Annotated in this window: 57 protein-coding genes and 1 riboswitch (2 of these 58 cut by a window edge); of the genes, 26 read left to right on the top strand and 31 right to left on the bottom strand. The window is 45.2% G+C overall.

Annotated features, from left to right (window positions below):
- From menB to ABUE30_RS14675, 4 genes are all read right to left on the bottom strand, one after another.
- On the bottom strand, positions 1-828 hold the 5' portion of the coding sequence (gene menB, locus ABUE30_RS14690; RefSeq protein ID WP_408624581.1) for a 1,4-dihydroxy-2-naphthoyl-CoA synthase. 24 nt of this gene lie to the left of the window's left edge; only the first 828 of its 852 coding nucleotides appear in the window; the start codon lies at positions 826-828; the stop codon falls past the left edge of the window.
- Positions 829-977: 149 nt separating this feature from the next.
- Entirely contained in the window at positions 978-1,772 is a 795-nt protein-coding gene (menH, locus tag ABUE30_RS14685; RefSeq protein ID WP_408624580.1) for a 2-succinyl-6-hydroxy-2,4-cyclohexadiene-1-carboxylate synthase, read from the bottom strand.
- Positions 1,753-3,447: a 2-succinyl-5-enolpyruvyl-6-hydroxy-3-cyclohexene-1-carboxylic-acid synthase gene (gene menD / locus ABUE30_RS14680; RefSeq protein WP_408624579.1), complete on the bottom strand. Its 1,695-nt coding sequence runs from the start codon at positions 3,445-3,447 to the stop codon at positions 1,753-1,755. Before menD ends, menH begins: the two co-directional genes overlap by 20 nt.
- Positions 3,434-4,726 (bottom strand): isochorismate synthase, encoded by a 1,293-nt coding sequence (locus ABUE30_RS14675; protein ID WP_408624578.1) that lies wholly within the window; start codon positions 4,724-4,726, stop codon positions 3,434-3,436. The genes menD and ABUE30_RS14675 overlap by 14 nt, the downstream gene beginning before the upstream one ends.
- A gap of 286 nt (positions 4,727-5,012) precedes the next feature.
- Here ABUE30_RS14675 and ABUE30_RS14670 point away from each other — a divergent pair, with 286 nt between their 5' ends.
- The 10 genes from ABUE30_RS14670 (at position 5,013) to ABUE30_RS14625 (ending at position 15,312) form a co-directional block, all read left to right on the top strand.
- On the top strand, positions 5,013-5,927 hold the full coding sequence (locus tag ABUE30_RS14670) for a 1,4-dihydroxy-2-naphthoate polyprenyltransferase (RefSeq protein ID WP_408624577.1): 915 nt from the start codon (positions 5,013-5,015) through the stop codon (positions 5,925-5,927).
- Between the two features lie 286 nt (positions 5,928-6,213).
- Positions 6,214-6,337, top strand: a riboswitch (TPP riboswitch).
- A gap of 103 nt (positions 6,338-6,440) precedes the next feature.
- Positions 6,441-8,369: a phosphomethylpyrimidine synthase ThiC gene (gene thiC / locus ABUE30_RS14665; protein WP_408624575.1), complete on the top strand. Its 1,929-nt coding sequence runs from the start codon at positions 6,441-6,443 to the stop codon at positions 8,367-8,369.
- On the top strand, positions 8,362-9,876 hold the full coding sequence (gene thiE, locus ABUE30_RS14660; RefSeq protein ID WP_408624574.1) for a thiamine phosphate synthase: 1,515 nt from the start codon (positions 8,362-8,364) through the stop codon (positions 9,874-9,876). The genes thiC and thiE overlap by 8 nt, the downstream gene beginning before the upstream one ends.
- Positions 9,877-9,881: 5 nt before the next feature.
- Complete coding sequence (locus tag ABUE30_RS14655) at positions 9,882-10,640, top strand: HesA/MoeB/ThiF family protein (protein ID WP_408624573.1); 759 nt, start codon at positions 9,882-9,884, stop codon at positions 10,638-10,640.
- 45 nt (positions 10,641-10,685) lie between these two features.
- On the top strand, positions 10,686-10,886 hold the full coding sequence (thiS, locus tag ABUE30_RS14650; RefSeq protein WP_408624572.1) for a sulfur carrier protein ThiS: 201 nt from the start codon (positions 10,686-10,688) through the stop codon (positions 10,884-10,886).
- Between the two features lies 1 nt (position 10,887).
- Positions 10,888-11,655: a thiazole synthase gene (locus ABUE30_RS14645; RefSeq protein ID WP_408624571.1), complete on the top strand. Its 768-nt coding sequence runs from the start codon at positions 10,888-10,890 to the stop codon at positions 11,653-11,655.
- The gene (gene thiH / locus ABUE30_RS14640; protein ID WP_408624570.1) at positions 11,652-12,794 is read left to right on the top strand and encodes a 2-iminoacetate synthase ThiH; all 1,143 of its coding nucleotides are present in this window, start codon (positions 11,652-11,654) and stop codon (positions 12,792-12,794) included. Before ABUE30_RS14645 ends, thiH begins: the two co-directional genes overlap by 4 nt.
- Positions 12,795-12,905: 111 nt before the next feature.
- The gene (locus ABUE30_RS14635; RefSeq protein ID WP_408624569.1) at positions 12,906-13,418 is read left to right on the top strand and encodes an NUDIX hydrolase; all 513 of its coding nucleotides are present in this window, start codon (positions 12,906-12,908) and stop codon (positions 13,416-13,418) included.
- Between the two features lie 139 nt (positions 13,419-13,557).
- On the top strand, positions 13,558-14,481 hold the full coding sequence (locus tag ABUE30_RS14630; RefSeq protein WP_408624568.1) for an AEC family transporter: 924 nt from the start codon (positions 13,558-13,560) through the stop codon (positions 14,479-14,481).
- A gap of 354 nt (positions 14,482-14,835) precedes the next feature.
- Positions 14,836-15,312: a GNAT family N-acetyltransferase gene (locus ABUE30_RS14625; protein WP_408624567.1), complete on the top strand. Its 477-nt coding sequence runs from the start codon at positions 14,836-14,838 to the stop codon at positions 15,310-15,312.
- Positions 15,313-15,439: 127 nt separating this feature from the next.
- Here the strand turns inward: ABUE30_RS14625 and ABUE30_RS14620 are convergent, their stop codons facing one another.
- The 6 genes from ABUE30_RS14620 to ABUE30_RS14595 form a co-directional block, all read right to left on the bottom strand.
- Entirely contained in the window at positions 15,440-16,276 is an 837-nt protein-coding gene (locus ABUE30_RS14620; protein WP_408624566.1) for a DUF2971 domain-containing protein, read from the bottom strand.
- A gap of 234 nt (positions 16,277-16,510) precedes the next feature.
- Complete coding sequence (locus ABUE30_RS14615) at positions 16,511-16,708, bottom strand: hypothetical protein (protein ID WP_408624565.1); 198 nt, start codon at positions 16,706-16,708, stop codon at positions 16,511-16,513.
- Positions 16,709-16,850: 142 nt separating this feature from the next.
- On the bottom strand, positions 16,851-17,042 hold the full coding sequence (locus ABUE30_RS14610) for a hypothetical protein (RefSeq protein ID WP_408624564.1): 192 nt from the start codon (positions 17,040-17,042) through the stop codon (positions 16,851-16,853).
- A 171-nt stretch (positions 17,043-17,213) separates the two neighbouring features.
- Positions 17,214-17,408, bottom strand: coding sequence for a hypothetical protein (locus tag ABUE30_RS14605; protein ID WP_408624563.1), 195 nt, complete (start codon positions 17,406-17,408; stop codon positions 17,214-17,216).
- A gap of 371 nt (positions 17,409-17,779) precedes the next feature.
- Positions 17,780-18,610: a DNA ligase gene (locus tag ABUE30_RS14600; protein WP_408624562.1), complete on the bottom strand. Its 831-nt coding sequence runs from the start codon at positions 18,608-18,610 to the stop codon at positions 17,780-17,782.
- 52 nt (positions 18,611-18,662) lie between these two features.
- Complete coding sequence (locus ABUE30_RS14595) at positions 18,663-19,574, bottom strand: DMT family transporter (protein ID WP_408624561.1); 912 nt, start codon at positions 19,572-19,574, stop codon at positions 18,663-18,665.
- A gap of 166 nt (positions 19,575-19,740) precedes the next feature.
- On the opposite strand from ABUE30_RS14595, the gene ABUE30_RS14590 reads away from it, so the two are divergent.
- Together ABUE30_RS14590 and gntR are read left to right on the top strand one after the other, a co-directional pair.
- Positions 19,741-20,529 carry an SDR family oxidoreductase gene (locus ABUE30_RS14590; RefSeq protein WP_408624560.1) on the top strand — a complete coding sequence of 263 codons (789 nt, stop codon included), beginning with the start codon at positions 19,741-19,743 and terminating at the stop codon, positions 20,527-20,529.
- A 297-nt stretch (positions 20,530-20,826) separates the two neighbouring features.
- Positions 20,827-21,828 (top strand): gluconate operon transcriptional repressor GntR, encoded by a 1,002-nt coding sequence (gntR, locus tag ABUE30_RS14585; RefSeq protein ID WP_408624559.1) that lies wholly within the window; start codon positions 20,827-20,829, stop codon positions 21,826-21,828.
- 44 nt (positions 21,829-21,872) lie between these two features.
- Here gntR and ABUE30_RS14580 read toward each other — a convergent pair whose 3' ends face one another.
- From ABUE30_RS14580 to ABUE30_RS14570, 3 genes are all read right to left on the bottom strand, one after another.
- Positions 21,873-22,517, bottom strand: coding sequence for a bifunctional 4-hydroxy-2-oxoglutarate aldolase/2-dehydro-3-deoxy-phosphogluconate aldolase (locus ABUE30_RS14580; RefSeq protein ID WP_408624558.1), 645 nt, complete (start codon positions 22,515-22,517; stop codon positions 21,873-21,875).
- Between the two features lie 197 nt (positions 22,518-22,714).
- Positions 22,715-24,514: a phosphogluconate dehydratase gene (edd, locus tag ABUE30_RS14575; protein WP_408624557.1), complete on the bottom strand. Its 1,800-nt coding sequence runs from the start codon at positions 24,512-24,514 to the stop codon at positions 22,715-22,717.
- 13 nt (positions 24,515-24,527) lie between these two features.
- The gene (locus tag ABUE30_RS14570; RefSeq protein WP_408624556.1) at positions 24,528-25,058 is read right to left on the bottom strand and encodes a gluconokinase; all 531 of its coding nucleotides are present in this window, start codon (positions 25,056-25,058) and stop codon (positions 24,528-24,530) included.
- Positions 25,059-25,422: 364 nt separating this feature from the next.
- Here ABUE30_RS14570 and gntU point away from each other — a divergent pair, with 364 nt between their 5' ends.
- Positions 25,423-26,769, top strand: coding sequence for a gluconate transporter (gene gntU / locus ABUE30_RS14565; protein WP_408624555.1), 1,347 nt, complete (start codon positions 25,423-25,425; stop codon positions 26,767-26,769).
- 70 nt (positions 26,770-26,839) lie between these two features.
- Here gntU and ABUE30_RS14560 read toward each other — a convergent pair whose 3' ends face one another.
- From ABUE30_RS14560 to ABUE30_RS14540, 5 genes are all read right to left on the bottom strand, one after another.
- A complete protein-coding gene (locus ABUE30_RS14560; RefSeq protein WP_408624553.1) occupies positions 26,840-27,910 on the bottom strand; it encodes an ABC transporter ATP-binding protein in 1,071 nt (356 codons plus the stop codon).
- The gene (locus tag ABUE30_RS14555; RefSeq protein ID WP_408624552.1) at positions 27,897-28,862 is read right to left on the bottom strand and encodes a carbohydrate kinase family protein; all 966 of its coding nucleotides are present in this window, start codon (positions 28,860-28,862) and stop codon (positions 27,897-27,899) included. Before ABUE30_RS14555 ends, ABUE30_RS14560 begins: the two co-directional genes overlap by 14 nt.
- A gap of 92 nt (positions 28,863-28,954) precedes the next feature.
- Entirely contained in the window at positions 28,955-29,797 is an 843-nt protein-coding gene (locus ABUE30_RS14550) for a carbohydrate ABC transporter permease (protein WP_408624551.1), read from the bottom strand.
- Positions 29,798-29,802: 5 nt separating this feature from the next.
- Positions 29,803-30,690, bottom strand: coding sequence for a carbohydrate ABC transporter permease (locus tag ABUE30_RS14545; protein ID WP_408624550.1), 888 nt, complete (start codon positions 30,688-30,690; stop codon positions 29,803-29,805).
- A gap of 10 nt (positions 30,691-30,700) precedes the next feature.
- Positions 30,701-31,939: an extracellular solute-binding protein gene (locus ABUE30_RS14540; protein WP_408624600.1), complete on the bottom strand. Its 1,239-nt coding sequence runs from the start codon at positions 31,937-31,939 to the stop codon at positions 30,701-30,703.
- Between the two features lie 164 nt (positions 31,940-32,103).
- Here ABUE30_RS14540 and ABUE30_RS14535 point away from each other — a divergent pair, with 164 nt between their 5' ends.
- Positions 32,104-33,270: an ROK family transcriptional regulator gene (locus ABUE30_RS14535; RefSeq protein ID WP_408624599.1), complete on the top strand. Its 1,167-nt coding sequence runs from the start codon at positions 32,104-32,106 to the stop codon at positions 33,268-33,270.
- Between the two features lie 98 nt (positions 33,271-33,368).
- Here ABUE30_RS14535 and ABUE30_RS14530 read toward each other — a convergent pair whose 3' ends face one another.
- The 4 genes from ABUE30_RS14530 to ycaO all read right to left on the bottom strand — a co-directional run bounded on the left by ABUE30_RS14530 (position 33,369) and on the right by ycaO (position 38,593).
- A complete protein-coding gene (locus ABUE30_RS14530; protein ID WP_408624549.1) occupies positions 33,369-33,755 on the bottom strand; it encodes a DUF4168 domain-containing protein in 387 nt (128 codons plus the stop codon).
- Positions 33,756-33,940: 185 nt separating this feature from the next.
- Positions 33,941-35,620 carry a VRR-NUC domain-containing protein gene (locus ABUE30_RS14525; protein WP_408624548.1) on the bottom strand — a complete coding sequence of 560 codons (1,680 nt, stop codon included), beginning with the start codon at positions 35,618-35,620 and terminating at the stop codon, positions 33,941-33,943.
- 37 nt (positions 35,621-35,657) lie between these two features.
- Entirely contained in the window at positions 35,658-36,557 is a 900-nt protein-coding gene (locus ABUE30_RS14520; protein ID WP_408624547.1) for an aspartoacylase, read from the bottom strand.
- 278 nt (positions 36,558-36,835) lie between these two features.
- Positions 36,836-38,593, bottom strand: a complete 1,758-nt coding sequence (gene ycaO, locus ABUE30_RS14515) for a 30S ribosomal protein S12 methylthiotransferase accessory factor YcaO (RefSeq protein ID WP_408624546.1) — start codon at positions 38,591-38,593, stop codon at positions 36,836-36,838.
- A gap of 880 nt (positions 38,594-39,473) precedes the next feature.
- Here ycaO and ABUE30_RS14510 point away from each other — a divergent pair.
- The 6 genes from ABUE30_RS14510 (at position 39,474) to ABUE30_RS14485 (ending at position 43,198) form a co-directional block, all read left to right on the top strand.
- Entirely contained in the window at positions 39,474-39,677 is a 204-nt protein-coding gene (locus tag ABUE30_RS14510) for a hypothetical protein (protein ID WP_408624545.1), read from the top strand.
- An 833-nt stretch (positions 39,678-40,510) separates the two neighbouring features.
- Positions 40,511-40,675: a hypothetical protein gene (locus ABUE30_RS14505; protein ID WP_408624544.1), complete on the top strand. Its 165-nt coding sequence runs from the start codon at positions 40,511-40,513 to the stop codon at positions 40,673-40,675.
- A gap of 400 nt (positions 40,676-41,075) precedes the next feature.
- The gene (locus ABUE30_RS14500) at positions 41,076-41,405 is read left to right on the top strand and encodes a DUF6916 family protein (protein WP_408624543.1); all 330 of its coding nucleotides are present in this window, start codon (positions 41,076-41,078) and stop codon (positions 41,403-41,405) included.
- Positions 41,406-41,535: 130 nt separating this feature from the next.
- Entirely contained in the window at positions 41,536-42,069 is a 534-nt protein-coding gene (locus ABUE30_RS14495) for a phage tail protein (protein WP_408624542.1), read from the top strand.
- 42 nt (positions 42,070-42,111) lie between these two features.
- The gene (locus ABUE30_RS14490; RefSeq protein ID WP_408624541.1) at positions 42,112-42,636 is read left to right on the top strand and encodes a phage tail protein; all 525 of its coding nucleotides are present in this window, start codon (positions 42,112-42,114) and stop codon (positions 42,634-42,636) included.
- Positions 42,637-42,676: 40 nt separating this feature from the next.
- Positions 42,677-43,198: a phage tail protein gene (locus ABUE30_RS14485; RefSeq protein ID WP_408624539.1), complete on the top strand. Its 522-nt coding sequence runs from the start codon at positions 42,677-42,679 to the stop codon at positions 43,196-43,198.
- A gap of 346 nt (positions 43,199-43,544) precedes the next feature.
- Here ABUE30_RS14485 and ABUE30_RS14480 read toward each other — a convergent pair whose 3' ends face one another.
- Complete coding sequence (locus ABUE30_RS14480) at positions 43,545-44,042, bottom strand: GNAT family N-acetyltransferase (protein WP_408624538.1); 498 nt, start codon at positions 44,040-44,042, stop codon at positions 43,545-43,547.
- Positions 44,043-44,289: 247 nt separating this feature from the next.
- On the opposite strand from ABUE30_RS14480, the gene ABUE30_RS14475 reads away from it, so the two are divergent.
- A complete protein-coding gene (locus ABUE30_RS14475; RefSeq protein WP_408624537.1) occupies positions 44,290-44,457 on the top strand; it encodes a hypothetical protein in 168 nt (55 codons plus the stop codon).
- Positions 44,458-45,021: 564 nt separating this feature from the next.
- Here ABUE30_RS14475 and ABUE30_RS14470 read toward each other — a convergent pair.
- The 5 genes from ABUE30_RS14470 to ABUE30_RS14450 all read right to left on the bottom strand — a co-directional run bounded on the left by ABUE30_RS14470 (position 45,022) and on the right by ABUE30_RS14450 (position 50,779).
- Positions 45,022-45,231: a cold-shock protein gene (locus ABUE30_RS14470; protein WP_408624534.1), complete on the bottom strand. Its 210-nt coding sequence runs from the start codon at positions 45,229-45,231 to the stop codon at positions 45,022-45,024.
- A gap of 726 nt (positions 45,232-45,957) precedes the next feature.
- Entirely contained in the window at positions 45,958-48,447 is a 2,490-nt protein-coding gene (locus ABUE30_RS14465) for a hybrid sensor histidine kinase/response regulator (RefSeq protein ID WP_408624536.1), read from the bottom strand.
- Positions 48,431-49,585: an acyl-homoserine-lactone synthase gene (locus ABUE30_RS14460; RefSeq protein ID WP_408624535.1), complete on the bottom strand. Its 1,155-nt coding sequence runs from the start codon at positions 49,583-49,585 to the stop codon at positions 48,431-48,433. Before ABUE30_RS14460 ends, ABUE30_RS14465 begins: the two co-directional genes overlap by 17 nt.
- Positions 49,586-49,971: 386 nt before the next feature.
- A complete protein-coding gene (locus tag ABUE30_RS14455; RefSeq protein WP_408624534.1) occupies positions 49,972-50,181 on the bottom strand; it encodes a cold-shock protein in 210 nt (69 codons plus the stop codon).
- Positions 50,182-50,473: 292 nt separating this feature from the next.
- Entirely contained in the window at positions 50,474-50,779 is a 306-nt protein-coding gene (locus ABUE30_RS14450) for a YkgJ family cysteine cluster protein (RefSeq protein WP_408624532.1), read from the bottom strand.
- A 219-nt stretch (positions 50,780-50,998) separates the two neighbouring features.
- Between ABUE30_RS14450 and ABUE30_RS14445 the strand changes: the two genes are divergently transcribed.
- On the top strand, positions 50,999-51,565 hold the full coding sequence (locus ABUE30_RS14445; protein ID WP_408624531.1) for a hydrolase: 567 nt from the start codon (positions 50,999-51,001) through the stop codon (positions 51,563-51,565).
- 46 nt (positions 51,566-51,611) lie between these two features.
- Here ABUE30_RS14445 and tcdA read toward each other — a convergent pair whose 3' ends face one another.
- Both tcdA and ilvC read right to left on the bottom strand, forming a co-directional pair.
- Positions 51,612-52,406, bottom strand: coding sequence for a tRNA cyclic N6-threonylcarbamoyladenosine(37) synthase TcdA (gene tcdA / locus ABUE30_RS14440; protein ID WP_408624530.1), 795 nt, complete (start codon positions 52,404-52,406; stop codon positions 51,612-51,614).
- Between the two features lie 241 nt (positions 52,407-52,647).
- Positions 52,648-54,132 (bottom strand): ketol-acid reductoisomerase, encoded by a 1,485-nt coding sequence (gene ilvC / locus ABUE30_RS14435; RefSeq protein WP_408624529.1) that lies wholly within the window; start codon positions 54,130-54,132, stop codon positions 52,648-52,650.
- A gap of 143 nt (positions 54,133-54,275) precedes the next feature.
- Here ilvC and ilvY point away from each other — a divergent pair, with 143 nt between their 5' ends.
- A complete protein-coding gene (ilvY, locus tag ABUE30_RS14430) occupies positions 54,276-55,169 on the top strand; it encodes an HTH-type transcriptional activator IlvY (RefSeq protein ID WP_408624528.1) in 894 nt (297 codons plus the stop codon).
- Between the two features lie 7 nt (positions 55,170-55,176).
- Positions 55,177-55,653, top strand: a complete 477-nt coding sequence (ybaK, locus tag ABUE30_RS14425) for a Cys-tRNA(Pro) deacylase (RefSeq protein ID WP_408624527.1) — start codon at positions 55,177-55,179, stop codon at positions 55,651-55,653.
- On the opposite strand, the gene ABUE30_RS14420 is transcribed toward ybaK, so the two are convergent.
- Positions 55,650-56,099 (bottom strand): GNAT family N-acetyltransferase, encoded by a 450-nt coding sequence (locus tag ABUE30_RS14420; RefSeq protein ID WP_408624526.1) that lies wholly within the window; start codon positions 56,097-56,099, stop codon positions 55,650-55,652. The two genes, ybaK and ABUE30_RS14420, sit on opposite strands and share 4 nt — an antisense overlap.
- 120 nt (positions 56,100-56,219) lie before the next feature.
- Here ABUE30_RS14420 and ubiK point away from each other — a divergent pair, with 120 nt between their 5' ends.
- Both ubiK and ABUE30_RS14410 read left to right on the top strand, forming a co-directional pair.
- A complete protein-coding gene (ubiK, locus tag ABUE30_RS14415) occupies positions 56,220-56,507 on the top strand; it encodes a ubiquinone biosynthesis accessory factor UbiK (protein WP_408624525.1) in 288 nt (95 codons plus the stop codon).
- Positions 56,508-56,678: 171 nt separating this feature from the next.
- Positions 56,679-57,438, top strand: the 5' portion of a protein-coding gene (locus ABUE30_RS14410) for a class II 3-deoxy-7-phosphoheptulonate synthase (protein WP_408624524.1). 599 nt of this gene lie beyond the right edge of the window; 760 of the gene's 1,359 nt are visible here — the first part of the coding sequence; its start codon is at positions 56,679-56,681; its stop codon lies off the right edge, out of view.

The raw sequence follows: 57,438 nt of genomic DNA, 5'->3' as shown, positions 1-57,438 counted from the left end.
AAAATCAGGGGTGCGATGCTCGTTAAACGCGTTTCGTCCCTCTTGCCCTTCTTCGGTCATATAGAATAACATCGTGGCATTACCCGCAAGCTCTTGAAGGCCGGCTTGCCCATCACAATCGGCATTTAGAGCTGCTTTTAAGCAGCGTAGCGCCATCGGGCTATTGGCGAGCATTTCACGACACCACTTGACAGTTTCTTGTTCAAGGTTTGCCAGTGGGACCACTGTATTGACCAGCCCCATATCGAGCGCTTCTTTGGCATCGTACATTCGGCATAAGAACCAAATCTCACGGGCTTTTTTCTGACCCACTAAACGGGCCATGTAACTGGCACCCCAACCGCCATCAAACGAGCCAACGCGTGGGCCAGTCTGGCCAAATTTGGCATTATCGGCGGCAATCGTCAGATCGCAGAGCATATGTAAGACATGCCCCCCCCCTACGGCATAGCCCGCGACCATTGCGACGACTGGCTTAGGGCAAGTGCGGATATCGCGCTGCAGATCCAGTACATTTAGGTGATGAACACCGCTATCATCTTGATAGCCACTGTCGCCTCGTATTTTCTGATCGCCCCCACTACAAAATGCCAAATCACCCTCCCCGGTAAAAATAATGGTACCAATGTTTGAATCATAGCGGGCATCGGCTAGCGCGCGGATCATCTCTTGTACGGTCAAGGGGCGAAAGGCATTACGTACGTGAGGTCGATTAATGGTAATTTTGGCTATTCCACAAGCTGATTTATGGTAGCGAATATCGTGATAACCATCACTGACATCTTGCCATTGAACGGGGGCATTTAAATTACTGGCGGTAGGCATCATCAAAACCTCTTGGTTAACTCACAAAGCAAGCGAGTTGCTAGCCTGACAGCTCTTAGCCAAGATGTAATTGATATCTATCAAATAAAACGAGTAAGCAAAGGCAACCGTGGGATATTTGGCTAGTAAGCTTCCCACGGTGGCATGGTTAATTAAAGTGAAAACTCACCGAGAAATTGGCGAATCGTTAAAATATATGCATCCGTCGCCCCAACGTGAACGTTGTGCCCCGAGTCGGCTATTCGGTAACGACGCCCTCGTTGTAACTGGTTAAGTAGCTGCTCGGCAATGGTGGCAAATTTGATATCCTCATTGCCAACAATTAAAGCGATGGGGAGATCTAATTGAGCTAGCTTGGCGCTTAATTGGGGCTGGTTACCAAGGCTGGTGGCTTCAAGCATCAATGCCAGCGGTGCTGGGTCATATTGGCGTTTAATCTCGATTTGATGTTGGCGTTCAAGCTCGCTTAAATTGCTAAATAGAGGTTGTTGGTACCAATTATTTAACATCTGTTCAAAGGAAGTTTGCTTTAATTGCTCGGCCCAAGTGCGGTCGTGCCTGAGCCGGGCGCTACGCTGCGCGTCATCATCAAGGCCAGGATGCGCCGACTCAAGAACCAGCGCTTGGAGCCCTTTGGGTTTTAAACTGGCATGGTAAGCCGCTAAGCGACCCCCCAAGCTGTAGCCGATCAGGCTATATTCGCGCAGCCCTAAATGTTTCAGTGAATTTTCTAATAATCGGTGAAATTGGCGAAATCCATGCCGCATGTCAGGCTTGATCGCTTGACTCATACCGTGTCCGGGAAGATCGACACAGACACAGTAATAAGAATCGCTTAGCGCCGAGGTGATATATCCCCAATCGTTACCGCTACCCATAAAACCATGTAAAAAGACCAGTGCTGGATTGCTCTTAGAGCCTTTAACGCTAAAGTGAAGAGAGTGCACGCACCTGTTCTCCTAATTGGCGGATAGCGCGACTAGCGGCTGTCGGCTTGCTGGTAAGCTCCAATAGCTGCGCTCCGCCTTGTTGTAATGCTCGTTGATAAGCAATGATCAGTGATTTGTCGTCAGTTACCTGTTGGTAATTGATGGCAAACTGCGCCGCCACTGCCGCAAAATTCATCCCATGAGGGAGTTGGTAATATGTTTGCGCCAAATCGCCGTGTCGAGGAATGGGCAATAACTCAAAGATACTGCCTCCGTCATTATTAATCACGACAATTATCAATGTTGTGCTGAGTTGCCGAGTCAATGCGAGGGAGTTGAGATCATGTAACAGCGAGGTATCGCCCAAAATCAGGGTTGTGACGGGCTGATTGAGAGCAATCCCGCAAGCAGTTGCCAGCAAACCATCAATACCAGAGCAGCCGCGATTGGCAAAACAATTGACCGAAGCAGGTAGCGTTTGGCCGACCATCTGCATGTGGCGAATCGCCAAACTGTTGCCGAGCATTAACGCGCTTTTTTCGGGAATTTGTGACGCAAGGCTTGCAACCATGCTGAGCTCATCATTCCCTTTGGGTGCGAGTAAGCGTTGTTGTGCGCGCAGCCAACGCTTGGCATCATCTCGCCGATAAGTGGGGGCTGGATGGTTCTCAAGCCATGAAAAAATATCACATGGATAATGCTGGCTGAGCTGATAATACGGGTCAAACCGAGTCGTGCCTGGTGCAATTAACCAATGTTCCGCAGGTTGTGTATCTAGCCACTGTTGCAGCGTTTTACTGACCAAGCGTCCTGAGAATTGTAAAATATAATCAAATGATAGTGTCGCTAATTCATCGCGCTGAAGCAGACTATCTGCGGTGGTGATGACCTCTGCTAGGCCAAAGGCTTGCGATTGAATATCGGCAAAAATGGGCCAACCGGTTGATTTAGCCCAGTCCACAATTGCTTGCATCTGCACTTTGGTGAGTGCGCCAAGCACAATGAGCACCGCGTGTGTTGGTGCCGGTGGCCAATAGGGCGAGGGGGAACAGTATTGAGTCACAGGATGAATGCGGCAAAGCGGCGTTACAGCGCCTAGCCAGCTGGCAAGCGGGGCCAAATAGTCGCTAAAATCGATGGGTTCACCGCTGGGGTAAAATGGTTCGCGATAAGGACAATTGATAAATACTGGGCCGGGTGCTGATTGCGCGCTGGCGATGAGATCATCGAGTTTTCCCAATAAAGCTCTTGGCGGGAAGTGGCTGTCAGGGGCCGGTAAGTCAAGCTCCGCGACCGGGAAATTTGCAAATATTCGTGGCTGCTGGATGGCTTGATTAGCCCCGCAGTTCACTAACTCTAATGGGCGATCGGCACAGGCTAGTACCAGCGGCTGTGCTGTTTGCGCCGCTTCCACTACCGCAGGATAGAGATTTGCCAGTGCACTGCCTGAAGTACAGATCACTAGGACTGGTCGTTGGCTCGCTTTGGTAAGCCCAAGGGCGAGAAAGCCCAAGCCGCGCTCATCAAAATGGGTATGACATTGCAGCTTTGGGTGGGCAGCAGCGGCCATTGTTAACGGTGCACTGCGTGAGCCCGGCGCAATACATGCGTCACTGATGCCTAAACGCGTACATTCTTCAATCAGCAATTGGGCCCAGAGCAAATTTAAATTGTCGCAATTAGTGGTGATCATCGAGCAATCCTTGAATCGTGGCTATTTTTTGATTGAGTTCTTGCCATTCACTTTCAGCGTTTGAGCCCTGGACAATGCCTGCTCCAGCAAACAGTGTGAGTTGTTGGTGGTGCTGATAGGCGCTGCGAATGGCTACGCTCATTTCACTTTGCTCTGCACTTAGATACCCCACGGCGCCAGCGTACCAGCCGCGCTCAAATGACTCGTTACAGCCAATATAACGCTGCGCGGACGCTATTGGAAACCCCGCTACGGCAGGCGTTGGGTGCAGTGCTTGCAACAGTGTTTTGTCGTTTGTTTCTGGGTGCAGTATGGCTTGAATCGGCTGACAAAGATGCTGGACATGGCGTTGTTTGAGCACACGCGTTGGGGCAATGTGTATTGATTCACAAAGCGGCGCTAAAGCAGCGTGGATGGCATCGACAACCAACTGGTTTTCATGGATATTTTTGCGATCAAGTTGAAGTTCATCTGCTAGTTGTTGGTTGGTGATCGGGTCATCACTGGCAGCGCAGCTTCCCGCTAAGGCTTCACTTTCAAGCGATTGACCGCAGCGAAGATATAATCGCTCAGGGGGGACGCCAAAAAAACTATTGTTCGCTTCACTGCTAATAAAAAATGCAAAGTTATCAGGTTGTTGCTGCTGCCAGATATCAAACAGCGCGAGGGCTGAAAAGGCCGTCGTACTTTGGTAACAGCTTTGCCGTGCAAAGACGACTTTGGGTAGATCACCCAATACGCTAGGATGCGTGCACTGGGCGATAAGCGCGTGCCAGCGCTCTAGGGTGGGATGGTATTGTGCGAGCGTAAATTCACACGCTTGCCAGCGCAGCGGTGGTGGTGTCGAGAAGACCTGTGCCAGTAGTTGGCGGCGCTCATCAGCGCTTAGCTGTTGCCAATTATTTAGATACAACCAATACTCATTGCCTGTGGATCGCAGTTCAATCTCAGGCAACACAAATTGACACGGTGCAAATCCCGGCCACTGTTCGCGGCTGCTATCAAAGGCGATTCCACCATAAAAACGGGCGGCTGGATAGCGCTGCTCTAGCACAACCAGATCATCCAGATCGGTCAACTCGGCCATTTTCCCTAAATAGCAGACCTGCTGCGCGTTTCGATCACGCCAATACCCCTTGTAGGGATTGGGCTGGGCAGCTAACCAAGCAAGTTCTGAGTCGACTTGAACACGTATTTTCAGTGGCCTCCATGTTGTGACTGATGTGTCGCAAAGATCGTGGATAGCTTGCTCAAGTTGTTTTGGATCAATCACCCACATATACAAGATCACCTATGATAGTAATGACGCCTTAGTCATCTCTTTTTCGGCAAAGCTTAACAGATGGATCTCGCAAGCCTTTGACATAAGACAAAAGATGTATGGCTAGGAATTGCTGCCCTGCGAATTCATTCGCTAGAGTGCATTAAATGAGTGTTATTGATATGCTCAGACGATCGTCACATTGCGCGGGGCGCGAGGGGTTTGGCGCTTTGGCTATGCGCTGATAAGTCTCATTCTCGGTAGGTACATTTGTTTTAACCGTCAACAACAAAGGTGATTTACAATGGTTCTTTCAGCTTGGATTGAAGCGATACGGCTGCGCACATTACCACTGGCAACCGCCTCCATATTACTCGGCAGTGCACTGGCCGCTTATTATCATGGCTTTAAAACATCCGTTTTTATTTTTTCCATGACCACCGCATTGTTATTACAGATCCTCTCCAATTTGGCCAATGACTATGGCGATGCGATGCACGGCACCGATAATGACAGCCGCGTCGGACCTGCTCGTGCCATTCAATCGGGCGTCATCAGTGCCGCGGCTATGAAACGGGCTGTCTTTATCTGCGCAGGACTCGCGATTCTCTCCGGATTGGCACTTTTGACGGTTGGATTAGCGAATAACTGGCGTGCATGGGTCTGTTTTATTGCGTTGGGTATTGCTGCGGTGATTGCCGCGATCACCTACACCATGGGCAAAATGCCGTATGGGTATCGCGGTTTTGGTGATATCAGTGTGTTTTTATTCTTTGGCTTGCTTGGCGTAGCGGGCAGTTATTATCTACACACCGGTGGATTAGAACGCTCCGTATGGTTGCCAGCAATTGCGAGTGGGTTACTTTCAGCCGCGGTGCTTAACATTAATAATATTCGCGATCTTGAGCCTGATAAAGCAGCGGGTAAACATACCCTTGCAGTGCGTTTAGGCGCTCATTTGGCTCGCGTTTATCATCAAGTATTAGTGCTTGGTGCACTAGTTGCTTTTGTCTTGTTTGTGCGAGAAGTACACAGCTATGCTGGCTATCTGGTGTTATTAGCGGCTATTCCACTGGTTAAATCAGCATGGACGGTTTATCACAGCCGAGATCCTCAAATTCTCGATGGGCTGCTTAAACAAACCGCTAAACTCTCTTTATTCGCCAATGTGAGTTTATCAGTCGGTTTGTTAATCAGTATGTATCCGGCATTTAGATAACACCTTTAACGCTCTGTCAAAATTTCGATGAACTTGCGCAAGTGATCATCGTACTTGAACGAGTTATCTATGTATTCGCTTGAATTTTGGCCAAAAATTTTAAATGACCTTGATAATCAATTCGTTCTAGAACGATGTATTGGCTGATGATCTAATGAGTTTGAGCGGTACGTTTACTCTAGGAACCTTGAGCGTGCGTTGGCCTGATTATTCTTGAATCGAGTCAACGCGATGGCGGTGAAAAAGAAATCAACTTGCCTTTTCATATTAAGTTTTTATACTGATCGAATACTTGTCGGAGTGCCGAAAGGCTGAGACCTGACTACAAAAAGTGTCACCGCTTATTGTGGTTGAGATCCGTATCACCTGATCAGGATAATGCCTGCGAAGGGAACAAGTGAGATAGATAAGCGTGAAACCACCATTTTGTGAGTGGTGGCTGCGTGTATCCCTCCCTCCTGTTGATACTCCCGATAAGCCTCTTTTGATTGATAACAATGATGAGGCCATATCATGACCAACCGCCAACAACGTATTGCTGCTGAGCAATTTATTGCGAATCTGCAAGGGCAACCGTTTCCCAATTCTGAGAAAATTTATATACAAGGCTCGCGCCCAGATATGCGGGTGGGAATGCGTAAAATTAACTTATCATCGACCCAACTTGGTGATGCTAAATCGCCTCGCTGGCAAGCCAATGAACCGATTTATGTTTATGATACATCGGGAATTTATTCTGATGCACTCGCCGATATTGATGTTCACCAAGGCTTGCCTAAACTGCGAGAGCACTGGATTGATGCGCGTGGCGATAGTCATGTGCTCTCTGATCGAAGCTCTGCATTTGCTCAGCAGCGCTTAGCTAACCAAGGTTTTGATCATTTGCGTTTTCAGGCTCTGCCAACACCCAAACGAGCCAAGCCAAACCAAATTGTGACTCAATTGCATTATGCGCGAGCGGGTATTATCACCCCCGAGATGGAATATATCGCCATTCGTGAAAATTGCGCACGCGATGAAATCTGTGACGAAATACTAAAAGCGCAACATGTTGGTGAATCATTTGGCGCGTCGATCCCTTCACATATCACTCCTGAATTTGTTCGCGACGAAGTGGCGCGAGGGCGAGCGATTATTCCGGCTAACATCAACCACCCTGAGACTGAGCCGATGATTATCGGACGCAATTTTTTGGTCAAGGTCAATGCCAATATCGGTAACTCGGCTGTTTCCTCATCGATTGAAGAAGAGGTGGAAAAACTACTCTGGGCGACGCGCTGGGGTGCTGATACGGTGATGGATCTTTCCACTGGGCGGCATATTCATGAAACCCGTGAGTGGATTATCCGCAACTCGGCAGTGCCCATTGGCACGGTACCGATTTATCAGGCGCTGGAGAAAGTTAATGGCGCTGCTGAAAAGCTTAACTGGGAAATTTTTCGCGATACTTTGATCGAACAAGCCGAGCAAGGCGTTGATTACTTTACCATTCACGCCGGACTGCGTTTAGTCCACGTGCCCATGACCGCAACGAGAGTGACTGGGATTGTCTCGCGCGGTGGCTCGATTATGGCCAAATGGTGTTTGGCCCATCATCAAGAAAGTTTCCTCTATGATCACTTTTCTGATATTTGCCAAATTTGTCAGCAGTATGATGTTAGCTTAAGTTTGGGTGACGGGCTGCGGCCAGGTTCAGTCGCCGATGCTAATGATGCGGCACAATTTGCTGAGCTTGAAACATTGGGGGAGTTAGCGAAAGTTGCATGGCAGCACGATGTGCAAGTGATTATCGAAGGGCCTGGACATATTCCGATGCAGCTGATTAAAGAGAATATGGACAAACAGCTTGAGCTTTGTGATGAAGCGCCATTTTATACATTAGGCCCGCTGGTCACTGATATTTCCCCTGGTTATGATCACTTTTCATCAGGCATTGGTGCCGCGATGATCGGCTGGTTTGGCTGCGCAATGCTCTGCTATGTCACCCCCAAAGAACATTTGGGACTGCCTGATAAAGCGGATGTCAAACAGGGACTAATTACCTATAAAATTGCAGCGCATGCTGCTGATTTAGCCAAGGGCCATCCAGGTGCACAGATCCGCGATAATGCTATGAGCCTTGCACGCTTTGAATTTCGTTGGGAGGATCAGTTTAATTTGGCACTCGATCCGGATACTGCGCGCGCTTATCACGATGCAACCTTGCCACAACAATCGGCGAAGGTGGCCCATTTTTGTTCGATGTGTGGACCCAAGTTCTGCTCGATGAAGATCTCCCAAGAGGTGCGTGATTATGCTAAATCACAGGCGCTAAATGCCACTCTATTAGATGATCCATTAGCGGATCTCAAGTCCCAAGGGATGGCGCAAATGGCCGAGCAATTTAACCAACGTGGTGCTCAGATTTATCAGCCAGTGGGTGAGGAAGAGAGTGATGCTTAATACCCAACCATTGATGTGGGTGATTGCCGGACAAGATAGCAGTGGTGGGGCAGGGATCGTCGCCGATCTTCTCACTGCCCATGACTTGCACGTGACCGCCGCGGTGGTTGTGACGGCACTGACAGCACAAAACAGCCAAGAGATCCGTGCCATTGAACCGTGCTCGGCTGATTTTTTAATCACTCAACTTGAAACGATTAGTGAGCCCGCTCCCGCGGCGATCAAAATCGGCATGCTGGCGAATGCGGAACAGGTGTATCGCTTGGCTGAATTTTTGCGTGACTTGCGCATCAAGCACCCCGCTATTCAGATCGTTTGCGATCCGGTTTTGGGTGCGAGCAGTGGCTATCAATTGGGCGATGTGAGCGTCAAAGATGCGCTACCCAAATTATTTGAGGTCGTCGATTTAATCACGCCCAATGCGCAGGAATTGGCCCAATTAAGTGGGTTGAAGCTTGATAGCCCCGCGCAGATTGTTGCGGCTTGCCGTCTGCTTTACCAGCGCTATGGGGTGAAGGTACTGGCCAAAGGCGGACATTGTGAGTTTGAAAAACAGCGCTGTATTGATCTACTTGCTAGTGACACATCGCAGCTGTTGTTATCATCACCACGAATCGCAACGCCGCATAGTCATGGCACTGGGTGTACGTTATCCAGTGCGATTGCCGCTCAATTAGCCCATGGTGAGCCGCTTGATGATGCGATTGTGCTTGCCAAAGCTTACGTCTCGCAAGGGCTGCGCTGCGCACGCACGCTAGGCCAGTTGCCAGGGGCGGTCGCCCATGAGGGATGGCCACAGCAGCTCAGCGATTTTCCGACGATTGAATCATCGCTTAGTTCGTTAGGGCAAGCGTTTGCATTGCGTGAACCCTGGCCGAGTACGCCATTGCACGCCTTTCCTCGTTTACAAGGCCCACTGGGCGTGTATCCGGTGGTGGATAACGCTGCGTGGGTGACGCGCTTACTTGCCGCTGGCGTACGTACCATTCAACTGCGGATCAAAGACTCGAGTGATCCCAACCTCGCGCAACAAGTAGCGCAATGTGTGGCAGCGGCGCGCCAAGTGGATGCCCAGCTGTTTATTAATGATTATTGGCAGTTAGCGATTGAGTTTGGCGCTTATGGCGTGCATCTCGGTCAAGATGATTTAGCCGATGTTGATCTTGGCGCGATTGCCAAAGCGGGACTGCGCCTTGGTATCAGTACCCATGGCTATAAAGAATTACTGCGCGCAGTGCAGTTGACTCCCAGCTATATTGCCTTGGGCCATGTATTTGCGACGACCACCAAGCAGATGCCCTCAGCACCACAAGGGTTAGAACGACTGCAGCGCTACGTCAAATTGGTGAGTCATTACCCAACTGTGGCGATTGGGGGGATTGATCTAAGCAATGCCAAAGCGGTTCTTCGCACCGGCGTCCAAAGTCTTGCGGTGGTGCGCGCTATTACACAAAGCGACTCCCCTGAGCAGGCTAGCCGCACCCTAGAGATGTTAATTAGAGAGTGATCACAATGACTGACAATCAACTAACTGATGCTGAATTTAAACGCTATAGCCGCCACCTGTTATTAGGCAAGGTCGGTGAAGTTGGACAGCTGCATTTAAAACAGGCCAAAGTGTTGATTGTCGGCATGGGAGGGTTAGGCTGCCCGGTTGCCCTGTATTTAGCTGCCGCTGGGGTGGGGCAATTGGTTATCGCCGATAATGACACAGTTAGTGAGTCAAACCTGCAACGTCAAGTGCTCTATAGCGAGGCGCAGATAGGGAAAGCCAAAGTACTGGCGGCGAGCGAGCGCTTGCGCGGTATTAATTCGCATGTGCATGTACGCGCGGTGAATCGACGTCTAAGCGAACAAGTACTGGGCATGGAGGTCATGCAAGCGGATGTAGTGCTGGATTGCTCGGATAACCTCCAGACCCGCTATGCGCTGAGCGATACCTGCCAGGCATTGGGCGTACCGCTGGTTAGCGGCGCAGCCATTGGCTTTGATGGTCAACTGATGGTGTTTGATTTTCGCCAATCAACGAGTTCCTGCTATCGTTGCTTATTCCCGCAAGCGAGCGAAGCGCAATTGAGCTGCGCCACTGCGGGGGTGGTCGGTCCCTTGGTGGGTATGATTGGCTGCATGCAGGCGTTAGAGACGATAAAATTGATCTGCCAGTTAGAATCCCTTGCTGTTGGGCGTTTTAGTAGTTTTGATGGGCTCAGTGGTGAGTGGTTTCACCTTTCTATGCACCGTGATCCTCATTGTCAATGTTGTGGTGGCTAGTTTGCCCACATCTACAAGGAGGCGCAGCTACGGCTGCGAAAAAGTATGTATATTACCCTTAACCAACAACCTGTTGAGGTTGCTGATGGTAGCTCACTCGCTCAGCTTGCTGAGCAGTTGCGGCTATCGCAAGCTGGATTTGCGTTTGCTATTGATGGCGAAGTGATTGTACAAAGCCGCTGGCGCGATTATCCGCTGCGCGCACAGCAATCGATCAGTGTCTTTACCGCGATCGCAGGGGGCTAGTATGTTAACTATTGCTGGACACACCTTTCGTTCCCGTTTGTTGCTCGGGACCGGTAAATTTGCCAGTGCCACACAGATGATCGCTGCCGTTCACGCATCGCAAACTGAGCTAGTCACGCTGGCTTTAAAACGGCTTGATCTCAAAGGGGGCGATGACGACTTGCTAGCGCCATTGCGAGCGGCTGGGGTGAAGTTATTACCTAATACCGCTGGGGCTCGCTGTGCTAAAGAAGCCATCTTTGCCGCGCGACTTGCCCGGGAAGCTCTCGGGACTAACTGGTTGAAACTGGAGATCCACCCCGATCCACATTATCTGTTGCCCGATCCCATTGAAACACTGCATGCGGCCAAAATATTGGTTGAAGAAGGTTTTGTGGTATTGCCTTATTGTCATGCCGATCCAGTGTTATGTAAACGCCTGGAAGAGGTTGGTTGTGCGGCGGTGATGCCACTTGGTGCGCCGATTGGTTCGAATCAGGGGCTACAAAGCCGCGCTTTTTTGCAGATTATTATTGCTCAAGCCAATGTGCCAGTGATCGTCGATGCGGGCATTGGTCGACCCAGCGATGCGCTCGAGGCATTAGAGCTTGGGGCTGATGCGGTGCTGGTGAATACCGCTATTGCCAGTGCACCGAAGCCAGAGCAGATGGCCAAAGCATTTGCGCTGGCCTGTGACAGCGGGGTATTGGCCTGCCAATCAGGTTTTGCTGGGACAAGTAGCTCGGCGCATGCCACCAGTCCAATGACTGAGTTTTTGGAGGCATTATGAGCTTCTCGCACTATTTAAACCGGTGGGACTGGGATGATCAATATTTGCAATCAGCCAGTGTTAGTGACACGCAAGTACTCGCTGCCATCGATAAAGCCAAGCGTCAACACCCGCTGGATCTCGGTGATTTTAAAACGCTGATTAGCCCGCAAGCGACCCGCCATGTGCGTGAGCTCGCGCAGCTAAGTCACCAACTAACAGTGCAGCGTTTTGGCCGCACTATGCAACTATATATTCCACTGTATTTATCCAATCAGTGCAGTAATATTTGTCTGTATTGTGGGTTTTCGATGGAGAATGAGATCCGCCGCATGACTTTAACCCGCGAACAGCTCGAAGCTGAGCTGGATGCCATTGCTCAAATGGGGTTTGAGCATATCTTGTTGGTGACCGGTGAAGCCAAGCGGCGAGTGGGTATGGACTATTTTCGCTGGGCACTGCCATTGATTAAGCAGCGCTTTGCCAATGTTTCCATCGAAGTGCAGCCCCTTGATGAAGATGAGTATCATGAGCTGGTGGCACTGGGCCTTGATGGGATGCTCTGTTATCAAGAGACCTACCATAAGGCACGCTATCAACAGGTCCACCTTCGGGGAAATAAATGTCACTTTGAATACAGACTCGATACCGCCGATAGGGCGGCGAGCGCAGGTGTGGATAAAATTGGCTTAGGCGCGCTCATTGGTCTGGATGACTGGCGCACCGATCTATTTTTTGTCGCCGCGCATTTGGATTATCTACGCCGACGTTACTGGCGCAGTCAGTTCTCTATCTCTTTTCCGCGGCTTCGCCCTTGTACTGGCGGTTTGGCGCCTAAATCACAGATGAGTGATAAAGAGCTGGTGCAAGCGATTGCGGTGTTTCGATTGTTTCACCCCGATCTGGAGCTTTCAATTTCAACGCGTGAAGCGCCGCTGTTTCGTGAGCAGTTAATGCCCCTTGGGATCACTGCAATGAGCGCCTTTTCCAGCACCCAACCAGGCGGCTATAGCAAAGCCACCGATACCGCGCTAGAGCAGTTTGCCATCAATGATGGTCGACGCCCTGAAGAGGTGGAAGCGGCGATTCGTCGGATAGGTTATCAACCTGTTTGGAAAAACTGGGATCAAAGTTTAAGTGCAATGGGCCTAGTGCGCTAGCGAATACTCGCGCATTCAATCATTGCTCGTTATAGTAAGAACTTAAGTCATGTCATCCGTTAGATGGGACAATACTTGAGTTCTTTTTTTTGCAAGCTAGGAGATGGACTTATGAGTGCAAAGCGGTTATTTAGTTGGCATCGTTTTCATATTACTCAACAAATACAACGCTATCCGGATGGCATTGAGCGAGACGTGACATTGATGGAACACCCCGGTGCGGTGGTGATCGTTCCTATCGGTGCACAAGGTGAGCTGGTGTTAGAGCGGCAATATCGCGCAGCGGTGAATCACTGGTTATTGGAGTTTCCTGCGGGAACAATCGAAGCAGGTGAGGCGCCATTGGCGTGCGCCAAACGGGAGTTAGCCGAGGAAGTGGGGCTGGCTGCCGCGAGCTGGCAATCGTTAGGAACGATGCTACCAGCTCCTGGGTTTTGTAATGAAGTGCAACATTTGTTTGTCGCCCGCGATCTGCAAGCGGTTCCTTGCCATCCTGATGAAGATGAATTGATTGAGACGTTAAGGCTGAGTCCAACTGATCTAGAGCAGCAAATTCGTATCGGTGAAATCATCGATAATAAAACCATTGCGGCATACTACCGGACTCTTTTGCAAGACCATTGATTGCCGACTAGTTTAGGGTGTTTGCTGAAACATCGTCCAATCGTGTTCAATGTGTATTATGTGACCTGATGCGGTCATCATTCTTTTTATGCCCATGGTGGTTTGCCATGAAGCCTTGATGTGTTGATAAGGAGTTCGTGTGTCTATTGTGCCCTTGATTGTACCGCTGTTTGGACTGGCGATGTTGGGGTGGGGAATTGCCAAAACGGGATGGCCGTTATCGGTAGGCTGGCAAAAAGGCGTGAATGAATTAACAGCCCGCATCTTAGTGCCAATGCTGCTATTTACCGGAATGTATCAACATGGATTGCCTAAACAACATGCTTGGGGCATTTTGCTTTCCTTCTATATCGCCTTGGTGGGACTGTTTTTGTTGCTGTTTGTCTTGCAACGAGGGTCGCGCGATCGCGCATCGATTGCTTTAGCTGGATCATTCTCAAACCTTGTCTATGTGGGAATGCCGGTCGTGAATAATCTGTTTGGCAGCCAAGGTCTGGCATATCTATTCCCGATTGTGGCGTTTCATAGTTTGGTGTTGTTTGCGCTCTATTACAGCGCTGATGCTTGGGGGCGTGCGGACCAAGGGCCGTTGCGACAAAGTGTGTTTAAGTCACTAAAAACCCCGATTGTATTGAGTTTAATGGCCGGACTCGGTGCTAACTTAGTGCATCTTCCTTTGCCAAATATACTGCTGGATACTCTGCATATGGGCGCTCGAGCGGCTCTTCCGTGTGCATTGATTGTGATGGGGGCCTCACTGGCGGGCATTAGTTTTCAGCAAGTGAAATGGCGGATGCTGTTAATACTTGTGGCTAAACTACTGCTGTTACCCGGATTGGTCCTGATTACTAGCCATTTTATTTTTGCGATGCCTATTTTAATGACCCGCGTGCTGGTGGTGATGGCTAGCTGCCCCGTTGGGATTAACGCGTATGTGGTGGTGCGGAGCAATGGCGGGAACGCGCAAACTGTGAGTTCGGCGATTGTCATGAGTAGTTGGTTGAGCCTGCTCGCTTGGCCGTTTTGGTTATGGGTGGTACAGAGCTTACCCCTGACTCATTAATGGTTACATTTGCAATCGAATAAGGGCTGTATGTTGATGTTGTTCAGCGATAACCTGCTTGATTGAGTCGGTAGGTTAAGCATAAGAATCTGCAGAGTGTCCGTGCAAGTGAGTGGCTAAAGAAGTCAAACATTCCAGCCATGATGGGATTGTGTTACCCAATGCCGCCTATGGCTCATGGACACATGCGCGACTTAATGCATGGCAGTACATTGGAAATAGCTAGACAGCATCATGCGCCCTTTGTATATCCGAGGGGGAAGTCTGACAGTCGTGCTTTTTCACGCTTCTTTTGTTTGTTTTTATATGCTATAAAAACTTTTAATAAACATTAAATTAGGTTGGATATGTACGATGGATTTAGCGTTTAAACGCATCGACGTTAGGCAGCACTTTGCCCTCTGCTATCAGTTTCGATGTGATGCGTATCAGTGCAGTTTTGACTCATTAGAAGGCTGTGACCAGATGTTGGTTGGCTATCAGGAGCGTCTACTGGAGCGCATTGATGATCCATGTTATTACTATCTGCATATTTGGTTAGATGGCAAGATTATCGGCCAGCTTGAATTTAAAAATTTCTACGATTCAGCAAACACGGGCTATGTCAATCTTATCTATTTAAGTGAGCCCTATCGCGGCTGTGGACTCGCAGAGCAGTTGCAAAAATATATTGAGTGGCAGTTAACCGAGGCCGGTTGTCGGTGTGCGTTATTATCAGTGAGCCGAACCAATGCACGAGCACTGCGGCACTATCAACGTTTTGGCTGGCGCTATCTTAAAGCCAATCCAAAACATTCCTCAACAGATTTTTATCAGCGCTTATTTAGTTAAAGCCCCTCTCGCTTCAGTGTTTGAGCTGCGACGAACTCTGATTATACACTTCAGCTTGTTCCTGCTATTGATTCGTTGGTTCATCTGAATCGGGCAAGAGGGGTCCTATCAATCCATCAGAGCACTGCTAACAGGCGCGATAAGGGATCTGACTATCTTCAATGCCTTGTTTGGGGAGCAATTGATGCTGGCGAAAGAACAACCGCAGCGAATTAATCGAGAGCGTTGAATCGGGTGTTGGGCCTAGATAGACATGCTCAAGTGCCATGGGTTGCGATGGACTATGTAGTGTAAATTCAGTGTAGGGTTTGAGCATGGTGGAACCTTCTCGAAACTTAACCCTTGGGTCGAGATCGTGATGGATCACTGGCAAAACCAGACGCCATTCATCTTCTTCACGAAATGAAGGGTGCTTGAGCAATACAGCCAAGCGGAGTAGGTCCGTTTCAACTGCGGCAAATAGTTCTGCCTCAGGCAGTTGCATCTGACAAACGCAATCAATCGCTTGTTGTACGAGCTGATGTTGGCGATCACTATCATAGATGCATCGACCAATCTGAAATTGCTGAGCATTGGCCCATTTTAGAATATGTTCCGGATGAAATCCCAGACTTACGCCTTTGCCGATGCTACTGTATCCACGCCATTGACTGAGCAGATTACCATTGGCTCGAAATGAAGCGGCAAAGAGCATATGTCCTTGATTGAGTCGTTCGTTGATCCACTGTGCAAAATGTGCCAGTAATGGAGCCTTGTTATCACCGCGGGCAATGCGATCGTGAATAACTTCAGTGAGTAAGTCTAAGGTATGGTGCAATTCGGCGGCATCATTCATATAGCGTACATCACTGGCCCATAAAACTTTCGAGCTAACAATTCCAAGGAGGCCTGCAAAGCTTGTGTAGTGGTATAAGTTGGACTGCGGTGTGTGGCTAAACAATTGCTGAACTAGCGGACGTAACATAAACATTCCCTCAAGACACCTAATAGCAACTAAACCCCATCATGATGCACCTATATTGCCCTATAAGGCCAATGAATTGAATCGCGAACTATATTCGTTAGAGGATAGGCTTGGATGTTTTAGTGCTATCAGCGATTGACTATTTGGGGGAGCTGGATGGCATTGCTCTAAGCGAGCAAAAGAAGGCATAGCTTGCAATGAAGTCCCTTAAAGAGGCTTCATTGCTGTATCTATTTAGCTATGTTGATTTCCAACATTAAATTTGTTCTCAACTTGTTTCCAACGCGCGTTGCCACGAAGCTGCGTCGATGAAGATTGCTGCGCTTGACTATCTTTGCTTTGATGCTGTGATGAGGCCATTGCAGTATTGGCGAATAAACTTAAAGATGCAGTTGCAAGTGCAACGGTGATTATTTTGCTGATGGATTTCATATTATATTTCCTATTCATTTTCTATTTTTAATTACAAAGCCATCCGTGAATCAACTGAGTTGCGATTGATTCATGAACTAGGCACTGTATTTTGGTTATTCGGATATGCAACACGACATCGGATTGTCTTGCCAAAAACCAATTAGTGGTAGTAACGACCAATATCGAATTTTTGTTTGGTTTGTTGCCAAGTGAGGTTAGAGCTAGTAAGCGCAGAATTGCTTTGCAGCATCGTCGCTGAATCGCTAGTGGCTGCAACAGCTGAGCTGGCAAACAGACCTAAAGTAGATGAACTAATAAGAGCAATCGTTAGTGTTTTAATAATGGTTTTCATTTTTATTCCTTCTTAATAAACTTAGTCTATCATTTATATTGCATGGTGCATACAATTAAATAAAAAAGTATCAATAATTTTGTTTGTTGTTGATCAATTCCAATGCAATCAATTTACTCAATATAACTATCGTGTATAGCCAAGCCCGAAAAAGGGCTTTGTTAAAAATGGTTAATGATACTTACGGCCAATATCAAATTTTTCCTTAGTTTGTTGCCAATCTTTATTGATACTTGTGGCATTAGGTTGATTTTGGTCGAGTTGTGCGTTATCTGTGCTGTTCATATTGGCCAGTGCCGAGCCACTCATAAGACTCATTGAGATAGCAGTAAGACCGATCATTGTCATTTGAGTTACGCTTTTCATATTATCTCCCCTTCATATTTGTAGTGAGATAGAACCAACGGCTCCGTTGGCCACGAGTTAAATTAAAACGTATTTTATGTGCGTTGTCTGTCAAATAATGTTGAACAGTAAGTTTATTGAAGTGTATGATACATGTATATTATAATGGGATAAAATCTGGTAGATATGTGCCTGTACAGGTGGATCATCTATTTATCTATCTTTGGTTGTCTTTGCAACGGTTTTAATTTGTTAACTAATTAACCGGCGATGCGGATCCTTTTTACGTATTACCCGCAGCTGCTGATGACATTCATGCAAGTGTCATGGTCTGGTTTATCTCGGTGTTTTTTGGTGGATAAGCGCTTTTCACTAAACAGCTGCGGTTACGTTTATAGTGCATGGTAAATCCGCAGAAATCGTGGAAAGCGCGGTTTGTCATATTTGGTGAGACCGTTGTAACGAAAGGTGATTTGGCTGCCAATTTTTGGCGGATGAGCCCGGAGTTCATCGTCGAGACCACTTCCGACCGCGAACGTTTTGCCATCATGGGTTCTCACTGTCAGTGCGCCGACCATGCCTTGGTATTTGCCTTGGCCGGGCCGATAGCCGATAACGGTTGCTTCGGCATCTTCGTAGGGTTTGTATTTGAGCAGATGGCCACTTCTCCCTGGTAAATACAAGCTGCTTTTGCGGTGTAATACTAAGCCCTCGCCACCGTGTTGGACGACCTGCGTCAGTTTTGCTTTGAGCGCAGTTTGATCATCAACTTGTTCTTGCTTAACCAGATGAATAGGCCCATCAGTGGTGGTTAATAATTTTTCTAAACGCCGATAGCGAGAGGAAAAAGGTGCTTTGATTGAGGGCAGATCAAACACCATGTAATGAACGGCCTGCCACTGCGCCTTGGTCGTGTGTTGTTGCTCGAGTAATCCTTCGATGTCACTAAAATGATGGTAATCAATCCACAACTCGCCATCGAGCGGTTGTGATGGAAAATTAGCGGTAAACGCTTTGGGAGCACGAATTAGCCTGCCATGACGTGTCCAAAGTTGCTGCCCATCCCAATAGGCGCGTACACCATCATACTTTTCACTGACGAGATAGTGACTCACGTTCTGATGTTGGTAGTTCATCGCCAATTGCACTTGGATTGGTTGGGCATAAACGAAGCTGGGTAGGACACTGATCAATGAGGGAATAAGAATAGAAGAAGTACGCATGATTAATCACAATATTATTCAATTTATCAATAATGATAACAATAGTGATTAATTAGTCAATAGATGTGTGTTGTCGGTGTATCTGCCAATAGTTGCCATATTGTTGTAGAAGTAAACCCACAATGATCAGTACTAACCCAAAATACGTCGACGGATGGATGGTTTCACCAAGAAATTTTGCAATTAAATAGAGTGATAAAAATGGCGAGATAAAAATGAGATTGGAGATCCGTGCCGTCTTTTCGGTTTTTTTCAGCGCTAATACCCAACAGGCAAATGTCACCCCCATTTCAAAGCAGCCTACGTAAATGCCGCCTAATAGGCCTTGCCAATGCAGTGTTGGAAAACCTTCATTAACGAACATAGCGATGCAAGTGATCGGTAAACTCAAAATAAAGCTACAGAGTAACCCCGCGATAGGGTCATCTTTACGGCGCTGATTTAAGATCCAATAGCCTGCCCAAAATAGTGTGCTAAGTAGCGCTAAAGCAACGCCTGGCAGACTGGTAAAATGCAGCTGCAGAAGATTGCCTTGGGTGGCGATAACAACCACACCAAGATAGCCCAGTAGCATGGCTGCAAAATCAAATCGGTGCAGTTTGTGGCCAAGCAAGGGCACCGCGAGCAAACTCAAAGTGATGGCCCAAGTGTAATTGAGTGGCTGCGCTTGCTGCGCGGGGAGTAACTCGTAGGCTTTAAATAAAATTAAATAATAGCAAAAGGGGTTAATCAGCCCGAGCAGCAGGTAAAACCTAAAATGTTGACGTAAATAGCGTTTGGTTAAATGCAATTTACCTTGCAATAATAGGATGATCGTGAGAATAACCGATGAGCTCAGTGATGCTATCGCCATGAGCTGCAGCGGCGTTAAATAACGCAGGGCTAATTTAAATGCGGTGGCAACTGTTGACCACATTAATACAGCGCTAATGCCATAAAGATACGCTTGCGATTGCTGTTTCATGATGATGATTGAGTAAATAAATACAAAGTGCCAGTATACCCATAAAGGTTATTTGGAGTAACTTATCTTTGTGCTGTTAATGCGGCAGTTTGACAGGTCAAAACCTCCACATTGATTGTCTAAATAGGTCTGTTAGAGTAAAGAACCTCAGTGAAAAGGAGCTTGTATGGATTTACAAATTTCTGGAAAACGAGCCTTAGTGATGGCTTCCTCCCAAGGCCTTGGACTGGGTATCGCGCGCGCATTAGCAGAAGAGGGCGCGCAGGTGATGCTCTGTGGCCGAGATCATAAAAAGCTTGACGTGCAAGCTCAGTTATTGGCCCAGCAGACACGCCAACGCGTGCTCACGGCTCAAGTCGATCTAGCCCAATGGGATAGCGTTGCGACATTGATTGAGCAGGTGCAAACTCAGTGGGGCGGGGTGGATATATTGGTCAATAATAGCGGCGGCCCGCGCCCTTGTACATTGGCTGAGGCACAACAGAGTGATTGGCATCAAGCGTATCAAATGATGGTGGTTAGTTTAATTGAACTGACTAAGCAGCTTGTTCCCAGCATGAAAGCGCAGCGTTGGGGGCGGATCTTAACGGTGACCTCGAGTGGCGTGGAAGAGCCGCTCCCGCAGATTAGCCTTTCGAATACCTTGCGTAGTGCGTTGGTCGGTTGGAATAAAACGCTCGCCAATGAGTTGGCTGATTACGGTATTACCTGCAATATTTTGATCCCTGGGCGTATTCATACCCAACGCGTTGACATGCTCGATCAAGCGGCAGCAGAGCGACTTAATATTACAATTGAGCAAGTGCGTGAACGTGCCAGTGCAGCTATTCCAGTGGGGCGTTATGGACGCGTTGAAGAGTTTGCCGCAACCGCTGCTTTTTTGGTCAGTCACCGAGCCAGTTATATTACCGGCAGTAAAATTCGCTGCGACGGTGGCGCGATTCGTGGGATCTAGCAAATTGGGGATAAAGAGCCAACAGCCCGTCAATTTTGGCCGTGTAATAAATCGGCATTTCACAACTGTTCGTGTATTTATGCTTATTGTTTTGAGCTATTGGACAAACAAGGTTTGTAAAAGGTTGAATGTTGACGTGAACATTCCAGATGATGCTCGCGCTGATACATGGTGAGGTTTAATGGGGATGATTTGTGATAAAAAGCTCACTAAATGGCGAGGCAGTTGGCAATTTGATGGCTGTTTTATGCTTTTTAAGCTATCATGCCTAATTAAATGTTACAGTAACATACAGCTATGACAGGTCCTCATAAACGCCCTACCTTAACTGACGTCGCTCAGCAAGTCGGGGTGACCAAAATGACGGTGAGCCGTTATCTGCGCAGTCCCACTCAAGTTGCGACCCAAACCGGCCAACGCATTCAAGAAGTGATTGATGCGTTAGGTTATGTGCCCAGCCGTGCCCCAGATATTCTCTCAAATGCGAAAAGTCATGCAATTGGGGTATTGCTGCCATCGTTAACCAACCAGGTTTTTGCCCAAGTATTACGAGGGTTAGAAGCGGTCACCGAAGTAAGCGGTTATCAGACTATGTTAGCCCACTATGGTTATGATCCACAAATTGAAGAAAAACGCATTGAATCACTGCTCTCGTATAATATTGATGGCTTATTGTTAAGTGATCGCGTGCATACGCCGAGAGTCGAACGGATCATTCAAAGCGCTGGGATCCCCGTGATTGAGATGATGGATATCGATAACCCGGGAAACTACCCAGTGGTTGGGTTTAATAATCAGCAGGCCGCCTATATGATGGTCATGCAGATGATTGCCCGTGGGCATCAGCATATTATTTATCTGGGTGCCCGCTTAGATACGCGCACTCAGCTTAAGCAACAAGGCTACAATCAAGCGATGAGCGAGTCTGGCTTAAGCGGTTGTTCAATTCTCACCGAGCAATCATCTTCATTTTCATTAGGTCGGCAATTATTGCAACAGATCCTTGAGCAATATCCTGACTGTGATGGCATCTTTTGTACTAATGATGATTTAGCTGTGGGCGTTATTTTAGAATGTCAGCGCCAACAGATAGCAATCCCATCGCAATTAGCTGTTGCTGGTTTTCACGGATTAGATATTGGTCAAGTTATGACACCTAAGCTGGCGTCAGTAGTAACGCCCCGCGAAGCGATTGGTCGAGAAGCAGCGCGGCAACTGCTTGCTCAACTCGAACAAGGTATCGCCGCGCAGTCTGTCCTTGATCTGGGGTATCAGATTGATCTAGGGCAGAGCGTCTAATCTCAGCTCATTAGCGGTGTCTATGATATGACCCGCGAGAGCAATTAGCCACGTAGTGAGGCAACTAATTCACAGGCTTTACGACTCAGTTCTGTGATGCTCGCCCAGTCTTTTTTGTCAATGGCCGACTGTGGGATCATCCAAGTGCCACCTACCGTGCCAACACAATCTAAGGCTAAGTAACTCGCTAGGTTCGCTTCTTTCACACCGCCAGTTGGGCAGAAAGTAATTTGTGGCAGCGCAGCGCTTACGGCTTTAAGTACAGGTACGCCACCATTCGCTTCAGCAGGAAAGAATTTTAAGAAATCTAAACCATAACTTAATGCCGTGACCATTTCTGATGCGGTGGCTACGCCTGGAATATAAGGGACATTCAGTTTTTGACTGTATTCAAGCAATGCGGGACTAAACCCTGGGGAGATCACAAATTGAGCACCCGCATTGACAGCTTGCTGGTACTGCTCTGGATTAATCACTGTTCCTGCTCCTACGATTGAGTCAGGTAATGCTTTGCTCACGGCTTCGATAGCGCCAATGGCTGCTTGTGTGCGTAAAGTGATCTCAAAAACATTGATCCCGCCATCCGATAGTGCTTTGGCGAGGGGGACAGCATCTTCAAGGTGTTCGATAACCATCACAGGGATGATAGGAGAAGCCGAAAATACCTGAGCAGCGGTCACTGTTGACATAGTTATTCCTTATGGTTGAGTAGCGGGTTGATTTCATCAATATCGGTGCAGCTATTGTGATATACGCTAGCGCAGTGTGATGAATCAACACGTTGAATCGATATGCTTTGCCTTATCCTTTGACCCTTTCGATGAGCTAAACGAGGCAAGATTGCGACGAGTAAGCGATGTCCAATCAAAACATAGTTGGTATATTATTAAATAATCGTTTCAAATAATATACTGGCTCCTTGTTCAGCACTAGTCACACAGCGGCGAAATGCACCAAATAGTTCCCGGCCACACCCTCGTGGCGCCCATTCTTGTTGATAAGGCAGATCGCGTTGTTGCCATTGACTGTGGCAATTCATCAGTCCTTTGTCAGCATCAATCTCAATGATATCGCCATCTTGGAGCTGACTGAGTGGCCCACCGCGACTCGCTTCTGGGGTGACATGTAACACCGAGGGCACCTTGCCGGAGGCCCCTGATAAGCGGCCGTCTGTCACTAGCGCAATGTTAAGCCCCGCTTGCATTAAATTAGCTAAAATAGGCATCAATTTGTGCAATTCTGGCATGCCATTGGCGGCTGGGCCATTATAACGAACGACAATCACACAGTTCTGGGTTAATTCACCGCGGTGATAAGCCGTTTCCACGTCATTTTGAGAGTCGAAAACACGAGCTTGCGCAGTTATTTTACGATAACGAGGATCAACAGCACTGATCTTCATCATACCGCGACCTAAATTTCCCTGTAATAGTGCTAACCCGCCATGCTCAGCAAACTGTTGTCCGAGCGGGGCAATGACCTTATCATCTAAACTATCGGGCGTATTCACCCACTGCAGCTGTTCATTAACCAGCTGAGGTGTTTTCAAATAATCACTGAATTGACCAAAGCAGGTGATGACATCGCGGTGTAATAACTGACGTGCATCAAGCGCTTTAAGTAAGGCCGGAACACCTCCCGCGGCTTGGAACTGATTGATATCAGCCGGTCCATTGGGATAGATGCGAGCCAGTAGAGGCACGACTTCAGATAACTCGGCGATATCATCCCAAGTGAGAATCAATCCTGCTGTACGAGCAATTGCGACCATATGAATCGTGTGGTTGGTTGACCCGCCAGAAGCTAGTAGTGCCACTAACCCGTTGACCAATGAGCGTTCATCCACCACTTTGCCGATGGGGCGATAGTCACCCTGGCGAGCAATTTTCAGAATATGATGGGCACTGTATTCGGTGAGAGCGCGGCGAAGCGCACTATCAGGATGAACAAAGGCACTGCCTGGCAGCATCAACCCCATCGCTTCAAAAACTAGCTGGTTGGTATTTGCGGTACCATAAAAAGTACACGTTCCTGGTGCGTGATAAGCTTGGCATTCCATCGCTTGCAGGGTTTTCTGATCGGCCACTCCGGCAGCATATTGCTGACGAATAGCCACTTTGTCATGATTACTGATGCCGCTAGACATCGGCCCTGCGGGAATAAATAGGGTTGGTAGATGTGCGAAACTTAATGCACCCATCAGTTGTCCTGGAGCGATTTTGTCACAAATACCGAGCAAAATCGTACCATCAAAGGTTTGATGACTTAATGCTATCGCCGTGCTTTGGGCAATGTTATCACGAGAAAACAGCGACAGTTCCATGCCATCTTGACCTTGCGTGATACCGTCACACATCGCGGCCACACCGCCGGCAAATTGAGCACTATGACCGAGTTGGTTGAGCTGTTGTTTAATCTGGTCAGGGTAGGTTTTATAGGGCTGATGGGCACTGAGCATGTCATTGTAGGCGCTCACAATGCCAATATTTAACCGAGTGAAATCTAAGATCTGTCCTTTTTGCGTTGGTGAACACGCGGCTACGGTATGCGCTAAGTTACCACAACTGATCCGACTGCGTTTAGGCGCGGCAGTGGCGTCTTTTTCTAATTGTGCTAAATACGCTGTGCGTGAGGATTGACTGCGCTTGGCAATGCGGGTGGTAATATCACGAATAATCGGATGCATGCGAATTCCTTAATTAACGACTTGTTGCTGCCTGAACCGCTTCAATGCAGCGGCTAATCACTTGTTCAAAATCACCATCAATGTCAATGGTGACGACATCGCGTTCATCGCTACTCGGCATTTCCAGCGCATCAAACTGACTTTGCAGTAGACTGCGAGGCATAAAATGGTTTTTTCGCTCTTGCATACGTTTGGCCACAAGCTCGATATTGCCATATAGATGTAAAAATAATATGTGCTCATTACCATCGCGGATGATATCTCGGTAGCGGCGTTTCAGTGCAGAACAGACAATCACACCCTGCTCTTGTTTGTGGCCAATACTGAAAACGGCATCACGGATCCGCTCTAACCACGGGGCTCGGTCAACATCGTTGAGGGCAGCCCCGGCAGACATTTTTAAAATATTGGCTTTCGGATGTAGATCATCACCATCGATAAATTTGGCGTCGAGAGCCTTGGCAACCGCCTGACCAACCGATGATTTTCCGCTACTAGAGACACCCATTAAGACCACACAGAGGCCGCGCTTGTTGTTTTCCATATTGATTACCTTTCTATTAAATCCATAGCTCACAAATTAAGTTGAGCTCAGTGATCGTGCTCAATAATCAGCAACGTCGTTTCAATCAATGCGAGAGTGAAAGAGCTGTTAATCTTTTATTTTTTTGACACCTTTCGCATTTTTGAATGTCCGTTGTGCTTTTATCTTCTCATTATAGTGATGTTACCCGTATCATGTTACCGGTAACTGTTGTGATTGTGAAGTCAGTAGAATTTTTTTACTTCCACTGATTCTGTTGCAGTGAATCGAAGAAAGTTGGGGATGCGTCAATAGCGTTTTGATGACATCGTTCGTGCTAAGACGGATAAAAATGAGTCCCCCATAAAATTAAGGATATTTGGTCATGTCTGATACTACATTGATCTTCACCTCTATCGGGTCGATCGTTTTACTGTTGTTTTTAGTGATGAAAGTACGGCTACATGCGGTCGTCGCACTGATATTGGTTGCTATGTTAGCTGGGCTTTGTGCCGGGATGGATCCTGCTCAAATTGCTAAAACGATTGAAAAAGGAATGGGCGGTACATTAGGGTTTGTTGCCGTAGTGGTCGCGCTTGGAGCGATGTTTGGTAAGGTGATGGAAGCGACGGGCGCCTTAGATCAAATCGCTTATACATTACTGGAGCACTTTGGTGAACGCCGGGCTAACTGGGCTATTGCCATTACGGGGTTTATCTGTGCGCTCCCGTTATTTTTTGATGTCGCCGTAGTGCTGTTAATTGGGCTGGTTTTTGCCATCGTTCGCCGCAAAGGTGGCAGTATGGTTAAAATTGGCATTGCCTTACTTGCGGGTATTGCATCATGTCAGGCATTTTTGATCCCGGCTCCTGGTCCCATTTTGGTTGCGTCTCAATTGCATGCCAATTTTGGTTACATGATCTTATTTGGGCTGTTGGCTGGGATCCCCGCGATGATTTTAGGTGGCCCTATTTTTGGTTCGCTCATCGATAAGGTGGTGAAAGTTGATTTGCCAGAACATGCCAAATTGGATAGTAAAGGCCGTGAAGGCGAAGGAACCCCCACATTCGGTTTGGCGTTGGGGCTGGTTGTTTTACCTTTGCTATTAATTGGATTAAAAACCATTGTGTCACGGTTTGTCGATCCCCAGTCATCGATGCATGCGTGGCTGGCGTTTATCGGGCACCCATTTACCGCTATTCTGGTGGCGTGTTTAGCGGCGTTCTATTTATTAGGGATCCGTCGTAAGATGCCCGCTAGCCGAGTGATGGAGCTATGTAATGAGGCGATTCAACCGGCTGGGGTGATTATTCTGGTCACTGGGGCCGGCGGTGTGTTTAAACAGGTCTTGATTGACTCCGGTGTGGGCGGCGCATTAGGTCATATTCTAGCTGGGAGTGGCTTGCCCGTTGTACTACTGGCGTTTGTACTAGCGGGGGCAGTGCGGGTGATTCAAGGTTCTGCGACCGTAGCGATGCTCACCACCTGTGGTTTGATTCTGCCAATGATCGAACCGCTAGGCTTAAGTGGCGCGCAATTGTCATTAGTGACCATTGCTATTGGTGGTGGCTCTATTATTCTTTCACATGTGAATGATTCAGGATTTTGGCTAGCAAACCGTTTTCTTGGGATGAGCGAAAAACAGACATTGCAGACATGGACGGTCATGGAAACGATTATTGGGACTTCCGGTGCGCTGGTGGCGATGGCGTTATCGTTATTTGTACATTAATTAAGTCGTATGCGAATCAACCCGGTGATCGATAACCACCGGAGTTGATTCGACTGATTGGCTTGAATCGTTATAGTCGCTGTCCATCTGCTGTGAAAAGATGGATGGCTTCAGCAGGAATGGTCAACGCTATTTTTTCGCCAGATTGAATGTTAAGTCGCCCATAATGCTGTACATAGATGGGCTGATCTTGCCAGCTTAAATGGAGTAGTGTTATGTCTCCCATCATCTCCACGACTCTAACCTCTGCTCGGGGAAATGGGCTAGTTGGGTTCATTTGTAATTGATCGGGGCGAATGCCTAATTGGATAGGCTGTTCAGCCAATTCGTGATCTATCCGCGATGGCAAAATTTCGACCTGGATCATCCCACAATTCGCTATCCAACGTTGTCCTTGTCGCGTCAAATTCCCTGGAAATAGGTTCATTGGTGGTGATCCTATAAATTGGGCTACAAATGTGGTTTGGGGTTTGTCATAGATGCTTAACGGTGAGCCTTGCTGAATGATATAGCCATCCTTCATGACGACAATTTTGTCAGCTAAAGTCATCGCCTCTATCTGATCGTGAGTCACATACACCGTGGTTGTTTTTAGCTGTTGATGCAGCGATTTAATTTCTGCGCGAAGTTCCATGCGTAATTGTGCATCTAAGTTTGATAGGGGTTCGTCAAACAAGAATACTTGTGGATTTCTCACCATGGCTCGGCCCATCGCTACCCGTTGTCGTTGTCCACCCGATAGATCTTTAGGGAGTCGCTTGAGTAACGGTGTTATCCCTAAAATACTGGCTACTTCTGCTACCTTTTGTGTTTGTACAACGGGTTCAACTCGCTGGCTTTTCATATGAAAAGCCATGTTTTCAGCAACATTGAGATGGGGATAAAGTGCATAGCTTTGAAATACCATCGCGACATCTCGCTTGCCTGGCGCTGTGTGATTAACGACTTGTGAGCCAATCAAAATATCACCATCAGAAACCGCTTCTAGACCTGCAATCAGCCGTAAGAGTGTAGATTTGCCACAACCTGAAGGGCCTACTAATACAGTGAACTGACCATCCTCAATTTTCAGGTCGAGAGGTTTGATCACTTGCTGGGCACCATAGCTTTTTGTGATTTGGCATAATTCAAGACTCGCCATCGGTCATATCTCCTACTGTCATAGCTAAAGTTAACTGTTGTTTGTTCATGAGTTGTCGTGGGGTTGTCGATATGGCCTGACTGGCTAGAGTGATCCCCCAGCGAAGGGCTTCAGCGTGTGATTTGTTTAAGATGAAAGCGGCTAAATAGCCGGTATTGAATATATCGCCCGCACCGACCGTATCGACCACTTTCACATTGGGAGCCTGGCAGTGATCCCAATGTTGCTTGATATAACTGCTCGCGCCATTCGCACCGCGTTTCACAATAATGCGAGCTGTCTTCGGCATTTTGGCCGCCAGGTGCTCGACTGCGCTGGATAGCTGTGAGTGTTCAGTCAGTTGCTGAATTTCAATTTCATTGACTAACAACAGGTCTATCCAAGGAAGCCATTGCTGGACTTGCTTGCGGACATTTTTCCATTGCTGCGGGGGCCAGCCACAATCGAGGGCGACTGTAAATTGGCGTTGTTTCAGAGTGGTGAGTAATTCCAGATAATCATCTAATAGAGAAAGGGTTAAAAAGGCACCGCTTAATAACACCACCGTTTGCGGGGGGACTTGCTCGGGGAGTTGTTCGAGTACTTCGGTGAGTGACAATTTTTCAACGTTTCCTTTCGCTGAAAAAAAGGTTCGTTCGCTATCGCTGTGCGTGATCCCAACGGTAATTGAGGTTGGAATATCAACTTTTGGCCATCGATGTGACTGTTGAAAATGCTCGGCTAGCCATTGGCCCCAAAGATCGTAACTTTGATTAGCCACCAGATGGCTTGGAATCCCTAAGGCTTGTGCAGCTAATGCGCTGTTGCCTGCACTGCCCCCAACCCGCCACGTGTTTGTGTCAAGAAGCACTTCAGTGCCTCGTTGTGGCCAACTATCTAGTTGTCCCATGATCAAATCAATATTGACGTTACCGACAATATAAAGCGGCGAAAAATTGTTATTGTCGATCATTGTCGCTCCACAATTTGGCTAAATATAACGTGTCTTATACGGTGTTTTGAGCAGTTACTACCGGGATAAAAAAGGTTAGTTTGCATGCATCGTTATCCTTTGCTGGCGCCTTCGGTGAGTCCGCCGACTAAGGTTTTTTGTAAAGCAATCGCGATAATCAGCGGGATGATTGATGCGAGGATCCCCGTTGCTGCGATCAATCCGTCGTCGGTGGCTCGCCCAGCCATAAAATCAGCAATGGCGATAGGCAGTGTTTTGGCATTGATATTGTTGGTAAATAGCAAGGCATAAAAAAATTCATCCCAAGCGAGTAACCAACCAAATAAAGAGGCCGCGCCAAGTGCAGGTTTGGCTAATGGTAATGTGATTTTCAGAAGGACTTGGTAGGTTGACAGCCCGTCAAGCTGTGCGGCTTGTTCAATATCATAGGGCATTGCATCAAATTGATTTTTAATCATCCAAGTTAAAAATGGTAAAATGAGCGAACAATATACAAGCATCAGTCCCCAGTGTGTATTAAGTAGTCCAAGCTGTTGCAAAATGAAATATAACGGCAAAATGAACGCGACAGGAGGCACCATATACATCCCCAGGCAGGCCATTAACCAGCCCTCGTGTCCAGAGTAGCGAGAAAAACTATAGGCGGCTGGAATAGCCAATAGTAATGAAACGAGTGTCGCGCCTGTTGCGGTGATTAAGCTGTTGAACATTGCGTGTAAGAACAACTGTCCAGGGCTGTCAGGGGCAAGTGAAAGCAACAATTGATAACGGCTAAAATCCCAATGTTGAGGGAGCCAATGCAACGGAATTTGAGTGAGATCTTTTGCCGAACTCACGCTCATTAAAAATAGCCAAAGTAGGGGAGCTAGAATTGATAATGCAACCAATAATGCCGCTACATAAATCAGAATGCGTTTACAAACAAATATTGGCATGTAAATTACCTCTGTTGACGTCGTAATAACAGTAAATACAGCGAGATTAAAAACGCACAAACAAGAGTCATTAACAGTGCATAAGCTGCCCCACTGCCCGCTTCTAGGTAGGTAAATGATTGCTGATAAACATAAAAACTTACCGTTTTGGTTGAGTTCATTGGGCCACCTCGAGTCATCGCATAAATAATGTCAAAGATCTTGAATGCATCGATGGTTCGTAGCACTAAAACTGCACATAATGGCTCCAAGATGGCTGGCAGCGTGATGGCTTTGAAACGTAGCCAAGCACTTGCGCCATCAATCCGAGCGGCTTCATATAGCTCTGTAGGAACTGTTTGTAGTGCAGCCAATACCAGTAAAGTGACCAAAGGATAGTTTTTCCAGATGTCGGCAAACATCACCGCATACAGAGCACGATCAGGATCGCCCAACCAACTTTGGTAATGGCTGATCAGGCCTAATTGACTCAGAAGTGCGTTAATACTGCCAAAATCAGGGTTAAAGTTCAGGCGCCACATCATTGCATTGACAATGGTGGGGAGTGCCCAAGGGAGGATCACCAAGATGCGTAATATTGTCCGCCCCACGAATTTTTGATTAAGTAATAAAGCGACTAATACACCGATGATGCCTTCGATAGAGACCGATAAAACGGTAAACCACAGACTGCGTCTAAAAGCAGCTTGAAAATCAGGATCAGTGAGTGCAAAGAAGTAATTTTCCCAGCCGACCCAATGCACAACACTGCTATTGGCAATGAGGGCCGCATCGGTAAAACTGAGCCAAATAGTACGAAGCAACGGGTAGAGCGTTAGTAGAGCCATCATCAAAAGCATGGGGATCATTAATCCCCATGCCTGACGACGAGCCTGTTGTGGCAGCGTCAGCATTCATGGCCTCCTAGTGCAACCGAGAGATCAATTGATCGGCCCGAGACATGGATTCGTGAGCTGACTGTTTATTTTGTAAAACCAACTGAATGGATTGTTGGAGTGTATTTGACAGACGAGGGTATTGAGCAGTTTGTGGTCGCGCGAGCATCGCTCCAATCGATTTTTTAGCTGCCTGAACTAACTCGGTCTGGCCAGCTTGAACGGATGCTTTATTGTATGAAGCTTTCCAGATTGGCAGACTCAATTTGGCATATTTTTCCTGAACTGCTTGTGAGGTCAGATAAGTGATATATTTCCAGTCGGCCTTAGGGTGCTGGCTATTTTGAGTAATTCCTAACCCCATGGAACCATTTACCGCTGCGATTTCCCCTGGTTTGGCTCCTGGCATTGGAACTACGCCGACTTGACCCGCTACCTGGCTTTGTTTCGGATCATTGGCCATGTTGTACATGTAGGTCCAGTTCAGAGCAAAAGCCGCATCACCGCTTGAAAACACCTTACGAACATCTTCTTCTAAATATTCACGTGAGTTTGGATTACTCAGTTTATTATCGAGCGTTTTTTTCATAAATTGGATGGCTTTAAGTGCGCCACCTTTGGCAAATTGTGGTTTGCCATCTTTAAAAAACTGACCGTTGTAGGCTGAAACTAAGGTCGTGTAATCACAAATAAGTGCTTCTGACTGTGACCAACTCCAGACCAGTGGGTATTTGAGCAACCCTTTTTGTTTGATGATCTGTGCTTGGGTGTAGAGCTCATCTAGTGTTCTAGGTGGATGTTGGATACCAGCTTCTTTCAGTATCTTTTTGTTATAAAAAAGATACTTAGTATCGAGGATCCAAGGCATTCCCCAATATTTGTCGGCGTATTTGACCGTCGTCCAAGCGCCTTTGAAAATTTTGTCTTTCAAGGATGGTGCAATCTGTTGAGTCACATTTTTGAGAATGCCAAATTTGGCAAATTCTGCAGGCCAAATGACATCATAGAGCACCACATCATAGCCATTGGCGCCGGCGCCTTTGGCGGCCACGATTTTATCGTGTAATGCCTCGTACGGTACAAATTCCAAATTCACCTTGATATCTGGATTGGCTTTTTGGAAGTCTTGAGTCATCGACTTGATATCACTCTGGCTATAGGCTGCTTGTGACATAAATAGAGCGTTAATGGTGGTTTGTGCGCTTGCATAAGATGACAAACTTAATGCCATGGTCAGTGGTAATGCACACCAGACTTTTTTCCGCATCATGATCAATTACTCCGTGTAATAGGGTGCAATATTGCAAAAGTATTTAACGTTATTTATTAAATCAATTTGATTGCTTTAATATGGTGCACAATAATGCCTTATCTAAAGGCTATCGTAGCCCCGCCAATTCTTGGCTATTAATTCATACCGAGTCTTCAACAATGACACTATCAGGAACAAATCTTGAACATGCCAAAGTCCATAATCGGCGAGTCGTGATTGAGACTATCCGGTTGCATGGACAGCTAACGCGTGCTGAAATAGCACGATTAACTCATTTAACACCACAAACCGTGTCTAATATTACCCGTGAATTAGAGCAGACCGGTTGGCTGCAATCTCATCAACCCATTCGTTCTGGTCGGGGTCAGCCTGCAATTCCTCTTTCAATTGCCCCCGATGGGGCCTATTCAATAGGCATTCACCTAGATCAAGGGTTACTCACCATTATCGTTGCTGATTTAGCGGGTCACGCTTTGCAGCGATGTGACGTTTCACTTCAAAGCAATGAGCCTAGTGACATCCTTGGTCAGGTAAAGAATATTTTGCATAAATTACGCCATAGTGATCGATTTGATTGGCAAAAAGTTCTGGGGATTGGCTGGGTGATGCCAGGTCCATTTAATGTGCGAGGAATATCCAGTGCCGGTCCAACGACATTACATGGGTGGGAAAATATAAATATTAACAATGAATTAGAAACTGAGTTTGGATTTCCTGTCTGGGTCGCTAATGATGCAACTGCTGCTGCATTAGGTGAACGATTGTATGGGGTGGCTACTCAGTTACATTCATTTGTTTATCTTTTTATAAATAATGGATTAGGTGCGGGGATCTACCTCAATGGGCATATTTACGATGGATGTTCGCACAATGCTGGTGAGATAGGTCACATTATAGTGCAACCGCAAGGTCGGCTATGTTTTTGTGGTAATCAGGGCTGTTTAGAACGCTACCTTTCTTTACAGGCGGCCTATGAGCTATGTCAGTTGGTCGGAGATGAAGCAACGCCTCAGCAGCTATTACGAATAGATGATGAACAATTGGAACAGTGGTTACAGGTCGCAGTCTGTGCAACTCGTCAAGCGGTCAATATTGTCGAATGTTTGTTTGATGCAGAGGCTGTCATTTTGGGCGGGATGATCCCGGAGCCAATCTTAGCGAAGCTGGTGAATCGACTTGCGCCATTACCCCGTTCCGTTCGTTCTAGAGTTCCCGATGAATTGCGCGTTCGGATTGGTCAAACGGGTCTTGATGCGGCCGCATTGGGTGCTGCGGCGCTACCTATTCTGTTAATTGCCCAAGACAGTAATTTTGATCGTCTGTAGTGTCATAAACGATTGAGTTTCTCAATGTGACCTCATGGATTGCTTTAAGTTTAGAATATAGAAAATAGCCAGAGACCTGATTCCTCTGGCCTTTTTTATTATTGATCAGTCAATTGCTGTAATTTTTTTTGCAGTTGGGGATTCTTGCGTGCGGCTAGGCCAATTTGATTAAACGCTTTAACGCTTAAACCATCCTGACGGACGACACTTACCATCTTTTGTTCAGTGCGTTGCCGAATTTTTTTTTGTTTGGCTTGGTCTTTCGTCTGATTCAACTGACTCATCGCTTGGTGAGAAATTTGTGCAAGCTGATGAGATGCTTTGGCAAATTTTTTAAGCTGAGTATTGCTAAAATGTGATGCGGTGGGTTTAGCTTGATTGGATTGGGTTACATGTGATGGGGTTTTAGCATACGTAGCCATGCTAGTCGTGATGGTACAGATGCCAAAAGCCAGTGCGATTGCGCTCTTAAAAGCCGCTTTCATAGATACCTCTTCATTTTACAAATGGACTCAGTGTGAGCTGAGTGCTTATCATGCTAACGAATGAAGTGGCGGGTGATCAATGCTTCAGCAACTTTATCATCATATCAGCGAAGTGTTTGCTTACTTCTCATGCAAAGGTAGGGGTTAACCCCTATCTTTGGGCGTTATTTATTGTCCATATGATCTTAATCAAACTCATCTTCGGGTGGGCAAAAATGAAGTGGGCTTATTTGAGCATCAGGTTGATGGCCAAGGTAGCACACGGCAACGGGTTGTTTGAGGCGCTGCAATTGTGCAATCCAGAGCAGTTGGTTGGTTTGTAATTTGTCATTCGGTCCTTTGACTTCAATCCAGCCATATTGATTGCCCTTCCAAACAAAGAGATCGGGCATGCCGGCGCGAGTTTGGCGTAGATCAAACAGTTGATAGCGTGCTAGCGCTTGCCAAATAGTCGCTGGTACTCGCTCTAATGCGCTTTGTAGTAACGTCTCTGGCAGAGCCTGCCAGTCAAACAGTGGATTGGCTAAGCCATATTTAGTGCGATAGCGTGTCTGAATGGTGTGAGGCCATGATGGTGTTGTGATTTCGGCCAGCAATCTGTCAATCAGCGTTTGGCGTTTTTGGTAAAAATCGGCGTTGTAAAGATCGACAGGTCCAGACTGAAATGGATGAAAAAAGACACCGGGCAAGCCATCATCAAATAGTGCTGGCCAAAGCGTGAGCGCAAGGATCCCATTGATGAGCGCATTCTCGCAATGAACCCCTTGCCAACCTTGTTGCTCGAGAAGCTCAATGGCACATTGCTCCGGTGCACCTTTGCGCGGTGGTGCGGGCCAGTCGATGCGCGGGTAGTCACAGGTAGGCGGCGGGCTCAAGGGCATGTTGAGTTGTCGCCCCAGACGGTAAGTGAACTCTTGAGCAAACTGTTGCTCGCTTAAATTGATGGGGTGGTGAAGCATTGTTTGTAATAACTCAAGCGCCTGCTGCGGGGCTGTTTTCCCCAAAATCCGAGCTTGACGCTCGCGGCTAAAGGCTGACGTGCCGCGTTGATAGAGGCTGAGCGCGGTATCGAGTTTACCACGGCGCTCATACTCTCGAGCGAGAGTCTCTGTGATGCGCTGGCCGCGCCGAGCAATCGCTGGGTGTGCTGGGAAGGAGGGAAGTGCATTGACATAAGCGTCAATCGGCCAATCTCCCCCTTTGTCAAGTTCGACTATCTCATCGGCCATTTGAGCGAGCTGTAAGGCTTGCTCAATCTGTTCGCGGGTTTGATAGAGGCGGGTTTGTTGATCGAGCCTATATTGCTCATAGCGAATCAGTCGCAGATCGCTTAGGACAAAGTCCGTTAGGCTTTGCCGAGAGCTATTAAAATAGAGCAGCTCAAATAAGGCCATCCAGCCATCGTCTAGCAGTTTTATCGCTTTAAATGGCAGCGTTGGCGGCGGTGTATGGGTGAGTGCTTTAAGTAGCGCTGCCTTTTTTAAGCCATTTGAGTGAATGGGCTGAGGGAGTTGCTTCGCAAATTGGCGAAGTTCGTTCAATGTGCAAAGTTGACCGATGATTGACCAATCGCATTGGCGCTTACTACAAATCAGGTCATATGTTTGTAACTCGGCTAAGGCGTGCTCGATACTGTTGATCTCGGCATAGCGCAATTTATCTTGGCGAAAATAGGCCCCCTTGCGACATGCTAATCGTACATAGAGTTTTTGCCCATCGACTGAGAGCCGCTTGAGGGTTTGGATACGCGTGAGTTCATTGACGCTTAGTAGATCGTTATAGCGCTGCTGAACGCCATTGAGCAGTTGCCAAAAGTTGGTGAGATAGTAATCACTGGGGAGCTCTATAGTTTGCTGTATTGTCATAGTTAATCGCGCCGAGTGACCTCGGCGCTGAGCGATTTTAAGATTGGCTATAGACGTCGATGGTGACTTTTTCTGAAAGTGACATGGCTAAATTTTTATCGTAATAAGCGGCTTCATTAATAAAATTAGGGTAGACCGTTTGTTCGCCTTGATAAAGAATCACCTCATCATCGAAGGTTATATACATTGGGTCGCCTTTTTTAAGTGGCTTAAAGTCGTTATCTTCAAGATCTTTATGCACCATTGCTGCTCGTTCCCCATGCTCATCGAGTGGCACCGAGACCTCACTTAAAAAGCGATAGGCTTCAACCGATTCAGGCAGTTGCGGCAATTGATCATGATTATACAGCTCTAAAAAGTCGAGTATATGGCCCGTTAGTGTTTCCATCCACTCCAATATATCGTGGCGCAAGCACCCTTGTGGCTGTGGACCGACTTCAACGATAACGCCAAATTTACCCATGGTGGCCAGTAGATGGTGTTCATCGCGACTTTTGTGGTCTTCATCGCGAGAGATATTCACTTCAGGCATTTTGAGTTTGACGTAGCCTGCCATCAGGTTGTACATCGGATGCTGTTGTACGAGGAGCAGACAAGGGCCCATGTTGCTGGTGGTATTGTGTAAATCCAGAACAAAATCAAAATTGGGCGTTTCTTTGTGGCCCAGATAGAGACTAATCGCCTTTGCGCGCGATTGTTCATAGTTGCCAAGCGTTGGGTCGGTGAGTAAATCGGTGCGAAATTGTCGATTTAAGTCGGCATCTAAGTAACGCTTAGTCGCTTCGAAAGCTTTTGGATTGGCTAAAAGGGTACTGATTGAAAGACTTTCTCGCGCAATTTTTTCTGGGTGTTGTTGCCACTTTTTGAGTAGATAGATCCCGGAAAATTCGTTGCCATGGGTGCCACCCACGATGGCAACTGATTTAATCTGAGTCACGATTCATCCTTAGGTTATACAAAGTATACGTATCAGCTTATGATCAAAGCGCATGGCTCACAACCGATTTTTTATTCATCGATATGAATTTATATTCGATATTTGTGCTTGCTTATTTGTCTTAAGAGGTAATGTTTGTGATGGCCCTCATGAAGCAGGTGCACTGTTAACTCGACCGAGAAGGATGTGTCAGCTCTTCATGAAACGGTAAAAAAGCTGCGTGCAGTCGACATAAAAAAGCTCGGCCAAGATGGCCAAGCTTTTGCCTCGTGGGTAAATTATTGTTGTGCGTATTGGGCTTTTGCTCGCTGCAGTTTTTGATAAGTTTCAAGCAATTTTTGATGTTTAGTAAACTCAGTTAAACGATGCTCGAGCAATAGATCATACCCTTGTTTCTCTCCTTGGATATGAGCTCGCGCTAGGTTGAGATCATGTTGACCGTATAATCGTTCAAAGGCGGCTTGATAGTCATTAAAATGGCGGCCGGTTTGCTCTAATTCAAGCAATGCTTGTAAGGCATGATAAAAACGCAGTCGTAATTGCCGATCGGCACTGATCGCATTGGCGTTAAAGTCAGTGGTCCACTGCGCCCACTCGCGAGCTTGTTCATGGTCTGATAATGCTAAATAGAGTAAGCATAATAGCTCGCCGATCCGTAGCGTTGCCCACGGGCTACTTGCATCGACACTAATCCCTAAGATTTGACTAAGTGGATAAAACTCATCCAAATCTAAATGGTTTATCTCATTAATAACAGACAAGGCCAATGAGGCATTACTTGGGCTGTCGAGCCACTCACTGATGCATTCACGCAAAGTTTGCCCGCGGTTATTGTTTACAAAGGCGAGTTCGTAGACAGGATAGACCTCCGAATAGCCCGGTACTAACACGCGGCAGGCGTAAGTTTCTAGATGTGAATAATCAGCGATATAGACATCAGCACCCAGCGTGTGAAATTTATCTAATAGATGGTTAAATTCTTGCTCAGAGGTGCCAGCAAAATTCCAGTCAGTAAATGGGTAGTCAGCATGAACTCGGAACAGATCCCAACTGACTAAGCCCGATGAGTCGATAAAATGAGTTTCTAAATTACTGGGATCCGCAATATCGTCGTTATCCATACTTGGCGTTGGGAAGATATCTAAATCTTTTAAACTGCGTCCTTGTAGGAGCTCAGTGACAGTGCGCTCAAGGGCCACTTCAAAACGTGGATGGGCGCCAAATGAGGCAAAACAACCACCATTTATCGGGTTAAATAGTGTCACGCAGATAACAGGAAATTGCCCGCCTAAAGAGGCATCAAAGCAATAAATGGGAAAGCCTTCACGCTCAAGGGTAGCGATAGCTTCTTGTATGTTTGGGTAGCGCGCCATGACGGCATCGGGTATTTGGGGAAGGCTTATTGCTTCGCTAATAATGCGGTTTTTGACATAGCGCTCAAAACACTCTGATAATGCTTGGGTACGTGCTTCTGTTGGTGTATTTCCTGCCGACATCCCATTGCTAACAAATAGATTTCCGACAATATTCATCGGGATATAAGTGGTTTGTTGGTCGCGTTGACGGACAAATGGCAAGGCACAGATCCCTCGCTCACGATTGCCTGACTGCATATCGACCAAGGTGCTCATGGCTAAGTCACCATCGGGATCATAGTGATCCCAAAGCGCTTGATTCATTAAGCCCTCTGGGCGAGTTTGGCTCAAAGCAAACCATTGCTCATTGGGGTAATGAACAAACTCGCCTTGAGCGACCTTTGAGCCCAAATAAAAATCTGCAAAGAAGTAGTTACAGGCTAGACGTTCAAAGAATTCACCTAACGCACTCGCGAGCGCTGCATCACGACTTGCACCTTTGCCGTTGGTAAAGCAAGCAGGGCAGCTGCGATCGCGAATATGGACTGACCAGACATTAGGCACAGGGTTGAGCCACGATGCTTCTTCGATATCAAAGCCAAGGGTTATCAGGCGTTGTTGCATAGTGGCGATGGACGTTTCTAATGCTGCATCTTTGCCTGGAATATAAGTTTGAGTCATAAAATTACATCTGTATCACAAATTAGGCACAAGTTTAACACGTGAAATCATGAAATAGGTGAGGATGTAACAAACTTAATGATGGTTAGTTAATCATTAGTAAAGTATCGCATCAGGCTAATCAGTACAATTTATGATGCTTGTCTTCACATCTACTTGTTTATCATCATGTTAACCCATTCTGATGGCTTGATACTGGCACCTTATGCAAATAAACCAGCTCGCATGGTCATGCGTTTTACTACACGCATTTTAGTCAACCCAATTAAGCTTAATAGATCACTTTGCGACTCGGACTGTATCAATCATCAGTACCATCGGTTGAAGTTGCTCTCTACTGGGCCGATGTATCTCGCAGCCGAGTAAAGCGATGTCAGATTGTGTTATAAAAATCATTCTTTGAGTCAGGTTATATCCTATCTAATGAAGGGGCGTTCAAATGGTGGAGAACATCATTTTTCCACCTGTTGCTCATAGAAGAACATCAATTCAAATCATCACACGGAGTATATTTTAAAAGTGATAATACATAGAGCGCCCAGTTATTTTATATTATATTCATATAGTTAATATATGTTATGACTGGATTTAGTTGATTGGGAAATGATGGAAATATTTTTAAAAATAGCGGCTAGCTAGTTCTTTATAAATGAAATTTAGTTTTATTAAATAAGGTTTAAATTTCCATAAAAAATAGTTATAAATATTGATAAAAAAGATATTAATGAGTATTTTACTGATTTTGTTTATATATTTTCTATTGATTGGTTAGTTTTAAATTTAAAATCTACTGATGTAATAATTTTAGTAAGTGATGTTTTTAAATATGGTGTAATATAATTATGAATACGTAATAACTTAACATCTTGGAGCATATAACATGCTAATCTCTAAAATTAAATATATTGGGTTAATGCCGATGACTACTATGGCGTTAGTTCTTTTACTTGGTGGTTGTGCAAGTCAACCTTCATCAACAGCACAGAAGATAACACAACCGAGCTCAGTTACTGCAACACAGCAGCTAGAACCCTCATATCTTGACTTTTTGGATACAGGTGTTGAAATAGATACATACCATTAATTTAGTCGGGTTTAGATAAACAAGGATAGTTATTAACTATTTGAAAATTAAACAAAATAAGCATTAAGTAAAGCCTAAGGATAGGCCTTTACTTTATTTTTTATAGTAAAACAAAATTTCATTTTTAATATAACTAGATAACATTATTTTTATGAAAATGTGTCAAAAATAAAACACATTGTAGTTATGTGAAACTATTCAAATAATAACTTTAGATACAAATATCTCCTTGGTTTATTATGTTCCTTCATGTCTGATATTCTTTATTAAAACCAATAAAAAGTACCTGCTCACTGCTTTACTATCGGTTGATCAAACGGAATGAATTAGTTCAGTTTATGCGGAAAACTGAGGCACCAAAATGATGAACTGCATTTGCTTGGTTCACTTGGCAGCGCTTGTTGGTACATCTTTTTTAGTTCCTTTAGGTTCAGTCATAGCATCGGTAAAGCAATACAGGTAAATTCAATGTTCGACAGTGAGACAGCTAACCATGCTCCCTCAACGCCTAAAACCGCGGTAAGATACATAAGAATGGCAATTGGATCAGCATATTACCTTAGATAATAACTGCTACCACTCATCCCTAGCCGCAGACCAAAGCCCATAATCAGGCCTAATAAGGGAATGGCCAGATTGACCCCAGCCCACCCTTTACCGCCGATATAATGTCCAACAAAAAGCCATCGATCACCTGATATAGGCCCCTGAGCAACATCGCTATTATAAAAGGGAACGCAAAACGCCAAAAAGCACTAAGTCCTGATCATTGAGATATCGACAGCTATTACTTAATTTGCGAGCTCGTGGTCCAAAATTAAGAGTGGGCGATTGTGCCAGAACATATGGCTAGTGCGGATTGGTTTTATCATCAAATTAAGATCGCCAAAAGTGACGGCTTGTCCGATCTATTAATCGAGGTGGAAGCGGCAGGGCAGGCAGCCCAACGAGCACCTTTACAGATTGGCTCACCGAGCAATGCGCCATTTGACCGATAATTACCTTTGTTAAAAGCGAGCTAACGTAAACGAGTGTTGGCTTTAGCGCATCACAGAGCGTCATTCGCGCGCGCTATTTGGTTTATCTATATAGATAAAGCGGGATGATATGAGCTTGTTTGACTAAGCGCGGGAACGCGATATCAAACGTAGAAAATAATCTTTAGACGGCGGTGGATCAGATGGTTTTCGGCACCCTTTTAGTTTTAGAGGGTTGATAAATGAGCCTAATCTACGGTTTTTTGTGGGACTCATTGCAATTTATTGTGAACAGTTTAGTCGTTAGATTCTAGAATCATCAGAAGATGAAAAATGCGAGCAATGTCATTAAATAATCCTATTTTCATCTCCAAATTTGCGAAACTTAGACTATAAAGTAATAAATGATTAACTTATTTGTATGGTTATAGCTCAGGGACTAAAAATGACGATGTTGCCTACTTATGAGGAATTCAAATCGCAACTGGATAAAGAATTTATCATAAATTATGAACAAAATAAGCCACCTAAAATGTTGCTGTTAAAGAAAATCTCACCGATTGAGTCTATTGGCGGTGGATTTTCTGGCTTTGGAATGACATTTGCCGCTCTACTCGGTAATGGATATCTGATGCAAAAACAGTGGCTGATGAAAAACGAAGCGTTAGGTGATGTGAGCCTTTTCCTTGTTCCAGCTGGTCCGCAAGGTGAGTTCTTTGAATACAACGTTACATTGACCTTCAAGCAATAGATATCTGGCTTTCCTGATGTTAAGTAAGCATTGGAATCGTGAGTGACATCAATAAGCTTAATTATCTCTTGTAAAGGTGATTGTAAAGTGGAATTGGTTTGTCTTGTTCTCGAATATACAGGAGGTGATGATGAGTGAACCCTTTTTAGGTCAAATTTCTATGTTTGGCTTTAAATTTGCCCCTAAAGACTGGGCATGGTGTGATGGACGGAGTCTTTCGATTAGTCAGAATCAGGCCCTTTACGCTCTTTTAGGCGTCACCTATGGCGGTGATGGAAAAAGTTACTTTAATCTTCCCGATTTACGAGGGCGGACCCCGATTCATTGGGATGGTCGTTTTGCTTATTCATTTAAGCAAGGAATATCAGGCGGTCAAGAATCTGTTGCATTAACTGCAGAGCAAATGCCAAGTCATCACCATGCGTTCTATGCGGCAAGTGAAAATGCTGATAAAGGAACAATTAATGCTGATGTAACGGTGTTGGCACCGGCTAATAAAGATAATTTGGCTTATCCCGTTTATGGACCCGCTAATCATTTGGCACTATTAACCCACGGTAGTTGCAGTGACAGCGGCGGCGATGGGGCGCATTTAAACCTTCAGCCTAGCCAAGTGATTAACTTTTGTATTTCGTTACGCGGTGATTTCCCGATGCGAAGTTAATGAGCGGCAGTATCTGGCTATTTTGTTATTAAGGAGAGTGTAATGTCGGACCCCTTTTTGGGTGAAATTCGTATGTTTGCGGGAGATTATGCTCCGAAGGCATGGGGATTTTGCGATGGACAAATCATGAATATCGCTAGTAATGATGCATTGTTCAGCTTATTAGGAACTAGTTATGGCGGTGATGGTGTCACGACCTTTGCATTGCCGGATATGCGTGGCCGCATACCGGTTCACTGTGGTCAAGGCAATGGCTTGACCAATCGACCTCTGGGCAGTCGCTACGGTAGTGAGCGTGTACCGTTAACTGAACAACAGATGCCCGTGCATCGCCATACCATGTATGCATCGACTGATGCAGCGGTTGATAGCCAACCAGAAGGTCGTGTAACGGCTGTCGCTGACCCTGGTTTTTATAGTGAAGGGCAAAACTCATCTTTTATTGTCGATTATCCAGAGTCGGCTATGAGCGATACTGGCGAGGGGAACACGCATGACAATGTCATGCCGAGTTTGGTGATTCATTTTATTATGGCATTTAATGGCCTTTATCCACAAAGGGACTGATGCAAGCCGGTCAGTTATTGTTAATCAATAGGAGGTTTGTATGGCTGAACCATTTATCGGCGAGATCCGAATATTCCCCTATAGCTTCGCGCCCCTTGGCTGGGCATATTGTGATGGTGGGATATTATCAATTCGAGATAATTCAGCTTTATATGCTGTTTTGGGCTCTCGTTGGGGGGGGGATGGGCAAAATAGCTTTGCTCTGCCCGATCTGAGAGCTCGAGCGCCGATGCATGCTGGAAGAGGAAGTGGCTTGACCCCAAGGGGGTTGACTGAAAAGGTTGGAACGGATAGCGAGGTTTTAAATGCCAGTATGCTCCCTAAGCATTCACATCGAGTTAAAGGATATGTTTTACCCGGCGAGCAAACCGAACCAACAGATCGCTATATCGCCAATGTGAAGCTAGTTAAGGAGTATAAAAAAATTCCTTATACTGCGGTTGCAATGGCTTCATCTATGGTGGGGGATAGCGGTGAATCAGCGTATCATTCCAATTTGCAGCCTTATCTCACACTGGCATTTTGTATTGCGTTAGAGGGATTTTTCCCGTCTAGAAGCTAATTGGTTTGGGCTATTTAATCACAACGTGACTCAATATTGGGTCATTCAATGAAATATTTAGCTTAGCATTTACTTAAGTGTTGGTGCCCATGGTGTAATTTGGCCAATCGTCTATTCAATAATAGATACTATTTGGCAAAATTCGCTGGACGTTGTAGGTCGTCTAGCTATCAGTGTGGACAGATTATCTCGATGGTGCCTCGTTCATCTGAGACGGTGCGCGTTTGGTGATAGCGCTGAATTTTTAGATTCATCTGATCTAGGACTTCGTTTCGCTAGATTATTTTTAACGTATGTCTATCAATGCTGATCAATAACTGAGGCATATTTTGATGAGCATCGACTGTTAATGAGCCGTTGCGCTTCGCTGCTTCCAGACCATAAATTGATAAATATCATTCACTTCTTTGATAAACTTAAAATCTAATCGTTTATAAAGCGTTATGGCGGGGTTATTCTTTTCGACATGAATTGAGATATCGAGTTTGCGGCGAACGCCCTGTTTTTGTAGATTTTTAATCAGAATTGTACCTATTCCCCGGTTGCGATATGCCGGCAGCAGAGCGATATCGACAATTCGTATCTCAGGGCCAATATCATCCACATAGAGGCGACCTACATCAATAGACAAATATTCAATTATATAGAATTTTGCTTCTCGATAATGTTGTCTGTAGTACTGGTGTTGAGTCTCTGCTTGTGAATACAGAAAATCAGTAATTTCTTGCTCACTCCAGCCAGATGGCCGCATCTCTTCCAAGCGAGTACTAACATAAATTTTAAAACTTATGGTTATATCCGATTCATTCATGGGACGAAGCTGTATCTCTTTTGTCGTTACCATCGCTCATATCTCTGTTATCAACACAAAAATAAAAATTTTTTATACACATCTGAAACTATAGTTGAATGGACGACAAAACTCATTGATATAAAAGAAAAAATTCGATCAATTTGATGTGTGCACCGCATTATTTCATAAGCAACTTTGCGACATGATTGATTCAATACTATGCTTACGTTGATTATGCAGTGTCCAAGTGATCGGGCGTGATTTGATATAACCTGTGGAATAAAGAAAAGGAATTCTGATGAATAAATTAAGTCATGATGATGAGAAAACCACTTTAAGCGTTCTGGATGGTGAACATTTACCGAAAAAAGAATGGGTTATGCCTTATTTAGTGCTGTTATCAGCTGAACGGACTGATGGTAAAGGTACTAGCACAACAGAGGCAGGTACTACCGGTGCTAGCTAACACTTGCTAGTAAACAGATATTAGAATTCAAAAAAATTCACAATAGCTTTGAAAGTGATTGTTACTCGCTTCATGGAAGAGGGATACCTGTGAGCCATGTGATGATGTATAACTGGCGTTTATGCACGGGTAACTGGTTGGCTTTTTAGAAAATGGCCGAGCAGTCACTACTTATGTGATTGTCTGTTATATTCACGCTGTTATGACGTCTACCTTAAATCCCACTTGTCTCGAATAACACCCCTAAGACGATTATAATAATCGATTAATAAGTCTTGCTTACAAACAATAGTGTTGTTTCTGGATGGCTGATGCCACTTTAAAAGAGTCGCAGATCACTGTTGGTGACTTTAATTACATGATATGTAGGAATTTTTTTTCACACAAGATGCTTTGACAGACTGATAGGGTGTAGCTTTTATGAGTATATGGGTGCGAGCGATGCATGCGTTTTGAATGATAAAAAATAGCGCTGGATATAAATAGTTTAATGTAGGTTTGAGCTAAAACAAAAAAGGCAAATCTATGAAGATTTGCCTCTCTTTAAAACAATCGATTAGCTAATTAAATAGCAACGATGTTTTCAGCTTGTGGGCCTTTCTGACCGTTAGTCACAGTAAATTCAACCTGTTGACCTTCAGCTAAAGTTTTGAAGCCGGTGCTTGCAATTGCACTGAAATGTGCAAAGACGTCAGGACCATTAGGCTGTTCAATAAAACCAAAGCCTTTAGACTCGTTAAACCACTTAACTGTACCTTTCACTGTATTAGACATATTATCTACCTGATTAATTAAATTTAAGATTTGCCTTCCAGAGGCATGATTCGCAAAAAATAAGCTGGAACTTAGAAACTTCAGGTCGACGTGTTACGAATAAAACAACGAAATGTAGCATTTAAATTAGAGACTTCTTTCTAGCTGGTAGTAATGCTATAACAATCACAGACGGATAGCTAGCTCTATTTTAGATATTTTGAGAAAATCTGATTATTTACAATTGAGCACACTGTCGTTTGAATGTGACAAAAAGAAGATAACCTATACAGTTATGTATCATTTCTAAATATTTGACGACGGTTGTGGCTTAAAAACGGTGATTTAATCTCCTATAACCTACTGATAATAATTGATTTTATTGAGTTTATTTGTATTTTGTTATGGATAAGGCTCGCTTCTAGGCGCAATAATAGTTGACTATTGCAAGATATGAATAAGAAAACGACTTCCTTTTTATCTCAAGCCATTACTATTTATTGGTGTTTCTATGCGGTGAACACTCACATTAGTGGCGCCATCACATAAATTGACTGGTAGTCGAGTTGCCAAGTCATTATGCAATTAGCTTGCAGAGGGAAGGGAGCACACTTTGTTAAATCAGTAACAAACCCTATTTGTGCTCATTAACAGACAAACCAAGAGTGACTAGCTCTCAGGTTTTTCAAGGCATTCGTGATATTTATTTAGCTGACGGGTGTTTTCACTCGTTGCTCATTTTTTAGTTTAGTGAGCTCCAGCCTTGGTGTGTAGAGTCAGCGAGTCAGTAGCCAACCACTTAGTGATTGCCTGTTGTAACACCTGCTTATTAACGGGCTTGAGCAAACGATCATCCATCAATTGATTGATCTGATCCACTTCATTGGTATTAGATTCTCCAGACAGTGCAATAACAGGTAGTTCTGGGTGGTTTCTTTTTATCTGTAAGCAGGCATCCAGCCCATTCAATACAGGCATCTGGATGTCCATAAATACAATATCGAATTCATGTTTTTGAACAGCCTCAATGGCTTGCTGTCCGTTATGAGCTTCGACAACACTCAGTCCTAATTGCTCAAGATATAAGCGCATCAACAGTCGTTGTGATTTTTGATCGTCAGTGACAAGTGCTTTATAGGTTGGCAAATTGGGCATCGGTGGAATAGTAGAAGGGATATTGAAATCTGCGGTGATAACGGGGAACCACAATGAGAACGTTGTGAATTCTCCATATACAGAATGGCATTGGATTTTGCCGCCAAACAGTTTCATCACCCGCTGGCAGTAACTGAGTCCTAATCCTGTTCCACCACGTTTTTGATAGGTGAAGAAGTTATCAAATATACGTTGTTGGATTTGAGGTTCAATGCCAGGGCCATAGTCAGTGAAATGAACGAGATTGTAGTCGCCGAACTGTTCAAGAGAAATTGTAATTGTACTATTTGCATATTCATCAAAATAATAGATAGCATTTTTTAATAAATTAAATAGTACGAATTCGAACATTGTGATATTAACATTAATTTTAAAATCATATTGTGAAATAAACTGTATTTTATTTAATGTAGAAAAGTCACCCGCATATCGTTTTAAAGTACTTTTAATGAGTTGGCTAACAAAATATTGCTGTAGAGATGTTTTTGTTTTATCTGGTTGGGCTATATCATGCAACATTATCTCGACAAGTTGATTACCATGCTCTAAAGCTTCTTTGCAGTATTGTACTTCTTTTCTTAACTCTGTTGTGGCGCCATAGCAAATGAGTTGATTATCGATTTTTTCGATGTGAAGTTGAATTTGAGCAAGTGGATTTCGTATTTCATGGGCAATAGATTTAGCTAGTGCCTGAGATTGTTTAACCTTATATTCATTTTGAATATAGCCTTGTACTTCTTTTAGAAGCGTTTGTATGGCGGATATTTCTTCATGAGGGTATATTGCATCATTTTTTTTCTGTGGTGCTATTAATAGATGAGAAATAGAATGGTGATCGTCATAGAGAGGTAGAACCATTGCTGCTTGGTTTTCATTCATTTGTTCTTTTATTCTATTCAATAGCTTGTCAGAGGTGTTGTTGTAGTGATATGTGATTTCATCTAGCAATAATGCTGCATCATGTTTAGATAAATAATTAGTGTAGTTATTGTTATTGCTAATATCGATAATGATAACTTCTTTATTGTCATCCATATTTAATAGCTTTGAAAGTTTTTTTATTGCATTATCAGATGATTGTTTAAAGTCATTCGACAATGCTGAAATTTTTTCAATGGTTGTTTCTTTATCGCCAGTAACGAAGAGATGAATATATTGACCGATATAAGTTGTTATATTGTTCCAGTATTTTCCATATAAAAAAGAATATGCGAGTGCTGTTAATAGATACATACTATCACTGACAATATATCTCAATAGATAGATTGGAACTGTGTAGACAATAGCTGTCACAGAAAATCGAATAGCAATAAATAGGATATATTTCCAGCTATAAAATCTATTGCATGTGATCGCATAGCCAAAGCATATTAATTCTACAGATGAAAAAGCTGGCGGTAACCATGTGTAATCAAAGTTATTTAAAAAGATAGGAAAGATAATATGAAATGTTATGGTTGATAGCATAAAGGTGGTAATGCCGACTATCATGTAGTCTGATTTTATTTTTTTAACCTTATTATTCTCTTTTCTGAGCGTCATAAAATTATACAACGTTAGGGATGTAAATAAAAATAAGATAGTAAAAAATAAAGTCGTTTGATTCCCAAAGTTGATGCTAAAATCACTGGGGCCATTGATGACGACATTAGTTACTGTTATGTTTGGCATTAGATTGATATAGAAAACATAACCTGTTGCGATTGTTATAAGTGATTTTTGCCAAATTTTTATATGTCGAGATGGTCTTTTTGATGTCAGTCGGCATGAAAATAAAAAGGCCAAAGTAAAAGAGGAATAAGAGAATAAATTAGCAGCTTTTGCCATATAAACAGCCGCGTTGTTGCCATTCCAAACTAATAAATTTGTATGAAAGTAGGCATTTGATAAAATCCAAAATATTATAAATATAATGTATGAAATATACGGTGTATATAATGTTTTGAGAGCATGCCAATTTTGTTTTAAAACACATCTTGAAAAATAAATTAGCCATATTAAAATTAATAACGATACCCCAATCAATAACAATGCTTTGGGATATAAAATAGCTTGTAATATGTTTTTAGCTAAAACAATCATTTTGGCACCAAGAGTTTTTTCGTTTAATTAAGTTTTTATATTCTTTGTAATCACATTCCTGAAGATTATTATGCAAGGTCGTTATTAACCAAAAACCTTTGTAAGTTGCTGATTTGTTGTTGTTAATATTAAGGCTGCTTTTATTGATGTAACAGACGTCCTCGAATGATTTGTATAGATTAAGCATCAATGGCTGTTCAATAATGGTGCAGGCTAATTTTTTACCATAGGTATATAATTCTTGCATAATGTTTTTTTGGCACAAAAACAATATAAAAAATCGAAAATTTGTAGAACCACTGGTAGTCAGTCTTAAGACTTCACATATGGATTCTTTATCTTTTATAAGGTGGAAAAAGGTTAAGTCATTTTTGACTTCTAATATTTTTTTATAGAAAACTCCGGTGTTGTAAAGATATGGAGTTAGTTTGGTTGAGAAACATGTCTGCCACCGATTGTCACAAAAGAAAGGATCAAAACTAAGCCAGTTAGATCTTTCATGCCAATGTTGAATTAACGCTGATGAAACAATAATTCGTTGACCTATCTTATTCGTGTGATATAGCAGGAAATGGCTTCCTTGCTGAGATAATTCGATTAAAAAAAGCATCTCATACCATTTTTTTTCAATGATAAACAAGTCGATGTTGATGAGTTTTATAGCATTTACGAGAGAAAGTGCCTGAGGGCAATGGAGTGTATAAAATACTCTAGAGTCTAATTCTATCCTGTCAACAATCTCAGATTGATATTGATATTCGTCAATCGGTAGATTATTGCGCTGTAAAAGAGGAAAACTATTTTGGCTATCTTTTAATAAAGAAAATTTCTCATAATGTGCCCAACAGGCTAAGATATTGCCAAAGTGTTTTATGGCCTTTTTTTCGAGCCAATGCCAATCTTCAGTCAATTCATACAGTGAGTTCTGTTGAATATGTTCAATCACTTGCGGATGTTCGAATAGATGGGCAAGGTTACCATTGACTAAATTAGGAAAACATTTGGTTAAGTCTTGTTTTCTTATTTCCACCAACTGTTTAAATCCAGTTATAGTTGTATTGTTGTTAAATTTTTCTTCAAGGCTTTCAAATAGTTGTTCAATCGTTGATGGTTGATCAACCCATGTTGGGTTATACATTTAACCCTTCTCCTGACAAAAAAAGATGATAGCAATACAAAAATATCACTATTTAACTCAACTTACGATCTACCTGACTCTTTATTTTTCATACGTTGAATGATGAACAACTAGCAATTCTATTGGAATGATTAGCGACTAACTTCAAAGGTAGTCGTATTTTTGTGTGGGTCAATTGCAATTTTAAGCTAAAAGTGAACGTGTTGATGATGAGATGTCCAGCGCTATATGCATGCTCATGCAAAACTAATTTGGGATAAGACATGATATATTTGACTAATTACTGGAAGGATAGGCAGAGACCCATCAGTGCTGCGGATAAAACTTGAAATAAAAAAGGCAAATCTATAAAGATTTGCCTCTCTTTAAAACAATCGATTAGCTAATTAAATAGCAACGATGTTTTCAGCTTGTGGGCCTTTCTGACCGTTAGTCACAGTAAATTCAACCTGTTGACCTTCAGCTAAAGTTTTGAAGCCGGTGCTTGCAATTGCACTGAAATGTGCAAAAACGTCAGGACCATTAGGCTGTTCAATAAAACCAAAGCCTTTAGACTCGTTAAACCACTTAACTGTACCTTTCACTGTATTAGACATATTATCTACCTGATTAATTAAATTTAAGATTTGCCTTCCAGAGGCATGATTCGCAAAAAATAAGCTGGAACTTAGAAACTTCAGGTCGACGTGTTACGAATAAAACAACGAAATGTAGCATTTAAATTAGAGACTTCTTTCTAGCTGGTAGTAATGCTATAGCAATCACAGATGGATAGCTAGCTTTATTTTATTTATTTTGATCAAAAGTTGACCTTGTCAGATAAAAGCGACCCGTTATTAATTGAGGGATCCTTGGGCTCAAATAATGAAAGGACTTTGAGTGATGCGATTAACTGCACAGCGACATGCTTTCTGCGCGCTCCAGTTGGCACTCTGGGGAGCCCATTTCGAATTCGCGGCAAATTAATGGCCGATTTTCATAGATACTGCAGCGCAGCGTGTCTCTGTCAAGCGCCGCGCACCAACCATCGTCTGACCGCCGCATGGTTTCACCGCCCCATTCATCGGTATTCAAAAATCGATCGGGTACACCCGTGTCAGTAAAAATTCTGACCTCGAGTCGACAGCAGCAAGCTTGACAATTAGCACAGGTGATCTCGTTGGTGTCGATTGGTTGAATGGGGATAGCAGGCATAAGTGGCTCGTTCAATAACGTTGTCTATATCATACTCTTATCACTGCATGGTTGATACATCAGGCTTTATCTGCACATTGCTCGACGCCTTTTATTGGATTCTCATTTGATATTAAATGTTGTAGCATGCAATTGACTTAGCCTGTTTGTTGAGCAATTTGCTGCCGCTGGCGAGCACGAACAAAAGGTGTATTGTTAAAAGACTGAAAGGAAGACTATATGTTAGCGTTCGATTCAAAAAAAACCGCTCTAGTGTTAATTGACCTTCAAGAGGGGATCATCGCGAATAACTTTGCGCCTTACCGTAGTGATGTCGTTGTAGCAAAGGGAAAAGTGTTAGCAGAACAGTTTCGCCAAGTTGGGGCCTCTGTGGTTTTAGTCAATGTCGGCTGGGATGCCTGCTATGCCAATACCCCTAAAGGCGCCGTGGATCAACCCAGTCAGCGCCCCGAAGGCGGATTACCCGCAGGGTGGATGGATTTAACCCCAGGGCTTGCGCAAGAGGGCGATCTACGGGTGACTAAACATCAGTGGGGCGCGTTTACTGGAACGGGTTTGGATCTTGAGCTGCGCCGCCGCGGTATTGAAACAATTGTGATGGGTGGTATTGCTACCAACATGGGCGTTGAATCAACGGTTCGTCATGGTTGGGAGCTGAACTACAACATGGTGGTGGTTGAGGATGCCTGTAGTGCATTTACAGTTGAGCAACATCAAATGGCCATCGATGTAATTTTTCCACGTATCGCTCAAGTTGTGCGATCGGATGGTTTCACGTTCGCTTAAAGCCATCTCTTGTCATGGCGCTGTAATGCGCCATGATTGTCGAAAATTAATCATCTGATGGTGATTGATTGGTTTGAAGCGCGAGCTTTTTCAACACTTGGCCGGCGGCTATCAGACCAAAGCTTGCCGTGACATGCGTGGCGGCGCCAAACCCCCCAGAGCAGTCCATACGCATACTGCCATCGGTTTGTTTTGCGGCGCACACTTCGCCATTACCATCTGGATAGATCAACTGCTCGCTGGAAAATACGCACTCCACGCCAAATTTTCGTTTGGGGTTTTTACTAAAATTATAACTTCGACGCAGCTCGCTGCGCACCTTTGAAGCCAGCGGATCTTGAATCGTTTTGGCTAAATCGGCAACTTGTATCTGGGTGGGATCAATTTGTCCGCCTGCACCACCGACACTGATGATCTTAATCTTTTGCCGTTTACAGTAGGCAATTAAAGCTGTTTTTGCTTTCACGCTGTCGATAGCATCAATGACATAGTCAAAGCGTGCATCGATGTACTCACTGAGGTTATCTGCGGTGATGAAATCATCGATAATATGACAGTTCGCTTCGGGGTTGATATCCATGATGCGCGCCTTAATTACCTCCGTTTTTGCTTGACCGATAGTTGATGCAAGCGTGTGCGACTGGCGGTTGGTATTGGTGACGCATATATCATCTAAATCAATCAGGGTGATTTGTCCGATACCACTGCGGGCCAGCGCTTCAGCGGCCCATGAGCCCACACCGCCGATACCGATCACGCAGATATGGCTGTTGGCAAACTTATCTAAAGCTTTGGTGCCGTATAGCCGTGCAATTCCACCAAAACGCTGCTGATATGACATAGAACCCCCTAAAAATCTGAGATGCGATTATACCAGCGGCGGTTAAAAGCGATAGCGTGAATTCATGTCTCTAGCAATTTAGCGATGAGGGCGGTTGGTTGAGCTCGGGGCTGATATTTATCAGTCGGGGAACGTACTCTTAAAAGGGCGGTTTACTATTATTTATTGGCGGAACAGATTGCCGATGCGCGAAAATATAAGGTCACCCTAGCAGGTGACCTTATTAGATGGCGGCTCAAGCTTACAAGCTTTGCGCTACAATCCGTTTCATATCGGTCATGTAGCTACGTAGTTTATATCCAACCACTTCAACAGGGTGGTTGCGCACGGCACTATTGACTTCCATTAAGCGTTGATTATCAACACTGTTGTTTGGCCAACTGACATCTGCACCGATGTAGCTGCTATCGAGCTCATTAACTAGTTCCCGCAACATCGGAACTGCGGCGTGAGAGAACAAGTAACAACCGTATTCAGCTGTGTCTGAGATCACTACGTTCATTTCATACAGGCGTTTACGAGCAATGGTGTTAGCAATAAGCGGCGTTTCATGCAGTGATTCATAATAGGCAGATTCCGCGATGATGCCAGATGAGACCATGGTGTCAAAGGCCAGTTCAACCCCTGCTTTGACAAATGCGACCAATAACATCGCTTTATCAAAGTAATCTTGCTCGCTAATCTCAGCATCACTCTCAGGTGCATTTTCAAAACCGCTTTGACCGGTTTCTTCACGCCAGCGCAGCAAGTCTTTATCATCGGCGGCCCAATCAGCCATCATGCCAGATGAGAAGTTGCCTTCAATAATGTCATCCATATGTTTTTGGAAAAGTGGCGTGAGAATCGTTTTAAAACGTTCTGAAAGATCAAAACATTTCACTTTAGCCGGATTTGATAAGCGGTCCATCATATTCGTGATGCCACCATATTTGAGTGCTTCGGTGACCACTTCCCAACCGTATTGAATCAGTTTTGCCGCATAACCTGGGTCGGTCCCTTCGGCGACCAGCTTGTCATAAGCTAGGATAGAACCGGTCTGCAAGACGCCACATAAAATGGTTTGCTCACCCATCAAATCAGATTTTACTTCAGCTACAAAAGATGACTCCAATACCCCAGCGCGGTCACCACCGGTGGCACTGGCATAGGCTTTGGCGATGGCTAAGCCGTTCCCATTCGGGTCATTTTCAGGGTGAACCGCAATCAGTGTTGGAACCCCAAAGCCGCGTTTATATTCTTCGCGAACTTCAGTGCCTGGGCATTTCGGCGCGACCATGACAACAGTGATATCAGAACGAATCTGCATCCCTTCTTCAACAATATTAAAGCCGTGTGAGTATGATAAAACCGACCCTTCTTTCATCAATGGCATGACTTTGCCAACCACATCAGAGTGCTGTTTATCAGGGGTTAGATTTAGCACCATATCGGCCGTTGGGATCAGTTCTTCATAGGTGCCCACAGTAAAGCCGTTTTCGCTGGCTTGAATAAATGATTTACGTTTTTGCGCAATCGCTTCTTGACGCAGCGCATACGAGATATTCAGGCCGGAATCGCGCATATTGAGACCTTGGTTTAAGCCTTGCGCGCCACATCCAATAATGACAATTTTCCAATCACGAATGAGGTTACAACCATCAGCAAATTCGCTGCGGTTCATAAAACGACATTTTCCTAATTGAGCTAATTTCTGACGCAATGTCAGCGTATTAAAATAGTTGGCCATGTGTGTTGCTCTCCAAGAATCTATCAGACTAATTATTGTATTGATGAACTTACTATAAAAGCTCATGGGTATTGCGTAAAATGATATATACGAAATAGAGTATTGCAAAATATGCAATACCAATCAGACGGGGGTGACAAAGCATGGATCAACGCAGTGCCGAACTATTTTTGCATCTGTGCAACAGCTTGCACTTTGGCCGGACTAGTGAGCAAATGCATGTGAGCCCCTCAACCCTGAGCCGTTCGATTATGCGCTTAGAAGAAGAGCTTGGGGCGCGGCTTTTTACCCGCGATAAACGCTCAGTAAGTCTGACCCAATCCGGTGAGCAAGTTCGCCGCTTTACCAAGCAGTGGCTAGCTGATTGGCGCCAACTGCAAGCCGATCTATGTGGCGACCGAGCGGATCTTACGGGCGAGCTCAGTGTGTATTGCTCCGTGACGGCCAGTTACAGCCATCTCCCGCAGCTGCTGGATCGCTTTCGCTTAGTGTGTCCGGGGGCTGAAATTAAGCTTCTTACCGGGGATGTGGCGATGGCCGTTCCCATGGTTCGTGATGCTTTGGCAGATGTTGCCTTAGCCGCGCGTCCCGATTCACTGCCATTATCGGTGAATTTTGCCAGTATGACCAAAGTTCCTTTGTCGATTATCGCACCCCGAGTAAACTGTTTAGCTAAAGAGATGCTCGACGCCAAGCCCATTGACTGGGCGCACGTGCCGTTTATTTTGCCAGAGCTTGGCCCGGCCCGGCGGCGCTTGGAGAGTTGGTTTGAGCATATGCACATTGATCCGCCGATTGTAGCAACGGTTGCCGGCCATGAAGCGTTGGTTAGTATGGTAGCGTTGGGGAGCGGGGTTGGCATTGCACCCGATGTAGTGCTGGCCAATAGTCCAGTGAGCGAGCGAATTAATAAAGTGGCGGTTGATGTGCCTATCGAGCCCTTCGACATGGGGATCTGCGCATTGTCCAAGCGGTTGCATGAACCTCTGGTGCAGCGTTTTTGGCAATTAGCCGCTCATCATTCATTTAGTGATTAATACGATTATGACACCTGCAATTAATGCGCTTAAACGCGCCAAAATCGACTATCAACTGCATCATTATGAGCATGATGCGCAATCCACCAGCTTTGGCGAGGAAGCGGCCAGCAAACTCGCTATCGAGCCCAGTGCCATGTATAAAACTTTGATTGCCTGTGATGAGCACAATCCTAAGCAAATGGTGGTGGCGGTGGTGCCTGTGGCGGGACATCTTGATCTGAAAAAACTAGCCAAAGCCGCAGGGATGAAAAAAATGAAGATGGCCGATCCATCCCAAGCGGAGAAAACCACCGGTTACATCAAAGGTGGAATTAGTCCACTTGGGCAAAAAAAATCGCTACCAACCTTTGTAGATAGTTCCGCGGCGGATCGCTGCGAGATCTTTGTTAGTGGTGGTAAGCGCGGTTTAACCTTGCAGTTAGCTCCTCGGCCGCTAGTGGCTTTGGTGCGGGGTCAGTTTGCTCCCATTGCCAGTGATTAACCCAACTGCATATCTAGATGAGGGATACCATCCTCTAAATAGATGTCGGAGATTGGCGTAAACCCCAGCGATTGATAAAAACGTTGTAGATGCGCCTGCGCGCCAATAGTAATGGCGTGCTTTGGCCACGAGGTTTGGCAGATGGTTATGGCTTGTTGCATCAGTGTGCGTCCTAACTGACCGCCGCGAGCGGTTGCGCTGACAATGACGCGGCCAATGCTGGGGGTATCAAAGGTTAGCCCCGGTGGCAAAATGCGGGCATAACAACAAAGCACATCATCTTGCCAGCCCATCAGATGGATCAATTTGTCATGGTGATCATAGCCATCTAACTCGGGATAGGGGCAATGCTGTTCAACCACAAAGACATCCACTCGCAGCTTCAAAAATTGGTACAGCTCACGAGTACTTAGTGCGGTGAATGATTTCGCGTGCCATTGGATCATGAGTCCTCCGTGACGGATTTTTGCCCGGCTTTTCGATTAATTGATTTGAATCACTGGTGTTTGACCGGTGAGACTGACTACAATACACATCAATCGTAGCTCAAAGCACAAGGTGAATAAATGTTGAATCCAAACAAACTTGAAGAGTTGGCTAAGCAGATCCGCGAGATGGTGCCTTCAGGGATTAAATCAGCTGGGGATGAATTTGAGCGGCGGGTGAAGCAACTACTGCAAGCTAAACTGAATCAATTAGATATGGTCAGCCGCGATGATTTTGATGTGCAAGCGCAAGTGTTGCTGCGTACGCGCGAAAAGCTGAGCGATTTAGAGCAGCGTCTTAGTGAAGTGGAAGCCAAGCTGACTCCTCTGACAGATGAGCGCAGCGAGCCTGATCAAAACGAGCAGTAATCCGGCTGCTTTAAAAATTCGCTAATATGGGGAAATAATGCATAGAAATCCTATGAGAGCCCCCTTTTATGAGCGATTTTCCGGTACCTGAAAAATAGTTAAATGAAGGGGTTTTCATGCGCTTCAAATCCCCTATTATAAGCACTTTTATTGAGAGCACGGGAAAAGAGAATGACCGAATGGACACCGTCTAGCTGGCGGGATAAACCAGCCAAACAGATCCCAGACTATCCCGATAGCGATGCTTTGCATCGCGTCGAAAAACAGCTAGCCGGACAACCTCCTTTGGTTTTTGCTGGGGAAGCACGGGCACTGCGAGCTGATTTGGCAAAAGTTGCACGTGGCGAAGCATTTTTGCTTCAAGGCGGGGACTGCGCTGAAAGCTTTGATGAGTTTAGTACTATTCATATCCGTGATTTTTTCAAAGCACTAATGCAGATGGCCGTTGTGCTGACCTTTGGTGGACAAAAACCAGTAGTCAAAATTGGCCGAGTGGCGGGGCAATTTGCTAAACCACGCAGCGCCAATACGGAGACGATTAACGGGATTGAGTTACCCTCTTATCGGGGTGATATCATCAATGCAATTGGTTTTGATAAATCTTCCCGTATTCCTGATCCAGAGCGGATGCTCAAAGCTTATCATCAGTCAACATCCACATTAAACCTACTCCGTGCATTTGCTCAAGGCGGCTTAGCCGATCTGCAGCAGGTACATAAGTGGAACTTGGATTTTGTCGAAAAAAGTCCACTCGCGGATCGCTATCGCAATATTGCGAGTCGTATTGATGAATCGCTATTATTCATGAATGCCTGCGGCATTAACTCGCAGACTGCTCCGCAACTGCGTGAAACGACCTTGTATACCTCGCATGAAGCGCTGTTATTGCCATATGAACAAGCACTGACTCGTTGTGATAGTTTAACGGGCA

It is taken from the genome of Celerinatantimonas yamalensis (genome assembly GCF_046054155.1).
GTDB classification, from domain to species: Bacteria; Pseudomonadota; Gammaproteobacteria; order Enterobacterales; family Celerinatantimonadaceae; genus Celerinatantimonas; species Celerinatantimonas yamalensis.
This window is presented reverse-complemented; position numbering and strand designations above follow the sequence as displayed.

Excerpts from the sequence above, each read along its gene's own strand:
- thiE (WP_408624574.1), top strand. The coding sequence starts at position 8,362 with ATGCTTAATACCCAACCATTGATGTGGGTGATTGCCGGACAAGATAGC.
- ABUE30_RS14535 (WP_408624599.1), top strand. The coding sequence starts at position 32,104 with ATGACACTATCAGGAACAAATCTTGAACATGCCAAAGTCCATAATCGG.
- ABUE30_RS14470 (WP_408624534.1), bottom strand. The coding sequence starts at position 45,231 with ATGTCTAATACAGTGAAAGGTACAGTTAAGTGGTTTAACGAGTCTAAA.
- ABUE30_RS14555 (WP_408624552.1), bottom strand. The coding sequence starts at position 28,862 with ATGATCGACAATAACAATTTTTCGCCGCTTTATATTGTCGGTAACGTC.
- ycaO (WP_408624546.1), bottom strand. The coding sequence starts at position 38,593 with ATGACTCAAACTTATATTCCAGGCAAAGATGCAGCATTAGAAACGTCC.
- ABUE30_RS14655 (WP_408624573.1), top strand. The coding sequence starts at position 9,882 with ATGACTGACAATCAACTAACTGATGCTGAATTTAAACGCTATAGCCGC.
- ABUE30_RS14530 (WP_408624549.1), bottom strand. The coding sequence starts at position 33,755 with ATGAAAGCGGCTTTTAAGAGCGCAATCGCACTGGCTTTTGGCATCTGT.
- gntU (WP_408624555.1), top strand. The coding sequence starts at position 25,423 with ATGTCTGATACTACATTGATCTTCACCTCTATCGGGTCGATCGTTTTA.
- ABUE30_RS14450 (WP_408624532.1), bottom strand. The coding sequence starts at position 50,779 with ATGCCTGCTATCCCCATTCAACCAATCGACACCAACGAGATCACCTGT.
- ABUE30_RS14475 (WP_408624537.1), top strand. The coding sequence starts at position 44,290 with ATGAATAAATTAAGTCATGATGATGAGAAAACCACTTTAAGCGTTCTG.
- edd (WP_408624557.1), bottom strand. The coding sequence starts at position 24,514 with ATGCATCCGATTATTCGTGATATTACCACCCGCATTGCCAAGCGCAGT.
- ABUE30_RS14465 (WP_408624536.1), bottom strand. The coding sequence starts at position 48,447 with ATGATTGTTTTAGCTAAAAACATATTACAAGCTATTTTATATCCCAAA.
- ABUE30_RS14500 (WP_408624543.1), top strand. The coding sequence starts at position 41,076 with ATGGTTATAGCTCAGGGACTAAAAATGACGATGTTGCCTACTTATGAG.
- ABUE30_RS14455 (WP_408624534.1), bottom strand. The coding sequence starts at position 50,181 with ATGTCTAATACAGTGAAAGGTACAGTTAAGTGGTTTAACGAGTCTAAA.
- gntR (WP_408624559.1), top strand. The coding sequence starts at position 20,827 with ATGACAGGTCCTCATAAACGCCCTACCTTAACTGACGTCGCTCAGCAA.
- thiC (WP_408624575.1), top strand. The coding sequence starts at position 6,441 with ATGACCAACCGCCAACAACGTATTGCTGCTGAGCAATTTATTGCGAAT.
- ABUE30_RS14675 (WP_408624578.1), bottom strand. The coding sequence starts at position 4,726 with ATGTGGGTGATTGATCCAAAACAACTTGAGCAAGCTATCCACGATCTT.
- ABUE30_RS14605 (WP_408624563.1), bottom strand. The coding sequence starts at position 17,408 with ATGAAAAGCGTAACTCAAATGACAATGATCGGTCTTACTGCTATCTCA.
- ABUE30_RS14545 (WP_408624550.1), bottom strand. The coding sequence starts at position 30,690 with ATGCTGACGCTGCCACAACAGGCTCGTCGTCAGGCATGGGGATTAATG.
- tcdA (WP_408624530.1), bottom strand. The coding sequence starts at position 52,406 with ATGTCATATCAGCAGCGTTTTGGTGGAATTGCACGGCTATACGGCACC.
- ABUE30_RS14595 (WP_408624561.1), bottom strand. The coding sequence starts at position 19,574 with ATGAAACAGCAATCGCAAGCGTATCTTTATGGCATTAGCGCTGTATTA.
- thiH (WP_408624570.1), top strand. The coding sequence starts at position 11,652 with ATGAGCTTCTCGCACTATTTAAACCGGTGGGACTGGGATGATCAATAT.
- ABUE30_RS14550 (WP_408624551.1), bottom strand. The coding sequence starts at position 29,797 with ATGCCAATATTTGTTTGTAAACGCATTCTGATTTATGTAGCGGCATTA.
- ABUE30_RS14615 (WP_408624565.1), bottom strand. The coding sequence starts at position 16,708 with ATGAAATCCATCAGCAAAATAATCACCGTTGCACTTGCAACTGCATCT.
- ubiK (WP_408624525.1), top strand. The coding sequence starts at position 56,220 with ATGTTGAATCCAAACAAACTTGAAGAGTTGGCTAAGCAGATCCGCGAG.
- ABUE30_RS14525 (WP_408624548.1), bottom strand. The coding sequence starts at position 35,620 with ATGACAATACAGCAAACTATAGAGCTCCCCAGTGATTACTATCTCACC.
- ABUE30_RS14495 (WP_408624542.1), top strand. The coding sequence starts at position 41,536 with ATGAGTGAACCCTTTTTAGGTCAAATTTCTATGTTTGGCTTTAAATTT.
- ybaK (WP_408624527.1), top strand. The coding sequence starts at position 55,177 with ATGACACCTGCAATTAATGCGCTTAAACGCGCCAAAATCGACTATCAA.
- menD (WP_408624579.1), bottom strand. The coding sequence starts at position 3,447 with ATGATCACCACTAATTGCGACAATTTAAATTTGCTCTGGGCCCAATTG.
- ABUE30_RS14540 (WP_408624600.1), bottom strand. The coding sequence starts at position 31,939 with ATGCGGAAAAAAGTCTGGTGTGCATTACCACTGACCATGGCATTAAGT.
- ABUE30_RS14480 (WP_408624538.1), bottom strand. The coding sequence starts at position 44,042 with ATGGTAACGACAAAAGAGATACAGCTTCGTCCCATGAATGAATCGGAT.
- ABUE30_RS14670 (WP_408624577.1), top strand. The coding sequence starts at position 5,013 with ATGGTTCTTTCAGCTTGGATTGAAGCGATACGGCTGCGCACATTACCA.
- ABUE30_RS14460 (WP_408624535.1), bottom strand. The coding sequence starts at position 49,585 with ATGTATAACCCAACATGGGTTGATCAACCATCAACGATTGAACAACTA.
- ABUE30_RS14645 (WP_408624571.1), top strand. The coding sequence starts at position 10,888 with ATGTTAACTATTGCTGGACACACCTTTCGTTCCCGTTTGTTGCTCGGG.
- ABUE30_RS14490 (WP_408624541.1), top strand. The coding sequence starts at position 42,112 with ATGTCGGACCCCTTTTTGGGTGAAATTCGTATGTTTGCGGGAGATTAT.
- ABUE30_RS14590 (WP_408624560.1), top strand. The coding sequence starts at position 19,741 with ATGGATTTACAAATTTCTGGAAAACGAGCCTTAGTGATGGCTTCCTCC.
- ABUE30_RS14580 (WP_408624558.1), bottom strand. The coding sequence starts at position 22,517 with ATGTCAACAGTGACCGCTGCTCAGGTATTTTCGGCTTCTCCTATCATC.
- ABUE30_RS14610 (WP_408624564.1), bottom strand. The coding sequence starts at position 17,042 with ATGAAAACCATTATTAAAACACTAACGATTGCTCTTATTAGTTCATCT.
- ABUE30_RS14485 (WP_408624539.1), top strand. The coding sequence starts at position 42,677 with ATGGCTGAACCATTTATCGGCGAGATCCGAATATTCCCCTATAGCTTC.
- ABUE30_RS14635 (WP_408624569.1), top strand. The coding sequence starts at position 12,906 with ATGAGTGCAAAGCGGTTATTTAGTTGGCATCGTTTTCATATTACTCAA.
- ilvY (WP_408624528.1), top strand. The coding sequence starts at position 54,276 with ATGGATCAACGCAGTGCCGAACTATTTTTGCATCTGTGCAACAGCTTG.
- ABUE30_RS14445 (WP_408624531.1), top strand. The coding sequence starts at position 50,999 with ATGTTAGCGTTCGATTCAAAAAAAACCGCTCTAGTGTTAATTGACCTT.
- ABUE30_RS14560 (WP_408624553.1), bottom strand. The coding sequence starts at position 27,910 with ATGGCGAGTCTTGAATTATGCCAAATCACAAAAAGCTATGGTGCCCAG.
- ABUE30_RS14600 (WP_408624562.1), bottom strand. The coding sequence starts at position 18,610 with ATGCGTACTTCTTCTATTCTTATTCCCTCATTGATCAGTGTCCTACCC.
- ABUE30_RS14620 (WP_408624566.1), bottom strand. The coding sequence starts at position 16,276 with ATGTTACGTCCGCTAGTTCAGCAATTGTTTAGCCACACACCGCAGTCC.
- ABUE30_RS14510 (WP_408624545.1), top strand. The coding sequence starts at position 39,474 with ATGCTAATCTCTAAAATTAAATATATTGGGTTAATGCCGATGACTACT.
- ABUE30_RS14570 (WP_408624556.1), bottom strand. The coding sequence starts at position 25,058 with ATGGAAAACAACAAGCGCGGCCTCTGTGTGGTCTTAATGGGTGTCTCT.
- thiS (WP_408624572.1), top strand. The coding sequence starts at position 10,686 with ATGTATATTACCCTTAACCAACAACCTGTTGAGGTTGCTGATGGTAGC.
- ABUE30_RS14625 (WP_408624567.1), top strand. The coding sequence starts at position 14,836 with ATGGATTTAGCGTTTAAACGCATCGACGTTAGGCAGCACTTTGCCCTC.
- ABUE30_RS14420 (WP_408624526.1), bottom strand. The coding sequence starts at position 56,099 with ATGATCCAATGGCACGCGAAATCATTCACCGCACTAAGTACTCGTGAG.
- ilvC (WP_408624529.1), bottom strand. The coding sequence starts at position 54,132 with ATGGCCAACTATTTTAATACGCTGACATTGCGTCAGAAATTAGCTCAA.